The organism is Thioalkalivibrio sp. AKL12, assembly GCF_000377925.1.
Classification (GTDB): Bacteria; Pseudomonadota; Gammaproteobacteria; order Ectothiorhodospirales; family Ectothiorhodospiraceae; genus Thioalkalivibrio; species Thioalkalivibrio versutus.
On record NZ_KB898903.1, the window covers coordinates 1 to 56,151 of the forward strand.

Consider the following 56,151-nt stretch of genomic DNA (forward strand, 5'->3'; position numbering starts at 1 on the left):
CCGACTGGGCCGACCAGCGCGGCGTGGAACTGAGCTTCATCCAGCCGGGCAAACCGATGCAGAACGGCTTCATCGAACGGTTCAACGGCAGCTACCGCCGCGGGGTCCTGGACCTCTACGTCTTCCGAACGCTGACCGAAGTCCGGGAACACACCGAGCAGTGGCTGCAGGACTACAACGAAACCATCCCTCACGACGCGCTGGGGGACCTGACGCCGGTCGAATACCGGCAGTTACACACCCCGGAAACCTCTAGTTATGCGTGGACCTAATCCGGGGAAGTCGACACCAGAACCCCTGTCGTCCGGAGGGCTCCCTTCTGCCCAAGAATAGTGATGAATGAACGCCGTGGAAGGCACCCCGTTACCCCCTCGTTAACGCGCCGGGGTCCCGTGAACCGGGGGTCTATGCCGTTTAAGCAGATACTTGCCCGATATATCGCTTCGGCAGGCACTTGTTGAGTGCCTCCGCGGCGGCCCGATGGGCGCCCCCTGCATGTGAATCTGCCTTTCCCGCAGCCCGAGGAGCTACTCATCACCGAGATCGTTCCGGCCTGCCTGCCGAGGCCGTCTGAGCCCGAGACCAACCGAACGTGGCCGCCCCAATTCTGCCCAACTCGACGCATACAACCCCCTGCACTGTCATCCCGGCCGGAGCGAAGCGAAGAGCCGGGATCTCCCCCCGTCGGGGCAACCCCAGCCGCCGAGATTCCGGATAACTGCTACGCGGTTTCCGGGATGGCGAAGCAGGAGACGCGTGGAGCCCTGGGGCGCGTTTCGACCGTCGGGTGTTGTGCGCACCCGGGCCCGCACGGCCCCTGGATCTGGCTGAACTTCGTGGCTGATCCGGTGCATCATTGACCGGAGGGCGACTTGGCCCTTATCGCGTATCCGCCCGCATGGATAACCCCTCGACTGACGGGGCCGCCGTGGCAATCTCAAAGGGGGTCTCGTAGTCTCCCCGGCTCATCCATTCCGCTCTGGAGACATCGTGGCCACCATCCTGAATCCGTACGCCGACGAGCAGCCCGAGTCGAAGCACATCGTGCTACGTGCCCGCAGTGGCCAGGCGGTCTCCGCCGATTTCACCCTGCAGGATCGGCGCGGGCGCGAAAGCGCGGCGGAATACCTGTTTCATCTCTATTCCACCATCAAACAGAAGCTGGGCGAACCGGTCCTGGATACTGCTGCACCATCGCCGGACGACCAGGCCGCCATGCAGCGACTGATCCTGTACTCGGCCGGAGCCCACGACACCATGTTCGGCACCTTTAATGCCTCCGGTGCCTCCTCGGAGATGCCCGAGGAGGAGCGCAACGAGTTCGTGGAGATCTTCCTGCTGGCCAGCGCCACGGTCATCGAGGGACAGCGGATCACCGTCGACCTCCAGTGCGGCCTCATCACCGCCGAGGCGCCCTGAGCGCAACGTCCCGTGCGGGGTCGCCGCCGCAGCAGGGATTGCCCGTGCAGATGGGCATGGATGCATGCCGGCTCGTTTCAGGGACGGCCTTGTGCCGTAAGTCTTGGATGGGAGGGGTGGGCCCGGTTGGGTGGAGGCCGGCCGCGTAGCGGCGCGTAGCCTGGCTTCGCGAGGCCGGAGCGGCGTGCGCCGGGAGGCGCGCGACTGGAATATTCCGATCCGCCCAGCAGGAGCGAAGCGAATGGTGGGCCCGGTCGGACTCGAACCGACGACCAAGGGATTATGAGTCCCCTGCTCTAACCAACTGAGCTACAGGCCCGTATTCGGGGGGGGCGTACAAACGACTGCGGCGCCATTCTACCCGCAAGGGGAAGATGGCGCCGCATCGCTAGGTCGGGTTCCGGCCGCCGGGCCGGGACGCCGGTTACTCGGCGTCGGTGTAGGTGCGCAGCAGTTCGGCGCGGGTCGGGTGGCGCAGCTTGCGCAGGGCCTTGGCCTCGATCTGGCGGATGCGCTCGCGGGTGACGTCGAACTGCTTGCCGACCTCCTCGAGGGTGTGGTCGGTGTTCATGTCGATACCGAAGCGCATGCGCAGGACCTTGGCCTCGCGCGGGGTCAGCGTGGACAGGATCTCGCGGGTGGCCTCGGTGAGGCTTTCCTGTGCGGCGGAGTCGGACGGCGAGGCGACCTTCTCGTCCTCGATGAAGTCGCCCAGATGCGAGTCTTCGTCGTCGCCGATCGGGGTCTCCATGGAGATCGGCTCCTTGGAAATCTTCAGCACCTTGCGGATCTTGTCCTCGGGCATCTCCATGCGCTCGGCCAGCTCTTCCGGGGTGGCCTCGCGGCCCATCTCCTGCAGCATCTGGCGGGAGACGCGGTTGAGCTTGTTGATCGTCTCGATCATGTGCACCGGGATGCGGATGGTGCGCGCCTGGTCCGCGATGGAGCGGGTGATCGCCTGGCGAATCCACCAGGTGGCGTAGGTCGAGAACTTGTAGCCGCGGCGGTATTCGAACTTGTCCACGGCCTTCATCAGGCCGATGTTGCCTTCCTGAATCAGGTCGAGGAACTGCAGGCCGCGGTTGGTGTACTTCTTGGCGATGGAGATCACCAGGCGCAGGTTGGCCTCGACCATCTCCTTCTTCGCGCGCCGGGCCTTGGCCTCGCCGATCGACATGCGGCGATTGATCTCCTTGATCTCGGCGATGTTCAGGCTGGCCTCGCGCTCGATCTCGGCCAGCTTCTTCTGCAGGCGCACGATCTCTTCTTCGTGCTGGGCCAGGGCGTTGGTGTACTTGCCCTTGGCTTTGCAGGCTTCCTTGATCCAGTCGAGATTGGTCTCGTTCTTGGGGAAGCTGTCGATGAAGGCCTTGCGCGGCATCTGGGCCTGCTCGACGGCCAGCGCCATGATGCGGCGCTCGTGGCGGCGGACGTGGTCGATGCTGCCGTGCAGCTGGGTGGTCAGCTGGTCGACCATGCGCGGGATCAGCTTGAACTCCATGAAGTACTTGGCGGTGGCCTCGCGCGCTACAGCGTAGGCCTCGCGGTTGCCCTTCTCGAAGGCCTTGTGCGCCTTGGCGTGCAGCTTGCGCAGCTTTTCGAAGCGCTCGCGCGCCTCTTCCGGATCCGGGCCGGTGTCCACCGGCTCGGCGGCTTCTTCGTCTTCCTCGGCGTCTTCCACCTCGTCGACGATGGCATCCAGTTCGGCGCTGGCCTGCTGCTCGGCGGCGGCCGCCGCGGCCGCCTTCTGTTCGTCCTGTGCCTTCTGCGCCTGTTCCGGCGTCACCAGGCCACGGGCCACGGCCTCACCGTTGGCGTGATCATTCGGGTCGATGAAGGAGACCACCAGGTCGGTCAGGCGGCCATTGTTCTCGACGATCCGGTCATATTCACGGATCAGCCGTTCGATCGCGCCCGGATGGTGGGCGAGCGCGAACAGGACCTGCATCAGGCCCTCTTCGATGCGCTTGGCGATGCGGATCTCGCCTTCGCGGGTCAACAGTTCGACCGTGCCCATCTCGCGCATGTACATGCGCACGGGGTCGGTGGTGCGGCCGAAGTCGCTGTCGGCGGAGGCGAGCGCCGCCACGGCGTCCTCGGCGTCGTCGTCGGCAGAGACCGAACCGTCGGACAACAGAAGGCTGTCGGCGTCCGGGGCCTGCTCATGCACCGCGATGCCCATGTCGTTGATCATCGCAATGATGTCCTCGACCTGGTCGGAGTCGATGATCGAGTCGGGCAGGTGATCGTTTACCTCGGTATACGTGAGGTATCCCTGCTCCTTGCCCTTGGCAATCAGTTCCTTGAGCTGGGATTGCTGCTCTTCACGATTCATTGCGGTCGTACTCCGAGGTGCTTGTTTGAGCCGTGGCAAGACGGCTCAAGGAAAGTGGGACGCAGAAAAATCAATCCTACATTGTAGCAGAAGATTCTTATATTGCCGGTGGCCTGATGGATTCTCGGGTCAAGGCTGGGTCGCGACCCGGCTCTAGGGCGACATCCTTGACCGCTATGTTGAGGGCGAATCCGGGCGCTTCAAGCCCCGGCGCGCTATTTGGGCAGGTCGAACCGCTGCAACTGCTGGGTAAGACGGGCGAGCTCGGCGCGTTGTTCCGTTCCGAGTTCGGAACCGGGGCGAGTCAGTTCACGAATTCGCAATCGATAGTGCTGACGCAGGAGCTGGCGGGCGCAGTCCAGCGCCGTCTGGCGGGTGACCGCTGGCTCGCCGTCGTTGAGCTCCTGGTGGGCCAGGGCCATGAGTCGCTGAAAGTGGCGCTGGTCGCGAAAGCGCTCCAGCAGGCCGGCCGTGTGGCGTCCAGGGCTCTCGTCCAGGGCCGCGAGGACATTACGCAGGGTCTCGGCGGCCGCTCCAGGCAGCTCGACGACCTGGCGGAACTCGGGCTGTGACCAGTCCAGTTCGGGGTGTTGCAGGACGCGGGCGAGCAGGGCACCCCACAAGGCCGGGGCGCTCTCGCCGCGCGCGGGCGCACGGCCGCCGGGGGTGGCGGGGAGCTCGTGACCCGGGCCCGGTTCAGGGTTGCGGGCAGGCTGGGGTGGCTGTTCGGACAGGACCTGTTCCAGTCGCTCCTGGCTGAGCCCCGTCTCCTGTCCGATGCGTTCGACCAGCTGGTCACGAAACAGCGGATCGCGGGCGGTGGCGACCAGCTTCATCGCCGCGTGGGCGAAGCGGGTGCGGCCTTCGGCGGTGTCTGTGGGGTGCTCCTCGCGTTGCAGGCGCATCAGGGTCTCGGACAAGGGCAGGGCGCCGGCGAGGCGCTCCTCCCAGCCGGCCAGTCCGTCGCGCAGGACCAGGCTGTCCGGGTCGTCGCCGTCCGGCAGGAACAACACGCGCACCTCGCGCAGTCCCTGGATCGCGGGCAGCGCCTCGCCCAGCGAGCGCCAGGCGGCGCGGCGGCCGGCGGCATCGCCATCGAAGCACAGGGTGATACGCGAGACCTGGCGGAACAGGCTGTCCAGGTGGGCACGGGTGAGCGCGGTACCCATACAGGCCACCGCGCGGTGGAACCCCGCGCGGGCCAGGCCGACCACGTCCATGTAGCCCTCGACCACCACGATGTCGTCCAGCCGGGTGCCGGCCTTGCGCGCCTCGAACAGGCCGTAGATGACCTGGCCCTTGTGGAAAACCTCGCTCTCCGGACTGTTCAGGTATTTCGGTTCGCCGTCCTCGATCAGGCGCCCGCCGAAGCCGGTGATGCGCCCGCGCCGGTCGCGGATCGGGAACATGATGCGCGCGCGGAAGCGCTCGCGGATGCCGCCGTCGTCGCGCCGCGCGGCCAGGCCGGCATCGACCAGTTGCTGCGGAGTGAAGCGGGGTTTGAGCGCCTCGATCAGCCCCGCGGGCGGGGCCCACCCGATCTGGTAGTTGCGCGCGGTGGCGCCGTCGATGCCACGGTTTTTCAGGTACTCGACCGCCTTGGGGGTCTGGCGCAGTTGCTGCACGTACCATTCGGCGGCCGCGTCCAGCGCGTCATACAGCGGGGCATGGGCCTCGCGGCGGTCGTCATCCCCGGCCTCGCGCGGAACCTCGAGCCCGGCCTGTTCGGCCAGCTGCTCGATCGCCTCGGGAAAGCTCAGGTTCTCGTACTCCATCAGGAAGCTGATGGCCGTGCCGTGCGCCCCGCAGCCGAAGCAGTGATAGAACTGCTTTTGCGGGGAGACGTAGAACGATGGCGTCTTCTCGCCGTGGAACGGGCAGCAGGCCGCGAACTCGCGCCCGGCCTTCTTCAGGCTGACGCGGCGCTGAATGATCTCGACGATGTCACTGCGTTCGAGCAGATCGTCGATGAACGCCTGGGGGATGAGGCCTGCCATGGGGTCGCTGCGTGTTCCTCGGAGTCGTGCCGGTGGTTGGGTTCGCATGATAGCCCAGCGTCGGGCCGCAACACGTCATTGCGGCACGCCTTGGCCGACGGGGCAAGACCCGGCGGTTTCCAAGGCGAACGCCGGGGTTGCCCGTGGAGATCGCCACGTCGCTTCGCTCCTCGCGATGACGGTGTTTCGCTCTCGCGTCATTGCGAGGAGCCGGAGGCGACGAAGCAATCGTTATCTGTGGCCCCCGATTCCGGTGCGGGACGCGGGACTGGATATTACCCACTGCTTCTTTGCCACGGTCCCTGTTGGGTCCTGCAATGCCGGACATTTACGCGCGCAAACAAAACGGGCCCCGTGAGGGGCCCGAATCGCGGTACCGCCGGGTGGCGGGTCAGGCGGCCTGGCGCAAGTTGGCCAGCAGGCCCCGAAGTTCCGAGGCCTTGGGCTTCACCAGCCAGAACGAGCCCTGGTAGTCGTCGAAGCGCTCCAGGATCTCGCGGCCCCAGGCGCTGTCGGTCTCGTGCACGAATTCCGTGACGAGTTCCTCCAGGTAGTTCCGGTGCGCCTCCATCTCTTCGGTGTCGAGGCGGTGCAGGTCGATCAGCTCGTTGTTGATGCGGTCCGGGAAGTCGTTCTCCCGGTCCAGCACGAACGCGAAGCCGCCGGTCATGCCCGCGCCGAAGTTGATGCCGGTATTGCCCAGCACCACCATTACGCCGCCGGTCATGTACTCGCAACCGTGGTCGCCGATGCCTTCCACCACGGCGATCGCGCCGGAGTTGCGCACGCCGAAGCGCTCGCCACACTGGCCGGCCGCGAACAGCTTGCCGCCGGTCGCCCCATACAGGCAGGTGTTGCCCATGATGGTGGTGTCCTGGCTGGCGAAGCCGGAGCCCTCCGGCGGCCGGATCACCAGCTTGCCGCCGGTCATGCCCTTGCCGACGTAGTCATTGGCGTCACCCTCCAGGTACAGGTGCAGACCGCCGGCATTCCACACGCCGAAGCTCTGCCCGGCCGTGCCCTTCATGCGCACGGTGATCGCGGCGTCCGCCATGCCCTGATTGCCGTGGCGCTTGGCAATCTCTCCGGACAGCCGCGCGCCGATCGAGCGGTCGGTGTTGGCCACGTCGAAGTGGTATTCGCCACCCGCCTTGCTCTCGATGGCCTCGAGCATCTCCGCGACCATCTTCTCGGCGAGCTCGCCCTTGTCGAACGGTTCGTTCTTCGGCGCCTTGCAGAAACGCGGCTTGTCGGCCAGGTCGCCGCTGGCCAGCAGGCCGTTCAGGTCCAGGTGCTGCTGCTTGGGCGTCTCGCCCGGCAGGATCTCCAGCAGGTCGGTGCGGCCGATCAGGTCGGTCAGGCTGCGCACGCCCAGCTTCGCCATCCATTCGCGGGTCTCGCGGGCGACGAACTGGAAGTAGTGCATGACCATCTCGGGCAGCCCGATGAAGTGGTTCATGCGCAGCACCTTGTCCTGCGTGGCCACACCCGTTGCACAGTTGTTCAGGTGGCAGATGCGCAGGTACTTGCAGCCCAGCGCGACCATCGGGCCGGTGCCGAAGCCGAAGCTCTCGGCGCCCAGGATGGCCGCCTTGATGACGTCCAGGCCGGTCTTCAGGCCACCGTCGGTCTGCAGGCGTACCTTGTCGCGCAGGTCGTTGCCGCGCAGGGTCGCGTGGGTCTCGGACAGGCCCAGCTCCCACGGGGTGCCGGCGTACTTCACCGAGGTCAGCGGGCTGGCGCCAGTGCCGCCGTCATAGCCAGAGATGGTGATCAAGTCGGCATAGGCCTTGGCCACGCCGGCGGCGATGGTGCCGACCCCGGCCTCGGAGACCAACTTCACCGAGACCAGCGCATCCGGGTTGACCTGCTTGAGGTCGAAGATCAGCTGCGCCAGGTCCTCGATGGAGTAGATGTCGTGGTGCGGCGGCGGCGAGATCAGGGCCACGCCGGCATTCGAGAAGCGCAGCTCCGCGATCATCTTGTTGACCTTGTGCCCCGGCAGCTGGCCACCCTCGCCGGGCTTGGCGCCCTGGGCGACCTTGATCTGCAGGACCTCGGCGTTGACCAGATAGTGCGGGGTCACGCCGAAGCGGCCGGAGGCCACCTGCTTGATCTTGGACATGCGCTCGGTACCGTAGCGGGAGACGGCCTCGCCGCCTTCGCCGGAGTTGGAGCGTCCACCGAGGCGGTTCATTGCGGTGGCCAGGGCCTCGTGGGCCTCCGGCGACAGCGCGCCCAGGCTCATGCCGGCGGAGTCGAAACGCGGCAGGATGTCGGCCTCGGGCTCGACCGCGTCAAGCTCGATCGGCTCGATGTCGTCGCGCACCTTGAGCAGGTCGCGCAGCACAGTCACCGGGCGTTCGTTCACCAGGTCCGCGTATTCCTTGTAGATCCCGTAGTCGCCGGACTGCACCGCGCGGTGCAGGGTCTGGATCACGTCCGGGTTGTAGGCGTGGTACTCGCCCCCGTGGACGTATTTCAGCAGACCGCCCTGGCCGGCGCTCTTGCGCGGGTTCCAGGCACGCTTCGACAGCGTCTCCAGATCCGCCTGAATGTCGGCGAAGCGGGTGCCCTGGATGCGGCTGGTGGTGCCCTTGAAGCAGGTCTCCACGATTTCGTCGGACAGGCCGACGATCTCGAACAGCTGCGCGCCGCGGTAGCTGGCAATGGTGGAGATGCCCATCTTGGACAGGATCTTGAACAGGCCCTTGTTGATGCCGCGGCGGTAGTTCTGCGCCAGGGTCAGCGGGTCCGCGTTCGGGATCTCGCCGGACTGGCACATGCCATGCAGCGCGGAGTAGGCCAGGTACGGATAGATCGCGGTGGCGCCGTAGCCCAGCAGCACCGCGAAGTGGTGCGGATCACGCACGGTGGCGGTTTCGGCGACGATGTTGGCGTCGGTGCGCAGCTTGGCGCCGATCAGGGCATGGTGAACCGCGCCCACGGCCAGCGCGGCCGGGATCGGGCGGCGTTCCGGGTCGATGCCGCGATCCGACAGGACCAGCACCACGGCACCGTCGCGCACGGCCTCGACCGCGTGCTCGGTCAGGGCCTTCACGGCGTCCTCCAGCGAGCCGGAATGGACGTCGTAGTTGAGATCCATGCGCTCGACACGGAAGGCGTCCTCGGTCTGGTTGCACAGCTCGCGGAACTTGGCCTCGGACAGCACCGGGGAGTCGGACACCAGGCGGTGGGCGTGGTCCGGGGTCTCTTCGAACAGGTTCTGTTCGCGGCCGAAGCAGGTCTCCAGTGACATCACGATGCTTTCGCGCAGCGGGTCGATCGCCGGGTTGGTCACCTGGGCGAACTGCTGGCGGAAGTAGTCGAACAGCGAACGGGTGTGGCTGGAGAGCACCGCGAACGGGGTGTCGTCGCCCATGGAGCCCACGGCCTCCTGCCCGGCCTCGGCCAGCACGCGCAGGATCTGGTCGCGTTCCTCGAAGGTCACGTCGAACAGCTTCTCGTAGGTCTCCAGGCGCTCGGGCGGCATCGGCTCGCCGGAGAACAGCTGGTTGTCGTCCAGCTGGCTCTTCAGGTGCTTCACGTGCGCGCGCAGCCACTGGCGGTAGGGCTGGCGGGTGCGGTTGATGCGGTCGACGTCCTCGGGCTGCAGCAGCTCGCCGGACTCGGTGTCCACGGCGAGCATCTGGCCGGGCTTCAGGCGCCCCTTGGCGACTACGTCCTCGGGGGCGTAGTCATACACGCCAATCTCCGAGGCCAGGGTGATGTGGCGATCCTTGGTGATCACGTAGCGCGCCGGGCGCAGGCCGTTGCGGTCCAGGGTGCAGGCGGCGTAGCGGCCGTCGGTCAGCACGATGCCGGCCGGGCCGTCCCAAGGTTCCATGTGCATGGAGTTGTATTCGTAGAACGCGCGCAGGTCGGAGTCCATGTGCGCGACGTTCTGCCACGCCGGTGGGACCAGCAGGCGCATCGCGCGGAACAGGTCCATGCCGCCGGCCAGCAGGACTTCCAGCATGTTGTCCAGACTCTGCGAGTCGGAGCCCTCCAGGTTCACCAGCGGTTCCAGCTCGGCCAGCTCCGGCAACTTCTCGGTGGCGAACTTGTGCTGGCGCGCGACCGCCCAGTTGCGGTTGCCCTGCACCGTGTTGATCTCGCCGTTGTGGGCGAGGAAGCGGAACGGCTGCGCCAGGCCCCACTGCGGGAAGGTGTTGGTGGAGAAGCGTTGGTGGAACACGCAGATTGCCGTCTCCAGTTCCGGGCGCTTCAGGTCCGGGTAGAACACCGGCAGGTTGGCCGGCATCACCAGACCCTTGTAGGAGAGTACGTGCGCCGACAGGCTGGGCACGTAGAACACCGGGTCGTCGCCCATCGCGATCTCGGCGCGGCGGCGCACCACGAACAGCGCGCGCTCGAAGTCGGCCGCGTCCATCTCCGCCGGGGCATTGATGAACACCTGCAGGATGTGCGGCTGGCTCTTCATCGCCTCGGCGCCGCAGGCCTCTTCCGGATTGACCGGCACTTCGCGCCAGCCGGCAAGCCGGAGCGGGCCGCGCTCGATGGCGCTCTCCACGGCGGCGCGGGTTTCGGCGATCTTGGCCGGGTTGATGAACACGATGCCGGCGGCGAAGCGCTCGGCCAGTTCAATCTTCGACTCGGAGGCGAGGGTGCGCAGGAAGGCCTCGGGGGTCTTCATCAGGAGCCCGCAGCCGTCGCCGGTCTTGCCGTCGGCGGCGATCGCGCCGCGGTGGGTCATGCGTTCCAGGGCCTTGATCGCGGTGTCGACCACCCAGTGGCTGGCTACGCCGTCCATGTGCGCAATGAGGCCGAAGCCGCAGTTGTCGCGCTCGAATTCGGGGCGGTAGAGGGTGCCGTTCAGTTGGTTCTGTCGCATTGGTCAACTCCGGTCGCAGCGCGCGGGGCCGTACGCGGGCGCGGTACGTTGGTCAGGGCCGTCCCTGGAAAAAGAACACGGAAAAAGGCGCAGGAATATAGCCGAACCGTCATTCTCCCGGCAAACCGGGGCCGGTCAAGAAGACACGACATCGACGCAGGTTAAGTCGTGGTGACCAAGCAGCGCGGGGATCAGTCGCGCACGGCGTTCTGGACCGAGCCGATGGAGCGGATCCAGGGTTCGTCGCGGCGCACGGCGGCGGGCAGGTCCTCCGCGGCGCGCTGGGCGGCGGCCCGGTCGGGGAAGACCCCGGCCAGGATGACCACGAATTCGCGGTTGTTGACGCGCGTTGGGATATAGCGGATCCCGCCCAGGTCGTGCTGATCGGCATAGGCCCGTGCGGCCCCCATGTTCGGCGCGGCCAGCAGCTGGATGGTCGTGGCGCCTCCGTCCTGGTCGTTCAGCCAGGCGCGGTCGTTGCGCAGGCGCTCGGCGTCGGCATCCTCTGCGGCCGGTTCTTCGGTGGCGAGTTCCGGTTCGGGCGTGGGCTCGGGCGTGGGTTCGGGTGCCGGTTCAGGCTCCGGCTCCGGAGTGCTTTCTGGCTCGGCCGGCGGTTCGGATGCGGGCGCCTGCTCCGCGGGTTCCGCCGCCGTCTCGGGTTCGGGCTCGTCCGCGGCCGGGTCCTGGGGGGCGGTCTCCCGCTCGGTCGGTTCGGCTTCGGCCGGAGGGGGCAGGTCCAGTGGGTCGGCCACGACGACCTCGTCGTCGGTGGTGGCTGCCGGCCCCTCGGGCGCGGGTTCCGGCTCGGCCTCGGTGATGCGCGGCTCGGGCAGGGGTAGTTCGATGATCTCGCTATCGGTCGGCGCGGATTCCGTCTCCAGCAGTTGCCAGGCGACCGGGGCGGCGATGCCCAAGGCCACGGTGATGGCTACCGCCGGGACGAACCAGCGCTGGTTCCAGAAGGCGACGTTCTCCGCCGCCGGCGGCTCCGGGATGCGGTGATCGGCGTCGATGCCGCCCGGCTCGCCCGGCGGCGCCTCGGGGGCTGTCTCGCGGGGCGGGTCGGGGCGCGGAGTGGACGCGGCAAGAGCCTCGGCCGCCGGGGTGAAGCGGTCGTCGTCCGGGTCGCGGCTGGCGCGGATCGTCGTCTCCGAGGGCATCTCGCTCACCGGCTCGGCCTCGCGGGTGGAGGGGGTGATCGCGGGCTCCCCGTCTTGCGGTTCGATGTCGGTGTCTGTCTCGGCCGCCTCGCCCGCGGCCACCCCCGGGGCAGTGCTGCCGGCGGCTGTGGCTGTGGCACCGGTCCGGCGCTCGCTGCGGCACTGGCGTTCGAGGAAGCTGTTGGCTTCGCGGTTGAGGTTGCCGGGCAGGCCCTGACTGGTGGTCTGCAGGTGATGGATGGCGTCTGCATCCAGCAGGCGATCGGGGTCGGCCAGGCCGGCGGCCTGCAGGCGGTGGCGCAGGTAGGCCGCGGTCTGCTCCAGGTTGAACGCGCGCAGGCTGACGCGAGTGACCTGGTCCTCGTCGGAGGGGTCGGGCAGGTATAGGCGGCGGCGCAGTAGCCCACTGGAACCGACCAGGATGATGCGCGGGGCGCGGCCCTGCCTGGCAAGGATCTCGCTGCGCATGCGCATCAGGTTGTTGACGATGTCGGTGCCGACCAGGTGCGCGTCATCCATCGCGATAACCGGGTCGACGCCTTCGGCGACGCGGTCGCCGAGGAGTTCGGTCAGTGGGCGGTCGGGATCGTCCGCGTTCTGCGAGCGCAGGTAATTGCGGATGGTGTTGTCCACCGACTCGAACTGGGTGTTGATGCGCGCACGGAAGGCGATCAGCTCGAACGGGTCGGGCAGCATCGCCAGCAGTCGCATCAGCTGGAGGCTGCGGCCGGAACCGTTCTCGCCGGTCATCAGCACGACTGCGCCGGGGCCGTTCAGGGCAGCCCGCGCGGACTCGAGCAGGCCATCCAGCAGCGGGTCGCTGTAGATGAAGGTCTCGTCGGGCGCGTCGTCAAACGGCGGCGCGTGCAGGCCGAGGTGTTCCAGGCATTGTTCGGAAAGCGCCATCGAATTCCTTTTCAGGTCAGCGTGCCCAGGTCGAACAGGCGGTGGTGTTCACGGATGGCGTGGCGGTCGGTCATGCCGGCAATGTAGTCGGCGATGGCGCGTTGCGGCCCGTGCGCGTCGTGGGTGGCCATCTCGTCGGCATGCCGCTGGTAGTGCTCGGGCATCAGGCGTGGCTCCGACTCGAACGCGGCAAACAGATCGTGGATCAGCTGGCGGGCCTTGTGCATTACCCCGTGGACCTGGTGGTGATGGTAGAGGTTCTCGCGCAGGAAGCCCTTGAGCTCGCGCGCCTGTTCCGCCATCTGCGGGCTGAAGCGGATCAGTGCCTCGCCGGCGCGGCGCACGTCGTCGGGGGTTTGCGGGCGCTGGTGGTCGATCGCGGCCTGGCTGGTCTCGATCAGGTCGCCGACCAGGGCGTCGATCATGCGCCGGACGGTCTCGTGCTGGATGCGACGCGGGTCCAGGTTCGGGTACCGGGCCTGGACCGTCTCGCGGCAGTCGCGGAACAGGGTGACCTCGGCGAGGCGGTCCATGGTGAGCAGCCCGGAGCGCAGGCCGTCATCGACGTCGTGATTGTTGTAGGCGATTTCGTCGGCGACGTTCGCGAGCTGGGCCTCGAGGCTCGGCTGTTCCTTCTGCAGGAAGCGCACCCCGATCTCGCCCAGCTGGCGCGCCTTCTCGGGTGCGCAGTGCTTGAGGATGCCCTCGCGGGTCTCGTAGGTGAGGTTGAGGCCGTCGAAGTCGGCGTAGTGGCGCTCCAGCAGGTCGACGATGCGCAGCGACTGCAGATTGTGCTCGAAGCCGCCGTGCTCGCGCATGCAGGCATTCAGCGCGTGCTGTCCGGCATGCCCGAAGGGGGTGTGGCCGAGATCGTGCGCCAGCGCGACGGCCTCGGTCAGGTCCTCGTTCAGTTGCAGGGCGCGCGCGATGGAGCGCCCGATCTGCGCGACCTCCAGCGAGTGCGTCAGGCGGTTGCGGAACAGGTCGCCCTCGTGGCTGATGAAGACCTGGGTCTTGTACTCCAGCCGGCGAAAGGCGCTGGAATGCACGATGCGATCGCGGTCGCGCTGGAAATCGCTGCGGTGACGCGGCGCGGCCTCGGCCTGGGCGCGGCCGCGCGAACGTGCGGGATCGCAGGCGTAGGGCGCCAGGCCCGGTGCGGCAGCGCTGCGGGTGGCCATGGTTTCAGGCGACACGGGCATGCTCGTGCAGGGTGTCGTCCAGGGCGTCCTGATTGAACGCGTCGGTGAGGACGGCTTCGCCAATGCCGCGCAGCAGTACCAGGCGCAGGCGGCCGCTGGCGACCTTCTTGTCGATCGCCATCAGCTCGCGGAAGCGGTCCGGGGTCACCGCCCCCGGCGGTTCCAGGGCCAGGCCGGCGCGCTGGATCAGGGCCTCGGCGCGTTCACGACCAGCAGTATCCAGCCAGCCCATGCGTTCGGACATGCGTGCGGCCATGGCCATGCCGGTGCCCACGGCCTCGCCGTGCAGCCAGGCGCCGTAGCCCATGCCGGCCTCGATCGCGTGGCCGAAGGTGTGGCCCAGGTTGAGCAGGGCGCGAATGCCGCCCTCGCGCTCGTCGGCGGCGACGATCTCGGCCTTGCAGGCGCAGGAGCGACGGATGGCGTAGGCCAGCGGTTCGGGTTCCAGTGCGCGCAGGGCGTCGATGTGTTCCTCCAGCCAGGCGAAGAATTCGGCGTCGCGGATCAGGCCGTACTTGATCACCTCGGCCAGGCCCGCCTGGAGCTCGCGCTGGGGCAGGGTCTTCAGCGTGTCGGTGTCGATGACGACGGCGCGGGGTTGATGAAAGGCGCCGATCATGTTCTTGCCCAGCGGGTGATTGACACCGGTCTTGCCGCCAACCGAGGAGTCGACTTGGGCGAGCAGGGTGGTTGGGACCTGAACGAAGTCGATACCGCGCTGGTAGATCGCGGCGGCAAACCCGGCGATATCCCCGACCACCCCCCCGCCCAGGGCGACGATGCGGCTGCCGCGATCCAGGCGCGCCTCCAGCAGCCGGGACAGGATGGTCTCTACCGTCGCGAGGGTCTTGTGCTGCTCGCCGTCGGGCAGTTCGATCCATAGCGGGTCGCTGCTGATGTCGCAGGCGGCGAGGTTCCGGCGCAGGGCGTCGCCATACAGCGGCCCGACCGTGGTGTTGGTCACCACGGCGACGCGCCGGCCGTGCAGCGCCGGCCGGAGCCGCTCCGGTTCGCCCAGCATGCCCGGCCCGATGTGGATCGGGTAGCCCCGTTCGCCCAGTTCTACGTTGAGACTTTCCATGCCCGTCATCATAGCGTGCGGGCCGACGGCGGCGTAAGCCGGGCATTCCGCATGGTGCGGATCGCTTCACGGACTTTTGCAATTTGCGCCGGTTGGATTACCATAGGGAGTTCTGCATGGTCGCCCGGAGTGTTTGGCGGCCGGTTTTGTTATTTTTGATCGAGATGATCCTGCATCCGTTTCGGAGATTGTATGCCGCACGTACGAATTCGTGAGAACGAGCCCTTCGAGGTCGCCCTGCGCCGTTTCAAGCGCACCTGCGAGAAAGCCGGCGTGGTCGCGGAAGTCCGCCGCCGTGAGTACTACGAGAAGCCGACCACCGAGCGCAAGCGCAAGGCCGCTGCCGCGGTGAAGCGTCAGCTGAAGAAGAATTCCCGCGACATGACTCGTCGGGTGCGTTTGTACTGAACCCCGTCCGGGTGGCTGCCCGGACCCGAGGACCCAAAGATGTCGCTCAAGGCCCGGTTGCAGGATGACGTCAAGCAGGCCATGCGGGCCCGGGCCAAGGACCGCCTGGCTGCATTGCGCATGATTCAGGCCGAGGTATCGCAGTTCGAGGTGGACGAGCGGCGCGAGGCCGACGACGACACCGTGCTGGCGATCCTCAATCGCATGCTCAAGCAGCGGCGTGATTCCATCGATCAGTATCAGAAGGGCGGTCGCGAGGACCTCGCCGAGCGCGAGGCCGCCGAGGTCGTCATTATCGAGGAATACATGCCCGAGCCGCTGGACGCGTCCGCGCTGGACCAGTTGGTGAGCGAGGCGATTGCCGAGACCGGAGCCAGTGCCCCGGGTGACATGGGCCGCGTCATGGGGGTGCTGAAACCCCGGGTCTTCGGGCGTGCGGACATGGGCCAGGTGAGCCAGAAGGTCCGCGCCGCCCTGCAGGGCTGACTACGGGCCGGATCCCGGCCGAACTCCCCGGGCCCATCGCGGCCCCTATCCCGATTTCGTCGGAGCGAGTGTTCCATGGCTTCCAATCCGATGCAGTTCCTGGACCTCCCGCGCCAGGACCCCCAGAAGACCCCCGCCGAGATCCGGATCCACGAATTCGGCGAGATCATTGGCCAGTTCGATCCGGCGACCGCCGGTCAGCAGGCCGGCCGTTGCCTGGCCTGTGGCAATCCCTATTGCGAATGGAAGTGCCCGGTCCACAACTTCATCCCCAATTGGTTGAAGCTGGTGGAGGAAGGCAATCTGTTCGCGGCCGCCGAGCTCTCGCACAAGACCAACTCGTTGCCCGAAGTCTGTGGCCGCGTATGCCCGCAGGATCGTCTGTGCGAGGGGGCCTGCACCCTGAACGACGGCTTCGGCGCGGTCACCATCGGCTCGGTCGAGAAGTACATCACCGACGAGGCCCTGAAGGCCGGCTGGCGCCCGGATCTGTCGGATGTCACCCCGACCGGCAAGCGTGTCGCGGTGATCGGCGCCGGGCCCGCGGGATTGGGCTGCGCGGACATCCTGGCGCGCAATGGCGTGCAGGCGGTGGTGTATGACCGCTATCCGGAGATTGGCGGTCTGCTGACCTTCGGCATCCCGCCGTTCAAGTTGGAAAAGCACGTGATCCGCACTCGCCGCGAGATCCTCGAGGGCATGGGCGTCGAATTCCGTCTGAATATCGAGATCGGCCGCGACATCGCGATGGATGCGCTGCTGGAGGAATACGACGCCGTGTTCCTCGGCATGGGCACCTACACCGCGATGCAGGGCGGCTTCCCCGGCGAGGACCTGCCGGGCGTTCATCCCGCCCTGCCGTTTTTGATCTCCAATATCCGCCAGGTGATGAACTGGCCGCAGGAAGAAGGCCACGAGTTCATCGACATGGCCGACCAGCGGGTGGTCGTGCTGGGTGGCGGCGACACCGCGATGGACTGCAACCGCACCTCGATCCGCCAGGGTGCGGCATCGGTGACCTGCGCCTATCGCCGCGACGAAGACAACATGCCCGGTTCGCGCAAGGAAGTGGTGCATGCGCGCGAAGAGGGCGTGCATTTCGAGTTCAACGTGCAGCCGGTGGAGATCGTCGGCGACGGCAAGGTCGAGGGCGTGAAGGTCGTGCGTACCCAGATGGGCGCCCCGGACGAACGTGGCCGCCGCCGTCCCGAGCCGGTCCCCGGCTCCGAACACGTAATCCCGGCCGACCGGGTGCTGATCGCCTTTGGCTTCCGTCCGTCTCCCTCCGACTGGTTTGCCGACTACAAGATCGGCATCGACGAGGGTGGCCGTGTGCAGACCGCGGGCGAGCATGCTTTCCAGACCGGCAATCCGAAGGTCTTTGCGGGTGGCGACATGGTGCGCGGCTCCGACCTGGTGGTCACCGCCGTCTTCGAGGGCCGCGAGGCCGCCGAAGGCATCCTTGAATACCTCGGCGTTTGAGCCTTTCGATGTCCCAGAACCTGAAGAACGACCTCCTGCTGCGAGCCCAGCTGCGCGAACCGGTGGAGCGTCCGCCGATCTGGATCATGCGCCAGGCCGGGCGCTACCTGCCGGAGTATCGCGAGACCCGCGCCCAGGCCGGCAGCTTCATGAGCCTGTGCCAGAACCCGGAGCTGGCCTGCGAAGTCACCATGCAGCCACTGCGCCGGTTTCCTCTCGATGCGGCGATCCTGTTCTCCGACATCCTCACCATCCCCGACGCGATGGGGCTGGGTCTGTATTTCGAGACGGGCGAGGGCCCACGTTTCCGCGAGCCGGTGCGTACGCTGGAGGCGATCGAGAACCTGCCGGTGCCGGACCCGGAGCAGGAGCTACGCTACGTGATGGACGCGGTGCGCCTGATCCGCCGCGAGCTGGACGGCCAGGTCCCGCTGATTGGTTTTGCCGGCAGCCCATGGACCCTGGCGACTTACATGGTTGAGGGCCAGGGCTCGCGCGACTTCGCCGAGACCAAGCGTCTGATGTACGGCGAGCCGCAGGCGATGCACGCCCTGCTGCAAAAGGTCGCCACCGCGGTGACCGATTATCTGAACGCGCAGATCCGCGCCGGCGCCCAGTCGGTGATGATCTTCGACACCTGGGGTGGTTCGCTTACTCCGCGGGCCTATCGCGAGTTCTCGCTGGCCTACATGCAGCGCATCGTCGACGGGCTGATCCGTGAAAACGATGGCCGCCGCGTCCCGGTGACGCTGTTCACCAAGGGTGGCGGGGCCTGGCTGGAAATGATGGCGGATACCGGGGCGGATGCCCTGGGGCTGGACTGGACCATCGAGATCGCCGAGGCCAGCCGCCGGGTCGGCGATCGCGTTGCGCTGCAGGGCAACCTCGATCCGTCGGTGCTCTACGCACCCGAGGCGGTAGTCCGCGAAGAGACCCAGCGGGTGCTGGATGGTTTCGACCGCGACACGGGTCATGTCTTCAATCTTGGCCACGGCATTCATCCGGGGATCGATCCGGAGCGGGTCGCCGCGATGGTGGACACCGTCACCAACTACCGGCGCTAGTCGCGCCCGGCGCGAGCGTACGGCCCGGTTATTATTCCGCCGTGGCCGCCGCCTCTTCGGCGCCGGCCTCCGCCAGCATCCTCTCCACGTCCGCGCGGGCTGCGCGTTGCATCGGGCGCCCGTCCACCGGCGACGGTGGCGCCTGGCGCAGGCCGTCCAGCGGGAAGACCGTGAGCTCAACATCGGTGTCGTCCGGTCCGCGGAAGGCGAGGAAGGGGATGCGCTGTTCGCGCCCCTGCCGGCTGCGGTAACGGCGCTCGCCGGTCTCGCAGTGAATCCCCCGATCCCCCATCTCCAGGATGACCTCTTCCACTGTCTCGGCGAAGGCATGCAGATTGATCAGCGGTTGCGATTCCACTAGCCCTTGCAGCAGTGGGCCGACCAGCCGCGGTTCCAGGTGCTCCAGGCGTTCCATCACGACCAGCGCCGCTTCCAGGCGGCCGCGGTAGGCGGCGCGGCTGGCGGGGCTGGCAAACAGCCGGCTGCGTTCGATGGCGGCGTCCTGGATCTCCAGGTTGCCGGGCATGTCGTGGCGGGCGTCCACGCCCAGGTGTTCCGCGGCTTTCCGCTTGGCCAGGCCGAAGTCCCGGATGCCGTCGTCGAGCATGATGCGAGCGGCTTCCTGGGCCAGCTCCTGGCGCGCGCGCGAGGGGCTGGCCATTTAAAAGACCAGTTCGGGTTGATGGTTTCCGCTGCTGCCGTTCTCGCCGTTCCCCGGAATGACGTGTCCGCGTTCCGGGACCTGGTGGGGTAGCAGCCACTGGTTGCGCGCGCCCGGGGCGTCGTCGCTGGGGGCGCGCTGGCCGTTCGGCAGGATGGCGACTCGCACCAGGTCGTTGGGGCGCTCCACCGGCCGTTCCGGCTGGTCGGCCAGTACGCTGCCCATGAAGCGGGTCCAGATTGGCAGGGCCGCGCGACCGCCACTTTCGCGTCGGCCCAGCTCGCGGTTGTCGTCGAAGCCGATCCAGGCGGTTGCGACCAGCTCCGCGTTGAACCCGGCGAACCAGGCATCGCGGTAGTCATTGGTGGTGCCGGTCTTGCCGGCCAGGTCGGACCGGCCCAGTTCCATGGCTCGCCGGCCGGTGCCGGATGTGATGACGCTGCGCAGCATGTCGCTCATCTGCCAGGCGACACCGGGATCCAGGACCGGTACCGGATCGGTGTACTGCAACGGGCCACTGCTGGCGACCAGCGGCAGATCCTGGCCCTTCGGGTTTGTGCAGGGCGCCGGGCAGGCTCGTTCGGTCGGTGCCTCGTACAGGGTCTCGCCATCCGCCGTCTCGATGCGCGCGATGATCCAGGGGCTGTTCAGGCGGCCGCCGCTGGCGAACACGCCATAGGCATTGTTCAGCTGCAGCGGGGTGAGGGAGCCGGTACCCAGGACCATGGACAGATTGTTCGGCTGCCTTTCGAGGTCTAGACCGAAGCGCGTCAGTTCCTGGTGCACGTTTCCGGTGCCCAGGCGGTCGAGCAGGCGAATGGAGGCCAGGTTGCGGGAATTCGCGAGTGCCTCGCGCAGGGTGGTCTCGCCGTGGAAGCGCCGCGAGTAGTTCTGCGGGCGCCATTCGGCCCCCAGGGCGGGGTCGTTGAAGACCATCGGCGCGTCGATCACGGTCCCTTCGGGCCGGTGCCCCTCGCGCAGGGCCAGGGCATAGACCAGCGGCTTGAACGCGGATCCGGGCTGGCGTTGCGCCTGGGTCGTGCGGTCGTAGCGGTTTTCAAAGAAGTCGAACCCGCCAGCCAGTGCCAGGATGGCGCCGTCCTGAGGGGCCTGGGCGATCACGGCGCCGGTGACTTCCGGCTTTTGCGCCAGGCGCCAGCGGCCGTCGGTATAGGGACGTATACGGATCACGTCGCCGCGTTCAAGCGCCGGTGATCCGGCCCATTCGCGGTCTTCCGGCAGGACTTCCAGTTCGCCAATGCGGCCGCCGTCGACGCGCAGTACCCCGGCGTCGCCCTGCCCCAGGACGACGGCCGGGAACAGCAGCCTTCCGTGCACCCCAATGGCCATCAGCGCGCGCTCGCGTGCCTCGGCATCCTCCAGGGTATTGTCGGGAAGCCGCATTTCGGGACCGCGAAAACCGTGACGCTCGTCATATTCCAGCAATCCTTCGCGCAGCGCCTGGTTGGCCGCTTCCTGCTGGCGGGAGTCGATCGTCGTGTGCACCTGCAGGCCGCGACGGTAGGCGTCGTCACCCCACAGGTTCACGACCATCTGGCGCGCCATTTCGGCGACCCAGTGGGCATCAATCTCGGTGGCTGTGGTGTGGCGTTCGGACAGCACCGGGCGCTCGATGGCGGAGGCATAGGCATCCTCGTCGATCACCCCGGTCTCCAGCATCCGCCGCAGTACGTAGTTGCGGCGGATCTCGGCCCGTTGCGGGTTGCTTACCGGGTTGGTGGTCGATGGCGCCTTGGGAAGGGCAGCGAGCGTGGCGATCTCGTCCAGTTCCAGCGCATCCAGCGAGCGGCCGAAATATACCCGCGAGGCGGCCTCGATCCCGTAGGCGCGCTGTCCCAGATAGATCTTGTTCAAATATAGCTCGAGGATTTCATCCTTCTCGAGTTCCTGTTCCAGGCGGATGGCCAGGAAGATCTCGCGCAGCTTGCGTTCGTAGGTCCGCTCGCGCGTCAGGAAGATATTGCGCGCGAGCTGCATGGTGATGGTGCTGCCGCCCTGGCTGCGCTCGCCGCCGGTGGAGATCACATTCAGTCCGGCGCGGGCAAGACCCATGACATCCACACCCGGATGGTCATAGAAGCGCTCGTCTTCCGCCGCGATAAAGGCATCGCGGACTTGCTGCGGGATCGCGTCAATTGGCACGGGAATGCGCCGTTCTTCCGCGAACTCACCCATAAGGCGGCCATCCGCACTGCGGACCTGCAGTGGAGTCTGCAGACGCACATCGCGCACGGCGTCGGCCTCCGGGAGGCTCGGCGCGTAGTAAACATAGAGAGCGGCCGCCGCGATGGACAGGCCGATTCCGGCTGCCAGCATCAAGGCCAACAGCGCCGTAATAATCTTAAGGAGCGGATTCATGACAGCAAGAAAAGTGAGGCCAAGATGAGAAGTCGCTTTCAAAGCGACTTGCAACCCTGAAGTCGCGGTGTATATTGTGAACCAGCTAGCATACGTGATTGTAACGCTACCAGTTACTTTCGTCGGGGTATACAGGGGGATGTGTGCTGAGTCTCGGAAAATCCAAACAAGGGGTCCTGGGCGTGGATATCAGCTCGGCAGCCGTCAAGGTGCTGGAGCTGACGCGACAGGGTAAGGGCTTTCGGGTCGAGGCCTTCGCGGTCGAACCGCTGCCCGATGGGGTGATGGTCGACAAGGTCTGTCAGGACACCGAGGCCGTGGGTAATGCCCTCGCCCGGGCGGTCAAGCGCTCCGGCACCCGCCTCAAGCACTGCGCGATGGCTGTGCCGTCCTCCGCCGTGATCACCAAGACCATCCAGATGTCAGCCGCGCTGGGCGATGCGGAGCTCGAGGGCCAGGTCTTCGTGGAGGCGGATCAGTACATCCCCTACACGCTTGAAGAGGTCAACCTGGATTTCCAGGTCCTCGGCAAGAACGAGAAGAACCCCGAGATGGTCGATGTCCTGGTGGTCGCTTCGCGCCGCGAGAACGTGGACTCGCGCGTGGCCATTGCCGAGGCGGCCAAGTTGACCCCCGAGCTGATCGACGTCGAGGCATACGCGATCGAGCATACCGCCGAGCGCCTGATGGAGCAGGTCCCCGACCGCGAGAGCAAGCCGATCGTGGCGGTCGTGGATGTCGGCTCTTCGGTGACCGCCGTGTATGTCGTCAGTCAGGACGAGGGCGTGGTGTACACCCGCGAGCAGAATTTCGGCGGCCGCATGCTCACCGAGGAGATCATGCGGCGCTACAGCATGAACTATCAGGAGGCCGGCTCCGCCAAGATGAGTGGTGACCTGCCGACCGACTACGCAAGCTCCATCCTCGAGCCCTTCAAGCAGACCATGGTCGACCAGATCCAGCGGCTGCTGCAGTACTTCTACGTGACCCGCCCGCAGGACACCATCGATCACATCCTCCTGGGGGGCGGCTGTGCGGCCATCCCGGGCGTGGACGAACTGCTCGAGGAGGCCGCCGGCACGCCGGTATCGATCGCGAACCCGTTCCGCGGGATGGCGTTGGCCAAAAGGGTCAACCAGGAACGCTTTGCCAATGATGCCCCGGCGCTGATGACGGCCTGTGGCCTGGCCGTGCGGGGGTATGCGTCATGATTTATATCAACCTCCTTCCCTGGCGCGAGAAGGCACGCGAACAGCGGCGCAAGCAGTTCTTCGCCGCGGTTGGTGGCGCCGCGGTTGGTGGCGCCGCGGTGGTCGGCGTCCTGCTTGCCTTCGTTGGCTACAGTTTTATCGGCGCGTTGATCGACCACCAGCAGTCGCGCAACCAGATGCTGGAAAGCGAGATCCGCGAACTGGATCGTCAGATCGCCCGGATTCGCGATCTCGACGAACAGCGCGAGGCCCTTATCGCCCGAATGGAAGTCATCCAGACCCTGCAGGCGCAGCGGCCCGAGGCCGTGCATCTCTTCGATCAGCTGGTCGAGACCCTGCCCGATGGTACCTACCTCAACGAGGTCCGCCAGGAAGGCGAGAATGTGCGCCTGGTCGGGCGCTCCGAGTCCAACACCCGGATCTCCGCGCTGATGCGCCGGATCGATGGGTCGCCCTGGCTCGGTAGCTCCAACCTGCAGATTATCGAGACCCGCGAGGAGGGTCGCCTCCAGGTGCGTGACTTCCGTCTGGATGCCACGCAGACCCGGCCGGATGCCGAAGAGGGGGATTCCTGATGGATCTCAATGAACTCAAGCAGGTCGACTTCAACAACATCGGGGAAGCCTCCTGGGGCGTGAAGGGCCTGATCCTGGTCGTGATTGTCCTGGCCATCCTCGGCCTGTCCTATTACCTCTTCATCGGCGATCAGCGGACAGAGCTCGAGCGCGCGGAGAGCCGCGAACTGCAGCTGCGCGACGAGTTCGAGGACAAGCAGCAGCGGGCTGCCAACCTCCAGGCCTACGAGGACCAGCTGGAGGAGATGGAGCGCATGTTCGCCTCGCTGCTCGAGTTGTTGCCCAGCAGCGCCGAGATCCCCAGCCTGCTGGTCGATGTCTCGCAGACAGGGTTGCAGGCGGGTCTCGAGATCGAGCTGTTCGAGCCGCGTGGCGAGAACCGGCGCGACTTCTACGCCGAGGTCCCGATCCGTCTGCGCGTCCGGGGCGATTACGAGGATCTCGCGGAGTTCGTCAGCGGTGTCTCGGCCCTGCCGCGCGTGGTCACCATGCACAACATGCATATCCGTCCGGGCGCTTCCGACAACGACCTGCTGATGGATGCGGTCGCCCGCACCTATCGCTACCTGGAGGAGAACTGATGAGGCATTCTTCCATGCGAGCGGTATGGCCGGGACTGGCCATGGTCCTGACGGGCGGGATCCTGCTGTCGGGCTGTACGCAGGACAACCGTGACCTCGAGCAGTACATCGCCGAGGTCAAGGAGCGCCCGGGGAGCGGGATCGAGCCGATCCCCACCCTGGAGCCGCACGAGCCTTATCTCTATCCGGGGCATACCCGGTCGCCTTTCGACTCGTCGGTGATCGCCCAGCCGGAGCTCGCCGCGGCCGAGGGGCAGCCAGGAGACGCCGAGATTGATCCTGACCGCCCGCGCGAGTTCCTCGAGGGCTTTCCGCTGGATTCGCTGCGGATGGTCGGGTCGCTGGAGCAGCATGGTGTGCGCTACGCCCTGGTCCGGACCCCGGATCGAGGGGTTCAGCGCGTCACTGCGGGCAACTATATGGGCCAGAACCACGGGGAAATCATCGAGATCACGCCGACCCAGATCCGGCTGGTCGAGATCGTGCCGGATGCCTTCGGCGGTCACGTGGAACGTGAAAACTCGGTGGCGCTGACCGACTAGCGGTTGGGGGGGAAGAAAATGATGACGAGCATTCGCCGCAAGGTCGGCACAACCAACAGGGGATTCAACATGGGTTCTTCCATGCGCGCTTTCGCAGGCACGGTCGTTGCGGGCCTGCTGTTCATGGTGTCCCAGGGGGTGGCTGCCACCGAACTGGAAGAGATCCGGGCCGGCAGTCTGAGCGGTGACCGGGTGCAGGTGAACCTGCGCTTCTCGGAGACGCCGCCCTCCGATATTCGCGCCTTTGCGATTGATTCACCGCCGCGCATCGCGTTGGATCTGCCCAATGTCGGCAATGCATTGCCGCGGCGCGAGACGGACCTGAATGTGGGCCCGGTGCTCCGGGCGAGCACGGTCGAGGCGGGCAACCGCACCCGCGTGGTGCTGAACCTGACTCAGGCCTCCGAGTACCAGACTCGAGTCGAGGGCAATAATCTCATCCTTACGCTGGGCCGCGGGGTTTCCGAGGCGGATGCACGCACCCAGCAGGTCGTGGATCGTGCGGGTGAACCCGCTGCCACGACCCGCAGCGCCCGACCCATGGAGATCACGGGTATCGATTTCCGGCGAGGCAGCGAGGGCGAAGGTCGCGTCGAGGTGGATCTCTCCCGCTCTGGTGCCGAGATTAACGTTCGCGAGCAGGCCGGCCGCATCGAGATGACCTTCCCGCGCGCGATGGTCGACGAGTCGCTGGAACGTCGCCTCGACGTGGTCGATTTCGCCACCCCGGTGCACACGATCGACACCATCGCCGAGCGCAATCGAGTCCGCATGGAGATCGAGGCGCGCGGCGAGTACGAGATCATTTCCTACCAGAGTGATCGCCAGTTCGTCCTCGAGGTCGCCCCGATTTCCGAGGCCGAACGCCAGGCCCGCGCACGGGAGGAAGAGGAGTACGCCGGCGAGCGCCTGTCCCTGAATTTCCAGGACATCGAGGTGCGCTCCGTTTTGCAGTTGCTGGCGGATTTCACCGATCTGAACATCGTGGTGAGTGACACGGTGGGTGGCAACATCACCCTGCGCCTGAACAACGTCCCCTGGGACCAGGCGCTGGATATCATCCTGCGTGCCCGCGGGCTCGACAAGCGAATGGACGGCAATGTCCTGTACGTCGCCCCCAGCGAGGAGATCGCGGCGCGTGAACGCCTGGAGATGGAAGCCGAGCGTGACCGCCAGGAGCTGGAGCCCCTGCGCACGGAGTTCGTGCAGATCAATTTCGCCCAGGCCGAGCAGATCGCGTCGCTGATTCGGGGCGGTGATGGAGGCGAATTCCTCTCGGAGCGTGGCAGCATCACCATCGACACGCGCACCAACACCCTCCTGGTGCAGGATACCCAGAGCCGGATCGAGGACGTCCGTCGCCTGGTCTCCACGCTGGATGTTCCGGTGCAGCAGGTCCTGATCGAGACCCGCATCGTGATCGCGGAGGATACCTTCAACCGTGAGCTGGGCGCCCGCTTCGGTATCTCCGGGACGCGGGGTGACCGCCGCACCCGGGTTGGTGGTGCCGGGTCTATCGAAGGCGCGGATGCGGCTCGGGATGCCACCACGGGAGGGATCGGTGGCATCGCCATCGGAGACCGCCTGAACAGCTCGCTGCCGGCCGGTGGCAATGCCGGGCAGGCAGGGCTGAGCATCCTGCGCAGTGGCGTGTTGCTCGACCTGGAGCTATCCGCGCTGCAGGTGGAAGGCCGCGGCGAGATCATCTCCAGCCCGCGTGTGATCACCGCCAATGGCCAGACGGCGACGATCAAGCAGGGTGAAGAGATCCCGTTCCAGGAAGCCACTGCATCCGGCGCGACTTCGACCCAGTTCATCGAGGCCGTACTGTCGACGGAAGTGACGCCGCAGATCACGCCGAACGGCAACGTGATCCTCGACATCAAGGTGACAAAGGACGAGCCCAGCCAGCGTGTGATCCTTGGGGTGCCGGGGATCAACAAGCGCGAGGTGGAGACCCAGGTCTTCGTGGGCAACGGCGAGACCGTGGTCCTGGGCGGTGTGTACGAGATCGACAGCCGCACCAACCTCGAGAAGGTGCCGTTCTTCGGGGATATTCCGTTCCTCGGAAACCTGTTCCGCAATCGCTCCACGGAGAATACCAAAGCGGAATTGTTGATCTTTGTGACGCCGCGCGTACTCGACTGAGCGCAAGGTGTATCGTCGGGGATTGCCCCCCGATGGGTTCGATCTCGAAAGCCGGGGCTTGTCCCCGGCTTTTCTTTGGGGGGCCCAGCCAGTAGCCTTGGCGCCCATGCAGAACATCGTACTGGTAGGCCCGATGGGGGCCGGCAAGAGCACAATCGGGCGCGGCCTCGCGGGGCTGCTGCGGCGGCCGTTCTTCGATACCGATCAGGAGATCCAGCGGCGTACCGGTGTGGATATCCCGACCATCTTCGAGTTCGAGGGCGAGGGCGGTTTTCGCAAGCGCGAGACGGCGATGCTGGAGTCGCTTCTTGAACAGGAGGGGGCGGTGATTGCCACCGGCGGGGGGATTGTCGAACGCCCGGAGAACCGGGAACAGCTGCGCGATCAGTTCGTGATCTACCTGCGGGTGCCGGTAGAGGAGCAGTTCCGGCGGACTCGCCGCAACCGCAAGCGCCCGCTGATCGCGGAGGCCGCGGACCCGAAGGCCCGCCTTCAGGAGTTGTTCGCGGTCCGCGATCCGCTCTATCAGGAGGTCGCGGACCTTACGCTGGAGGGCAAGGGGCGGCGGGTGCGCGATGCGGTCAAGGGGGTATGCGCGGCGCTGCAGGTGCAGCGCCCGGATCTTTGCCAGCCGCGCTCCGAAGGCTAGTTGGTAACCATTAAGCGCACGAAGACACCAAGCAAGGGCGCGAGTCATCCACAGTGGCCGGTTGCGGCCCCATGCGTGATTCTAATGGGGTCAACGGGCAGGGAGAGGAGCTGAGCCCCGCTGAGTTTTCGAACGCCCGGTGTCGGTGGTCATGAGGTTTTCTTGAACCGTAGAGGAAAAGGACCGGGAGCACCGTCAGGCAGGCTCAGGTTATTGAGGGGGCGACCCGGATTCACGGCGTTCGAAAATCCTTTTGCCAACGAAACCATTTCCCCATTACTGATGTGCTCAGTGGGGCCTTCGCTTTGGACCTTCTTCCTTCGCGCGCTTCGTGGTCGATCCCACTGCTCGTCAGTGGCGGGTGTTGCCGCCGCCATCGGGGACAAACATGCCGTCCTGCGATGGCGGTGAGCGGCGCCCGTGCGACGCATGGTGAAACAGCAGGCGCCAGCCCGTGTCCAGCCAGCGCCAGGTCTGGCTGATCAGGATCGTCCCGGTGGGCGTGACGTCGCCCGGTCGCGTGATCGCTTCTTCGATGACCAGGCTGATGATCTCCCCGGTCTCGTGGCGCCCCACGATCTTCGGTTCGATCCCGATATTCAGTTCACGCGCGAAGACCAGCAGCCAGCTCTCCATCACCTCTGCCACGCCCCGGTGGGCGCGCGGGCTGCCCGGGTGGATGCAGACGATGTCGGGACGCTCGCCCCAGAGGCGCATCATCTGTTCGATATCGGCGGCACGAAAGGCGGCGTAATACGCCTCGACGCAGCGATCGGCATCCGTCGCCATCAATGCACGCCCCCGGTGGGCCATTCCGGCGTGGGTTCCGGGTCCGGGCTGGCGTGGTGGAGCACCATGCGCCAGCTTTCCCCATCGTGGCGGTAGCCATTGGTCGCCAGCATGACGCCGCGCCGTTCACCCTGGACATACAGGTTTTCGCGCAGTACGTGGAGGACGAGGTCTTCGCCCGGGATGGCCGTCACCTGGGTCCGGTGTACGATCACCCCGCGCATCCCCGGCAGGATGTCGTCCCAGCTTTCCAGGATGATGTCCGTTCCCTGCAGGCGCTCGCCACCTGGGTGGATGCAGACACACTCGGCATTGTCGTGCCAGATCTCGCGCATGCCTTGTGCATCGCCTGCCTGAAAGGCCGCGTAAAAGGCGGCTTCGGTGGATTCGGGAGAAGGGAACGTGGCCATACCGGTCGGGGCCTCCTGAGACAGAGGGGTTATTGTCGCAGGAGCATCCGCGGATGACGAATATGCGAGATGACGTAATGGGCGCGACCCGCCAGAATGGCGCTCATTCATCACGGGAGCCCGTATGGCACGTATCCTCGCGACTGGCATTGTCACGCTCGATCACACCCTCGATGTTGCAGCCTTCCCGGCCGAGGACGACGAGGTCCGGGCGCTCGCCAGCACCACCCAGCCCGGAGGCAACGCGACCAACACCGCAACGATCCTGGCGCAGTTCGGCCATCGCCCGGGCCTGGCCGCGGTCATCGCCGAGGGTGCGGCCGGGGATGCCTTGAGCGCGTCCCTGGAGGGGCACGGACTGGATGTTCGTCACTGCGTACGCCGGCCCGGAGCGACGCCGACCTCCCATATTCTCCGTTCCAGGGAGACGGGCAGTCGCACCATCGTCCATCATCGCGACCTGCCCGAACTCGGGGTGGAGGATCTCGCGGGCGTACCCTGGCCGGAATATGACTGGCTGCACTTCGAGGGGCGTAACCCGGAGGCCCTTGCGTCCATCCTGCGCGCGGTGCGCGAGAGCATCTTTGACCAGCCGGTGTCGCTGGAGCTGGAGAAGCCCCGGCCGGGGCTCGACGCATGCCTGGAGTATGCCGATGTCCTGATGCTCTCGCGCGACTGGGCCGCGAGCGTGGCGGGCACTCCCGAGGCTGCGCTGCAGCAGCTTTCCGAGCGCTTTCCTGATCGCATCCTGACCGTGACCGCCGGGGGCGAAGGGGCCTGGATGGCCGTGCGGGGCGCGATCCACCATTGTGAAGCGACGCCCGGACTGCGGGTGGTCGACAGCGTGGGGGCAGGGGATACCTTCAATGCCGGGTTGATCCACGCGCTGATCTCCGGGGAGCCCCCGGAGCAGGCTTTGACGGCCGCTGTGCGCCTGGCGGAGCGCAAGCTCGAGCAGGTCGGCCTGGACGGGCTGGGTAACGCGGCCTCCGACCCGGGAGCGTGGCCCGGATAGTCCCCGCAGGGGGATGGTGGTTGTTGACCGGTGCGGGCGGGACTCGGAGGTTCAGGCCTCTTCGCCGAAACGATCGGCAACCAACTCTGCGAGTGCATCCAGCGCCTCCGGCGCATCCTTGCCTTCGGCCTCGATGGTGATCTCGCTGCCCTGGGCGGCGGCCAGCATCATCACGCCCATGATGCTCTTGCCATTCACCTCCTGCTGGTTGCGGGAGACGGAGACGTCCGCGGCGAACTTGCTGGCCAGGCTGACGAACTTGGCCGCGGCGCGCGCGTGCATCCCCAGGCGATTAACGATGGGGACTACGCGCTGCGGCATCGCTGCACTCCTGATCGCAGAGGAGAATCCCGTCATGGCCGCCCGAAAGGGCCTTGTTGACCAGTTCGGTCAGGGGGAGGTGTTGATAGTTGAGCACGCGGATGAGCATGGGCAGGTTGGCGCCGGCGATCACGCGGGCATTTGCACCCCGGGCGACACGAATCGCCACATTGGAAGGCGTGGAGCCAAACATGTCGGTCAGAACGAGCACCCCCGAGCCGCTGTCGAGGGTCGCCAGGCGCTCGCGGGCGCGGGCCAGGACCTCGTCGGGGTCGTCGTTCTGGGACATCGCCATGGACTCGCAGTCCTCGGGCAGGCCCCCGAGCATGCTCTGCGCGGTCTGCAGCAGGGTATCGCCCAGGTTTTGATGCGTGATCAGAATGAGACCAACGCCCATGGATCTGCTCCGATTGCGGGTTCCAGAAGGCCCTCGTCCCGCGTCCAGTGGTTACTGTTTCCCCAGCTCGCGGTGACGGGTGCTAACAGTAACATGTTCCCGATCCCGCCACGCCTCCGCAAGCCGCTCCACCAGATACACCGAGCGATGTTGCCCGCCGGTACAACCGATGGAGACGGTTACGTAGCTGCGGTGATCGTCCAGCAGGCGCGGCAGCCACTGCGACAGGAAGCCCTGGATGCTGTCGAACATGGCCGCGACCTCCGCGTGCCGCTCAAGGAACTCGCACACGGGCGGGTCGCGACCGGTCAGGGCGGCCAGATCGCTTTCGTAGTGCGGATTGGGCAAGCAGCGCACGTCGAACACGAAGTCGGAATCCAGCGGTGCGCCGTGTTTGAAGCCGAAGGACTGGAACTGCAGGGATAGCTCGTGTTCTCCGCGCTCGCCTATGCGGTCGCGCAGGGTGCGGGCCAGATCGTGCATCGACAGGCGCGAGGTGTCGACCGTCAGATCGGCCTCCGCCGCTACATGGCCCAGCCACTCGCGTTCGCGGTCGATGGCCTCGACCAGTGGCACGCCGTCGCGCGCCAGCGGGTGGCGTCGGCGGGTCAGATGGTAGCGCCGCAGCAGCACCTCGCTGGCCGCCTGCAGGAACAGGACCTCCACCTGCACCCGGTCCGCCCGTAGTTGCGCCAAGAGAACGGAGAACCCCTCCAGGGCCTCCAGGCCGCTGCGCACATCCACGCCCACGGCCAGATGGCGGTCGGTCTCGGTGTCGTAGTGGCCCTGCCGGACCTGATCGATCAGGTCCGGCAGCAGCGGCAGCGGGAGGTTGTCGACGCAGAAGTAGCCGGCATCCTCCAGGGTGTGCAGGGCCACGGTCTTGCCGGACCCGGACAGGCCACTGACGATTAGCAGGCGCATGGCCGATTCAGCCCTCCGGGTCCGGGTTGGGGACCGTAGTGGCGGGCACCGCGCGATGGTAGGGCGGCTCCTCCGTCTCGCCGCTCATCTGGCGGCGCTGGCGTGCGCGCAGGTCGTCGCCAGCGATATAGCCCTGCATGTGCAGCATGTGGTTGCGCACGGCCGCCTCGATCATCACTGCGATGTTGCGCCCCGGCGCGATCGGCAGGCTGATCAAGGGGACGCGCAGGCCGAGGATATCGATCTCGCCGCGGCGCCCGTTCAGCCGGTCATCGGGGACCGGCGAGGGTTCGCCATGATCGCGCAGGTCGATGATCAGGCGCAGGTACTTGCCGCCCTTGATCGCGGAATCGCCGTACATGGCGCGGATGTTAAGCACCCCAAGACCGCGCACCTCGAGCAGGTCCTGGAGCAGGGCCGGGCAGTGGCCGCGCACGATGTCGGGCGCAATGCGCGCGAATTCGGGGGCATCGTCGGCGATCAGGCGATGCCCGCGCGAGATCAGTTCCAGTGCGACCTCGCTCTTGCCGACGCTGGAGGCGCCGCTGATCAGCACCCCGATCCCGAGGATCTCCATGAACACGCCGTGGCGCACCTCGAAATGGGCCAGGCGCTGCTGCAGGAAATAGCGCAGCAGCGAGATAATCTCGTGGCTGCTGGTGCTGGAGCACAGGATCAGCGGCAGCGCCTCCTGCGGGGCGTCGGGCATCTCCGAGAACGGACAGGTGTCCTCGGCGAAGATCACCGCGGTGGTCCCGGTGCGGGCCATCTCCAGGATCAGGTCGTTGCACTGGGTGGCGCTGAGGCTGGAGATGTAGCGGGCCTCGAAGTCACCGATGATCTGGATGCGGTTGGGCCGGATCAGGTTGAGATGGCCAGCCAGCGGCAGGTCGTCCCCGTCGTCGCCGACCAGCTTGCGGTCGGGTGCTGCATGTTCGCCGTGTACGAAGCGAAGATCCAGGCGGTTTCCCATGGCCTGGATCAGGCTCTCCACGTTGATGTCGCGGGCGATCCCGCCTTCTCCCAGCGCCTCGTTCATGGCAGACGCTGCGCGTCGGAATCGCGGCTGGAGGCGGGTTCCACGGGCTTAGTCCTCGCTGAAGCGGCGCACGAGTTCCTGTTCCAGGGCCGCCGCGTCCCCGGCCCGGCGCAGCGCTCCGATGGTGTCTGGCTGCGACAGGCCGCGGGCGAGCTGGGCCAGCAGGTCGAGGTGGTCGCCGGTGGCGGCCTCCGGGACCAGCAGTGCGATCAGGATATCGACCGGCTCGTGATCCATGGCGTCGAAGTCGACGCCCTTTTCCAGGCGCAGCACGGCCACGCGCGGCGCCTCGAGATCGGCCAGGCGGCCATGGGGAATCGCAACCCCATGGCCGAGACCGGTGGATCCGAGTTTTTCGCGTGCGGACAGGGCCTCGAAGATCGCATTGCTTCCTGGTCCCGTGCCGTCACCTCCGCCGGCGAGGAGGTCCGCCAGGGCCTCCAGGGCCCGTTTCTGGCTGGAGCACTCGGGTTGCAGGCCAATGCGCTCGGAGGTGATCAACTCGGCAATCGTCATGGATCAGGAGGCCTGCTCGCGGTTGCGCTGGGCACCTTCGGCGCGGTGGTGGTCCTTGACCTTTTCCTTGTGCTTGATCAGTTGACGGTCGACTTTGTCGATCAGCGCGTCGATCGCGGCATACATGTCCTCGTGAGAGGCCTCGGCGTGGATGTGATTGCCGCTGACCTGGAGATTCGCTTCGGCCTGGTTGTGCTGATTCCGGGTCTTCTCGTGGGTCAGCACGACGTGGACGTCGATGACCTTGTCGAAGTGGCGCTCCAGCTTCGCGAATTTCTCGTTGACGTAGTCGCGCAGGGCGTCGGTGATGTCCACGTGGTGGCCGGTCAGGTTGATCTGCATGGTCAGGACTCCTTGGTTACTTGCTGCCGGTGGGCATCGAGGCCATCTGCCGGCGTTCGCTGGATGAAGGGATGTGCATCGCCTCGCGGTACTTGGCCACGGTGCGGCGCGCTACGTTGATGCCCCGGTCCGACAGGACCTGGGCGAGCCGGGCATCGCTGAGCGGCTTGTTCGGGGGTTCGTCGCCAATCAATTCGCGAATCATGGCACGGATGGCGGTGGCGGAACACTCGCCGCCATCGTTCGTGCCGACATGGCTGGAGAAGAAATACTTGAACTCGAAGACCCCGCGCGGGGTGTGCATGTATTTCTGCGTGGTAACCCGCGAGATGGTCGATTCGTGCATCTCCAGGGTCTCGGCAATGTCGCGCAGGATCAATGGCTGCATCGCGACGTCGCCATGCTCGAGAAAGCCCTGCTGGCGGTGGACGATCGCCTCGGCGACCCGCAGCAGGGTGTCGTTGCGGCTGTGCAGGCTCTTCAGGAACCAGCGTGCCTCCTGCAGCTGATCACGCATAAAGGCGCTGTCGCGGGCATCCGAGACCTGGCGCACCATGCCGGCGTAGAGGTCGTTGATGCGGATGCGCGGTGCGATCTCCGGGTTTAGATCCACGCGCCAGCCCTCGGTGGTGTGGCGCACGTAGACATCCGGGACTACGTATTCCGAGGTGGCGGAGCTGATCTGTGCGCCGGGCCGCGGGTTCAGGGTGCGGATCAGATCCAGTGCGCGGGCCAGTTCGTCCGGGTCGCGTACGCCGGACTGGCGCTGCAGGGCCTTGTAGTCGCGCTTGCCCAGGCTGTCCATGCCGTGTTCCAGGATCGCCCGTGCGGCCTCGCGGGCCGGGGCGTCCGGGGCCAGTTCGCGTAGCTGGATCTCCAGGCACTCCCGCAGGTTGCGCGCGCCGACCCCCAGCGGGTCGCACTGCTGAATCCAGTGGAGCACTGCCTCGACCTCGTCGACGCCGACGGATTCATCCTCGCCTCGGCTGATGGTCTCGGCCAGGGTGTCGAGGTCGCCCTCGAGATAGCCGTCGGGGCTGATGGCGTCGATCAGGGCCGCCCCGATGCGCTGGTCGCGCGGTGTCAGATGGCTCAGATGCAGCTGCCACAGCAGGTGATCCTGCAGGCCCTCACCGTCGTCGTCGCTGGTGTTTTCCAGCGGGTCGCGGTCATCCACGCCCTTGTTGGGCGTCGGGGCCGGCTCGTAGATGTCGTCCCAGCGGCTGTCGGTCGTCAGTTCCTCGGGGATCACGTCGTCGCTGGTAGTGGTGGCCTCCATGCGATCGCCTTCCACCAGCTCGCCGTCCTGGTTCAGGCGCTCGGTGTCGGCCTCGGCATCTTCGTCCTCGACCTGTTCGAGCATGGGGTTGCTCTCCAGCGCCTGCTGGATCTCCACCTGGAGCTCGAGCGTGGACAGCTGCAACAGGCGGATCGCCTGCTGCAGTTGCGGGGTCATGGTCAGCGTCTGACCCAGCTGCAGATTCAGGCCGGGTTTCAGCATCGGGTATGCGGGGCGAGGGTGGGCATTGATGGAATCTTAAAGCCTGCCTTGTGGTTTGTGCACCGACCGGGCCGCATATGGGGCGCTTTCACAGGCGGAAGTTCTCGCCGAGATAGACCCGGCGCACCTGGGGATCGGCCAGCAGCTCGTCCGGTGTACCGGCGGCGAGCAGGCGTCCCTCGCTCAGAATATAGGCCCTGTGGCAGATGCCGAGGGTCTCGCGCACGTTGTGATCGGAGATCAGTACGCCGATGCCGCGCTGGGCGAGATGCCGAATCACGTCCTGGATGTCGCCCACCGAGATCGGGTCCACCCCGGCGAAGGGCTCGTCCAGACAGATGAAGCGCGGATCCCCGGCGAGGGCGCGGGCGATCTCGGCCCGGCGCCGTTCCCCACCGGACAGCGCGATGCCCGGGCTGTGGCGCACGGTCTCGAGCTGGAACTCCTCGATCAGCGCATCGCCAATGCGCCGGCGCTCGTGGCGATCGAGTCCGGGGCGCAGCTCGAGCACGGCCTGGAGGTTGTCCCACACGCTCAGGCGGCGAAAGATCGAGGCCTCCTGCGGCAGGTAGCCGAGGCCGGCGCGCGCGCGCACATGGATGGGGGCGCGGGTGATATCGCGTTCGCCCAGGGTGATGCGTCCGGTATTGGGGCGGATCAGCCCGACCAGGCTGTAGAAGCAGGTGGTCTTGCCGGCCCCGTTCGGGCCCAGCAGGCCGACCACCTCGCCGGGCGCGAGGTCGACGTCCACCTGGTCCAGCACAGTGCGCTGGCCGTAGCGCTTGGTCAGCTCGCGTCCGATCAGGCGGTCGTTGGTTTGTGCCGGTGTGGCGGATGGGCTGGGGGCGGTGGCGTTCATTCGTCGTCGCGCGGCTGGATGGTGATGCGCACGCGCTCGCTGTCGCCTTCGCCGCGTTCGGCCTCGATCACGTCGGTCGTCAGGTCGTAGGTGATGCGCTTGCCGCGCGCCTCCTCGCTGGTGGTGATCACATGGGCCTGGTCGGTGAGGATCATGCGGTCTTCGTTCAGCAGGTAGTCGATGCGCAGGGCGGTGGCAATGCGCATCTCTCCGGTTTCCGGATCGGGTGATTCCAGGCGTGCCGGCTCGCCGTGGGCCTCCATTTCGTAGGGGCGGCGATCGCGGGTGCGCACGTAGACCTTGTCGGCCTCCAGGGTCATGTCGCCGCGGATCACGATCACGTCGCCGGTGTAGGTCCCCAGCCCCTGGCGTTCGTCCATCTCCGCGCGGTCGGCAGTGATCTCCACCGGCAGCGCCGGGCCCGAGCCCTGCTGGGCGAACGCGGGCGTGGCCAGCAGCACGAGCAGCAGGAGCGCCGCCACGCGGGCACCCGGTTGGCCCGGACGGTGGCGAAGGCTATGGGGATTCGGGGTCATGCGCGGGATCCTCCTCGCTCGTCTCGCTGTAGAGCGAGTACACGTCATGGAACAACTCTATGGTATCCCCTCGCGAGTCCACGCGCAGACCGGTGCCGCGCTGGAACAGGCCCGGCTGGTTCAGGGTAGAAAGGGCATCCGAAGTGGCGACCATGGTGTCGGTGGCGACGCCAACATCCCGCGAATCGATGAGGGTCTCCACGCGTTCGCCGCGGGGCGGCTGTACGCCGTGGGTGGGGCCCACCAGGTCCAGGGTCGCGGCGGCTGGTTGATGCAGGGCGGCCGGGGCGGTCCAGCGCCATTCGATACCGCCCTCGGCGAACAGGTCGAGGTCCGGGTCGTCCACCCACTGGGGGCCGTCACGGCCGAACTCGCGCAGGCGGGTGCCGCGCAGACGATGGCTCAGTTCGCCGTCGTCGCCGGTGGCATGCAGGGTGAAGCCGTCAATCTGCAGCGTGACCTCGCCCTCGGGCGGGCTTACCTCGGCCTGCGCCAGGGGCGCGGACGCGAATGCGAGCACGGCCAGGGCCCATCCGACTTGGCGGCGAGTCCTTTGGCTCATCCGTTCAGGTAGGTCTCGAACAGCGCGTCGAGCCGGCCCTGCGCGGCCAGCAGGCCCTCGCAGGCCTCGCGCACGGCCCCGCGCCCACCATGGGTCTCGGTCACCCACTGGGCATGCTGGCGCACCAGCGCGTGGGCGTCGCCGACCGCGATCCCGAGCCCGACCCGCTGCATCGCTGGAAGATCCACGATGTCGTCGCCCATGAAGGCCGCTTCGGCGGGGTCGTGGCCGGTGCGCTGCAGCAGTTCGTGCAGGGCCTCGCCCTTGTCGCGGCGGCCCTGGATCAGATGCTCCACGCCCAGGTCGCGCATGCGGTGCTCGACGACCCCGGAGGTGCGCCCGGTCAGGATGGCGATCTCGATGCCGCCGTCCAGGGCCAGACGGATACCGTGGCCGTCGCGGCTGTTGAAGGCCTTGTACTGCTCGCCGCCGTCGCCGAGGAACAGGCTGCCGTCGGTCAGCACGCCGTCCACGTCCAGGATCAGCAGGCGAATGGCCTGCTGGTGGGTGCGCAGAGTGGTGGCATCCAGGTTCATCACGCCACCCCGGCGCGCAGCAGGTCGTGCATGTTGATCACGCCGACCAGGCGGTTTTCGGCGTCGGTGACGGGCAGGGCGTTGATGCGCCGGCTCTCCATGGCCTCCAGGGCCTCCACCGCCAGCCAGTCGGGCTGCGCGGTGTGGCCGCCGGTGGTCATGGCCTCGCCGATGGTCAGGCCGTCCAGGCTGTGCCCGGCATCCAGGGTGCGCCGCAGGTCGCCATCGGTGAACACGCCCTGGATCTCGTCGTCGGCGCCGGCCACGATCACCAGCCCCAGGCCCTTGCGGGTGATCTCGAACAGGGCGTCCTTGAGTGGGGCGTCCGGGGTGATGCGCGGGATCGCGCCTCCGGTATGCATGATGTCGGCGACATGCACCAGCAGGCGCCGGCCAAGGCGACCGCCGGGGTGCGAGCGGGCAAAGTCGTTGGCGGTAAAGCCGCGTGCGTCCAGCACCGCGACGGCCAGGGCATCGCCCATCGCCAACGCCGCGGTGGTGCTGGAGGTGGGGGCCAGGCCCAGCGGGCAAGCCTCGCGTTCGACGCTGACATCCAGGTGTACGGTGGCATCCGCGCCGAGGCGCGATCCGGGGTTGCCGGTCATCGCGATCAGCGGTACGCCCAGGCGCCGGATCAGCGGCAGGATGGTGATGATCTCGTCGGTCTCGCCGGAGTTCGACAGCGCGATGACCACGTCCTCGCGGGTAATCATGCCGAGATCGCCGTGACTGGCCTCGCCCGGATGCACGAAGAAGGCCGGCGTGCCGGTGGAGGCCAGCGTCGCGGCCAGCTTGCTGCCGATGTGCCCGGACTTGCCCATGCCGGTGACGATCACGCGGCCCTTGCACGCGAGGATGCAGCGGCAGGCTTCGAGGAAGCGGTCGTCGATGCGCTGGGCGAGGTTGCGTACGGCCTCGGCCTCGTCATTGAGGACGGCCAGGGCGAGGTTGCGGGTCGTTTCGGGGTTGAAGTTCATGCGGTTGCCGTGATTCCCAAATAGACAAGGTAGCTTGCGAAGGCGATGAGGAGAAGGGCGCCCTGCCAGCGCCGGATCTGTCCGCGGCGGCCCAGCGCGATCAGGAACAGCGCCACGGTCAATGCCAGCATCACCGGATAGTCGCGCGTCAGCACATCGGCGTCGATTGCCAGCGGCGCGATCAGGGCCGGAACGGCCAGTACCGCGAGCAGGTTGAACAGATTGGAACCGACCACATTCCCGATCGCCAGCCCGGCCTCGCGGCGGAAGGCGGCGACCACCGAGGTCGCCAGCTCCGGCAGGCTGGTGCCCACCGCGACAATGGTCAGCCCGATGACCAGGTCGCTGACCCCCAGTTGTTCGGCGATCTCGACGGCCCCCCAGACCAGGGCCTGGCTGCTCGCCAGCAGGAGCAGCAGCCCGAACACGAGCCAGGCGATCGCGGGCCTCAGTCGGTCGCCCTCCGGGATCGTTTCGACCATGCCGCGTACGACCGTGGGAGTGTCCTCACTCGGGGCCTGCTGCGCACGGCGGGCGGTCAAGGCCAGCCAGACCGTGAATGCCACCAGGCCGCCGAGCAGGACGCTGCCCTCTGGTCGGCCCAGTTCGCCATTTATCAGCAAGAGCAGGACGCCGAAGCTGACCAGCAGCAGGATCGGCAGTTCGCGCCGAACCATGCCGCGCCCGATCGCCAGTGGCGCGACGACGGCCGCGGCCCCCAGCACCAGCGCGATGTTGGCGATGTTCGAGCCGATGGCATTGCCCACCGCCAGCCCCGGGTTGCCCTGCAGGCTGGCGAGGACCGAGACCACGATCTCCGGTGCCGAGGTCCCGAAGGCGACGATGGTCAGGCCGATGATCAGCGGGCTGACACCCAGGCCGCGGGCCAGGGCCGAGGCGCCGAACACGAAGCGGTCGGCACTCCAGGTCAGCAGGATCAGGCCGCCGATGATGGCGACAACGGGTAGCACCATGGACAGTCGGGTCCGGGAGGGTCAGGCCCGGGATTGTAGCCGATTGGGTAGTGGTTTCAGCAGCGCAGGCGTTCCAGGCACCCGGCGGTGGTCACCTGCGGTGTCCAGCCGAGCTGCTCGCGGGCGCGGGTGCAGTCCAGTACCAGCGGGCCGTCCAGCCCGCGGACCCAGCCGGGGTCCCCGGCGCGGGCGGTCAGGCGCCAGGCCAGCGGGTGCAGGGTGCGGATCAGCCGCAGTGGCACCGGGATCCCCCAGCGCCGCTGGTGGCGCGCCATCGCCCGTAGCGACCAGGCAGGTTCGGCCCCCAGGTTGAAGATCCCCGCGGTGCGAGTTGTGATGCTGCGTACGATCGCGGCGGCGGCATCGTCCTCCCACAGGATCTGCACTGGCTGTTCGCCTCCGGCGGGATACAGCCGTCCGCGGGCGATCTGCAGCAACAGCGGGTGGGCGTTCGGGCCGACGATCGCGGGCGGGCGCAGGAGGGTCACCTGGCACTCGGGGTGTTCCCGGGCGAGCGCGAGTAGGGCCTGCTCCACGGCGACCTTGTCTTCGGCATAGGGGAAGCGCGGCCGGGTGGGATGGTCCTCACGGAGCGGCTGCGGGCTGTCCGGCCAGGGGCCGTAGACCGCCGCGCTGGACAGAAACACGATGTGGCGTACACCGGCGGTCACCGCCGCGTGGAACACCTGCTGGCTCAGGGCGACATTCTGCTGACGGACCCAGGTTCGGTCATGCCGGCGGCGTCCCCCGTGACCGCCCATCAATTGAAAGGCCAGGTGCACCAGCGTGTCCACCCCGGCCAGGTCCTCCGGCTGGAGCTGCGCCAGGTCGAGTACCCGGGCCTCGATAACGGTGCCGTTTTCGGGGGGAGGCAGCGCCGGCGCGGCCCGGTCCAGGGCGAGGATGTGTTCAATCGTCGGCGCGCGTGCCAGGGCGGGCAGCAGGACTTGCCCCAGGCGCCCGGCGGCGCCGGTCACGGCGACGTGCATCCGTGTTTCGCTCAGGTCGCGGTGCGGGCGATGGTGGCCGGGGCGGTGTCGGCAAACGCGGGCATGACCTCTTCCGCGAAGCAGTCCATGGACTCCTCGGCCAGCGCATGCGGAACGGCCCCGGCGCCGAAGGCGAGCAGCACCTGATCGACCCCGGCCGCGCGCAGGCCCTCGATGCGTTCACGGCATTCGGCGGGGGTGCCGACGAGCGTCATGCCCAGCATGTCGAGGACCTTCAGGTTGATCCCGGCCTTGACCAGGTGGCGGAAGCGGCCGAGCGAGCGGTAATAGTCGTAGCCCTCGATCAGGCGTTCCAGCACCGGCAGGGTCTGCTGGAACATGTGGCGGTAGAACCACTCGAAGGCCGGCTTGGCCTCGCGCCGGGCGCGCTTGCCGTCCGGCAGGCACAGGACCCCAAGCGTCATGCCGACCCGGGGCGGGTGGGCGACGTCCGTGCGTGTCGCGTCCCAGGCCTCGTGGTACAGGCGGATGTCCTCGCGGATCATCTGCCAGGGCTTGAATGGCCCGGCCAGCGCGCCGATGCCCTGCTGCGCCGCCCAGGTAAAGGACTCCGGGCTGACCGCGGCGGTCCAGATCGGCGGGTGCGGGGCCTGCACCGGGCGCGGCATCACGGGCACGTCGTCCAGGTGATGGAACGGCCCGTCCTGGGTGATGCGGCCGGTGGCGAAGGCCTGGCGCAGCGCATCCAGCCCGGCATCGACCCGCGCGCGGGACTCGCTCATCTCGGCCCCGAATGTGGCATATTCGCGCGGCGAGAAGCCGCGCCCGATGCCCAGATCCAGTCGCCCGCCGGAGAGCTGGTCGAGCATGCCGACGCGTTGCGCCACCCGCAGGGGGTGGTGGTAGGGCAGGGGGACCACGCCCAGCCCCAGGCGCAGGCGTTTGGTGCGCTGACTGGCCGCGGCCAGCACCAGGTCCGGCGCGGTGGAGTGGGAGAACTCCGGCATCAGGTGGTGCTCCACCAGCCAGGCGGTGCCGAAGCCGAGACGATCGGCGCGCTCCCACAGGCGCAGGGTGTTCTCCAGCACCTCCGCTTCGGAGGTCTGCAGGAAGTCCGGTACCGAGAGCTCGTGGAACAGGTCGAAACGCATGGCGCCAACTGTGCCGCGCGCTCGCAGGTGATACAAGCAATCCGCGCAAAGCTGCGGTTACGTCGTGGAGGTTGAGGCATGTCGAAGGAGCAGGAAGCGCCGGTATTTCAGGCCGCCGGGGTGGCGGGCCCTGGAGAGGACTGGTGGGACGACTTCTTCCCCGAGGACCTGCCGCAGGACTGGCAGCTGGAGTACTACACCCATTACCACAGCCGTTTGTTGCTGCCTGCCCCGGTGTGGACCGAGGCCGGGGCGCCGGCCTTTGGTGACTGGGCCGAGGCCGTGCCCCCCGCGCTGCGGCTGACACTGGACTGGCCGGTGGAGCTGGGCCTCGAGACGGGTGCGACGCGGGCGCGCGCGCTGGCCGAGGCTGTCGGCGATGGCCTGCAGGCGGTGGCGCCGGGGCCGATGGGGCCGGCGCAGATGCAGGCGATCCGCGCGGCGCTGGAGGCGGCCGGACTGGGGCGCCTGATGGTGTACGGCGCCGGCGAGGAGCGGGTGCTCGCGCGAGCCGAGGCGGCCTGGTTTCATCCCGCCCCGGCGCCGAAATCGGCGGCGCTTGCCGGGGGCGGGGCCTGGCAGGTCAGCCCCGAGGCGGGACTGGATGCGCCGGGCTGGCGCGCGCTGGTGGAGGCCCTCGGGCAGGCCGGTGGCAGCGGCGAGATCCCGGTGTTCCTGCGCGCGCGTCCGGAGCGGCTGTCGGATTTCCGCACTATCGCCGCATTGCTGGGATTGGGATGAGCACCGCACCCGCCCGTTTGACGGTCTCCCGGCCTGCGCCCAGACTTCGGGGTTCTGTGGGCCTAAGGAAACACTGATTGATGTACACACTCGCGTTGGTACCCCAGGTTTTCCGAGCCAAGGCGCGGCGCGCAGCCGGTAGTGGGTCTACCGGCCCGTTTTTGACTGATTCGGGCCGCAACGCAGGATCGGGGAACCTGGGGTGCCAACCTCGAAGGGGCTCGGCCGCCCGTTGTCATCAAAAACGGGCGTGCGCACGGCGTTGCGGCTCCCTTGTGCAGAATGACTGCACGGCGGTCACCGCGCCTTGTTCGCACGCAAAAGCGACTCGAGCGCGAGCGTGTACATTAATCCGTGTTTCCTTAAGGGCGAGGAGCGCGCGTGGCTGACCCGGCAGTGGAAGACAGTCCGCATATCGTGATCGAGAACCTGTGCTTCCGGCGCGGGCGCAAGATGATTTTCGATGACCTGTCGATGCGCATCCCGCGCGGGCAGGTGACGACCGTGATGGGCCCCAGCGGCAGTGGCAAGACCACGCTGCTGCGCCTGGTCGGCGGTCAGTTGCGTCCGGACAAGGGCCGCATCTGGGTGGATGGCCAGGAGGTGGCGAGGCTCTCCACCCGGCGGCTGTACGCGCTGCGCAAGCGCATGGGCATGCTGTTCCAGAGCGGTGCGCTGCTGACGGATCTCTCGGTATTCGAGAACGTCGCCTTCCCGCTGCGCGAGCACACGGATCTGCCGGAGGACGTGCTGCACGCGCTGGTGCTGCTGAAGCTGGAGGCGGTGGGCCTGCGCGCGGCGCGCGACCTGGACCCGGCGACCCTGTCCGGTGGCATGGCGCGGCGTGTCGCGCTGGCGCGGGCCATTGCGCTGGACCCGGACCTCATTTTGTACGACGAGCCGTTCACCGGGCTCGATCCGATCACCATGGGCCAGATCGTCAGCCTGATCCGCCGGACCAATCAAAGCCTGGGGCTTACCAGCGTGCTGGTCTCGCATGACGTGACCGAGGCGATGGCGATCTCCGATCAGGTGGTGTTGATCGCCGATGGCCGGGTAGTGGATGCCGGGCCGCCGGACGAGCTGGAGGCGCGCGCCTCCGACTGGAGCGCGCAGTTCCTGCAGGGTCGCCCGGACGGGCCGGTGCCGTTTCATTACCCGGGCGCGTCCTACCGCGATGACCTGCTGGGGCAGGGGGAGCGCCGCGATGACTGATTCGATTGCCGCGCTGGGCCGGACCACGATCAATGCCCTGACGGTGTTCGGCCGGGCGTTCATCTTCCTGATCCGGATGCTGGCGAGCCTGGATATCGTCTTTCGCCGCTTCGGCCTGACGCTTGTTCAGGTGTATTCGGTGGGGGTGCGCTCGCTGCTGATCATCGTCGTGTCCGGGCTGTTTGTCGGCATGGTGCTGGCGTACCAGGGCTACATCACGCTGGTGAACTTCGGCGCGGCCGAGGCCCTGGGCGGGGTGGTTGCGCTGTCGCTGGTACGCGAACTGGGGCCGGTGGTCACCGCGCTGCTGTTCGCCGGGCGCGCCGGCTCCGCGCTGACCGCGGAACTGGGGCTGATGAAGACGACCGAACAGCTCTCGGCGATGGAGATGATGGCGGTGAACCCCTATCGCCGGATCTTCGCGCCACGCTTTGTGGCCGGGTTCCTCTCCATGCCGCTGCTGGCCGCGATCTTCAGCGCCGTGGGCGTGATGGGCGGCTACCTGGTCGGGGTGGGGCTGCTGGGCGTGGACAGCGGCGCCTATTTCTCGCAGATGCAATCGGTGACCGACTGGAACGAGGATGTGCTCTCCGGCGTGATCAAGAGCATCGTGTTCGGCTTCGTGGTGACCTGGATCGCGGTGTTCCAGGGCTTCAATGCGCAGCCGACGTCCGAGGGCATCTCGCGCGCCACGACCCAGACGGTGGTGGTGTCGTCGCTCGCGGTGCTGGGCCTCGATTTCATCCTGACCGGGCTGATGTTCGGCGCGGGCTGACCAAACAGTGTTTACCCAGGACAGGTGGCAATAATGAAGGTACGTTTCTTCGAACTGGCGGTCGGTGTCTTCGTGCTCCTGGGCATCGGGGCGCTGTTCTACCTGGCGGTCCAGGTCAGCAACGTGACCGACTACCACGACCGTGACACCTATACGGTGAGCGGATACTTCGACAACATCGGGGGTCTCAAGACGCGTGCCCCGGTCACGGTGTCGGGTGTGCGCATCGGGCGAGTGGCGGATATCCGTTACGATCCGGAACGCTTTCGCGCCGAGGTGACCCTGGCGATCCGCTCGGAGCACGACTACCTGCCGATGGACACCCAGGCCGCCATCCACACCGCGGGGCTGCTGGGCGAGCAGTACATCGCGCTGGAACCGGGTGGTGACTACGACACCCTGCAGGAAGGCGACGAGCTGATGTTCACCCAGTCGGCACTGGTGCTGGAGAACCTCATCGGTCGCTTCATGACCAACATGGGTAGTGACTGATCTACCCAAACCGGGAGCAAGAGACATGAAATGGTTGCATGAACGAATCCTGATCCTGCCGCTGGCGCTGCTGGTCCTGATCCTGGCGGCTCCCGCCCAGGCCGAAGAAAACCCCGCCGAGCTCATCAAGCAGTCGATCGACGCGGTCTACGAGAAGCTGCGGGCAAACGAGGCGCGTGCGCAGGAAGATCCTGACTTTGTGATTGGCGTGATCGAGGAGGAGATCCTGCCCGGCGTGGATATCAACGGGATGGCTCGCCTGGTCCTGGCTCGCCACTGGCGCGATGCCAGCAGCGAGCAGCAAAACCGCTTCGCCGAGGCCTTCAAGAACACGCTGCTGCAGGCCTACGGGGTGCAACTGGCCGATCATCTGGACAAGGACGTGCGCGTCATCGAGCGGCGCTCGCGCCAGGACGAGCGCATGGCCGTGGTCGCCACCGAGGTGGTGATGGGCTCCGGCCAGTCGAACATCCAGGTCAACTACCGTCTGCGTCCGGTGAACGGCGAATGGAAGGTCTTCGACGTCGAGGCCGAGGGGCTCAGCTTCGTCGGCAACTTCCGCACTCGCTTTAACGAGGAGATCAACCGCGATGGCCTGGAGGCGCTGATTGAGCGCCTGGAAGATGGCGACGAGGCGCTGATCGAGGATGCCGTGGGCGACGTGACCCCCGACAACGGGGCCGCGGACCGGTGAGCGACGCACAGATCCGGGCGGATGCCGGTGGCCTGGTTGTCAGCGGTCCGCTGACGTTTGCCACGGTGGCCGGGCTGGAGGCGCGGGCCCGCGGGCTGACGGCGCATTTTCCGGAGCACGCCCGGGTGGATCTGGCTCAGGCCGGTCGTATCGACAGCGCCGGGGTGGCGTTCCTGGTCATTCTCTGGCGCCGCGCCCGCGAGCAGGGTCGTACCCTGGTCTTCGAGCCCCTCCCCGAGGGGTTGCGCCCGTTGCTGGAGCTGTACGATTTGGAGTCCATTATCACCGACTCCGCCGCCCGTTCCGTCGCCTGAGTCGTGCTGGCGGCGGGCGAACGGGCGAGCCCGGCGCGGATTCGTTATCATGGCGCGTTTCGCCGGACCACGGTCGGTTCGGCGGTCAATCCGGGCATCCCATGGACAAACTGATCATTACTGGAGGTCGCCGACTCGAGGGTCAGGTCTGGATCTCCGGGGCCAAGAACGCCGTGTTGCCGATCCTGTCCGCCACTTTGCTGGCGGACGGGCCGATGACCATTGGCAACGTCCCGCATCTGCAGGACGTGACCACCACCATGGAGCTGCTCGGCCGCATGGGCGTCAGCCTCACGGTCAACGAGCGCATGCGCATCGAGGTCGACCCGACCACGCTGACCCAGTGCGTCGCCCCGTACGATCTGGTAAAGACCATGCGCGCCTCCATCCTGGTGCTGGGGCCGCTGCTGGCCCGCTTCGGCGAGGCCGAGGTCTCCCTGCCGGGCGGCTGCGCCATCGGTTCGCGTCCGGTGAACCTGCACCTGCGGGGTCTCGAGGCCCTGGGGGCCGAGATCGAGGTCGAAGGCGGCTACATCCACGCTCGCGCGGACCGCCTGAAGGGCGCGCGCGTGGTCTTCGACCAGGTGACGGTAACCGGTACCGAGAACCTGTTGATGGCCGCCACCCTGGCCGAGGGCGAGACCCTGATCGAGAATGCCGCGCGCGAGCCAGAGGTCATCGATCTGGCGGACTGCCTGACCGCGATGGGCGCGAAGATCCAGGGTGCCGGCACCGACACCATTCGGGTGCAGGGCGTGGAGCGCCTGCACGGCTGCGAATACGACGTGATGCCGGACCGTATCGAGACCGGCACCTTCCTGGTCGCCGCCGCGGTCACCCGTGGGCGCGTGCGCTGCCGCAATACCCGCCCGGAGCTGCTGGACGCGGTGCTGGCCAAGCTGGTCGAGGCCGGCGCTCGCATCGAGACCGGGCCGGACTGGATCGAGCTGGATATGGAGGGCCGCCGTCCGAAGGCGGTGAACCTGCGCACCGCGCCGTTCCCGGCCTTCCCGACCGACATGCAGGCGCAGATGATGGTGCTGAACACGGTGGCCGAGGGCACCGGATCGGTAGTCGAGACGGTGTTCGAGAATCGCTTCATGCACGCGCTGGAACTGCAGCGCATGGGCGCGCACATTACCATCGAGGGCAATACCGCGATCGTCGAGGGCGTGGAAAAACTGGTCGGTGCGCCGGTGATGGCGACTGACCTGCGTGCCTCGGCGAGCCTGATCATCGCCGGCCTGGTGGCCGAGGGCGAGACCGAGGTGGACCGCATCTACCACATCGATCGCGGCTACGAATGCATCGAGGAAAAACTGAGCCAGATCGGCGCGACCATTCGTCGCGAGCCGGTCTGAAGCTGCGACTCACACGGAACCGGACGAACGCCTGACCCATGATGGATCCCAACGCCCTGACCATCGCCCTGTCCAAGGGCCGCATCCTCAAGGACACCCTGCCGCTGCTTTCCAGCGCCGGGATCGAGTTGCTGGAGGATCCGGACGAGACGCGCAAGCTGATCCTCGACACCAACCGCGAGGATGTGAAGATCGTGGTGGTGCGCGCGACCGACGTGCCCACCTACGTGCAGCACGGCGCGGCGTCCATCGGCGTGGCCGGCAAGGACGTGCTGATGGAGCACGGCGCGGCCGGGCTGTACGAACCGCTGGATCTGCATATCGCCGAGTGTCGTCTGATGCTGGCGGGGCGCCCGGGCCAGCAACCGGACCCGGAGCAACGCCTGCGCATCGCCACCAAGTTTGTGAACATCACGCAGAACTACTTTGCCCAGCAGGGCCGCCAGGTCGATATCATCAAGCTCTACGGCTCGATGGAACTGGCACCGCTGGTGGGCCTGGCCGACTACATCGTCGACCTGGTGGATACCGGCAACACCCTCAAGGCCAACGGCCTGGAACCGCTGGAACTGATTACCCCCATTAGTTCCCGGTTGATCGTGAACCAGGCAGCCATGAAGATGCGACATAGAACCATTCAAAATCTCATCGAGGGCCTGCGGGAGGCCGTCACCCCCGCGACGACGTAATCGAGAACACCATGACCGCCGATACCGACGACCTGCGAATCCGCGAAATCCAGGAGGTGTCCGCCCCGGACACCGTACGCGATGAACTGCCGATCACCGATGCGGCGGCCAACACCGTGTTCGAGGCCCGCCAGGCCTGCCATCGCATCCTGCGCGGCGAGGATGACCGCCTGCAGGTGATCGTCGGCCCCTGCTCGATCCACGACGTGGACGCCGCGCTGGACTATGCCGATCACCTGAAGACCCTGCGCGAAGAACTCTCCGACGCGCTGCATATTGTGATGCGGGTGTACTTCGAGAAGCCGCGTACCACGGTTGGCTGGAAGGGTCTGATCAATGACCCCGATCTGGATGGCAGCTTCCATATCAACAAGGGCCTGCGTGTGGCGCGCGGACTGCTGCGCGATCTGGCGGTGAAGGGCATGCCGGCGGCCACCGAATACCTCGACCTGATCAGCCCGCAGTACATCGCGGACCTGGTCGCCTGGGGCGCGATTGGTGCGCGCACCACCGAAAGCCAGGTGCACCGCGAGCTGGCCTCCGGTCTGTCCTGCCCGGTGGGCTTCAAGAACTCCACCGATGGCAGCCTGCGCGTGGCGATCGACGCGATTCGTTCTGCCTCGCGCCCGCATCACTTCCTGTCGGTGACCAAGTCGGGCCGCTCGGCAATCTTCTCCACCACCGGCAACGACGACTGCCACATCATCCTGCGCGGCGGGAAGCAGCCGAACTACGACGCCGCGAGCATCGAAGAGGCCTGCAAGGAACTGCGCATGGCCGAGCTGCCGGAGTCGGTGATGGTGGACTGCAGTCACGCCAACAGCCGCAAGGACCCGAAGCAGCAGATCGAGGTCGCGCGTGTGCTGGGCGAACAGATTGCCGGCGGCGATCGGCGCATTATGGGCGTGATGCTGGAGAGCCACCTGACCGGTGGTCGCCAGGACATCCTGCCCGGCAAGCCGCTGCAATATGGCCAGAGCATCACCGATGCCTGCATGGGCTGGGACGACAGCGAGGCCACCCTGCGCCTGCTGGCCGATGCCGTGCGCGCGCGCCGCAAGGCTGCCGTACCCGCCTGAACGAGGAGCCCGACATGCCATCCATTGCCCGACTCGATACCCAGCAGCCCGATTTCGATCAGGCCCTGGAGAACCTGCTGTCCTGGGAATCCGTTGCCGACACCGGCGTGCGGGACGCGGTGGACGAGATCCTCGGCGCGGTGCGCACCGAGGGCGATGCCGCGGTGCTTCGTTACACCGCCAAGTTCGACCGGCTCGACCGCGCCGCAGTCTCCGATCTTGAGATCCCCCACGACCGCTTGCAGGCCGCCCTGGAGTCGATCCCGGCGGAGCAGCGCAAGGCCCTGGAGATGGCCAGCGCACGCATCCGTCGCTACGCCGAGCACCAGCTCATGCGGGACTGGGATTTCACCGACGAGGACGGCACCGTTCTCGGCCAGCGCGTGACCGCGCTGGACTCGGTGGGCCTGTACGTTCCCGGGGGCAAGGCGGCCTATCCGTCCTCCGTGCTGATGAACGCCATCCCGGCCAAGGTCGCCGGCGTCGAGTTGCTGGTCATGGTCGTGCCCGCCCCGGGCGGTGAGCTGAACGATCTGGTGCTGGCCGCGGCCGCCGTGGCCGGCGTGGATCGCGTGTTTACCGTGGGGGGCGCCCAGGCCGTGGCCGCGCTGGCCTATGGCACCCAGACGATCCCGGCGGTGGACAAGATCGTTGGCCCCGGCAACATCTTCGTGGCCGCGGCCAAGCGTGAGGTGTTCGGCACGGTCGGCATCGACATGATCGCCGGCCCGTCCGAGATCCTGGTGGTCTGCGACGGCGAGACCGACCCCGACTGGATCGCGGCCGACCTGTTCTCCCAGGCCGAGCACGACGAGCAGGCCCAGTCCATCCTGCTGTCCTGGGACGACGCGTTCCTGGATCGCGTGGCCGAGGCCATGGACCGCCTGCTGGAGGAGATGCCGCGCGCCGAGATCATCCGCACCAGCCTCGACAAGCGCGGCGCGCTGGTGAAGGTGCGCGACTCGGCCGAGGCCGTCGCGGTCGCCAACCGCATCGCCCCGGAGCACTTGGAGCTGTCGGTGGCCGACCCGCAGGCGATGCTGGATGCCGGGTTGCGCCACGCCGGCGCGATCTTCATGGGCCGCTATACCTCCGAGGCCCTGGGCGACTATTGCGCCGGCCCCAACCACGTGCTGCCGACCTCGCGTACCGCGCGCTTCTCCTCGCCGCTGGGCGTGTACGACTTCCAGAAGCGTTCGAGCATCATCCATTGCTCGGCCGAAGGTGCGGCCAAGCTGGGCGAGACCGCCGCGGCCCTGGCCCACGGCGAGGGCCTGACCGCCCACGCGCGCTCCGCCGAACTGCGCAGTCGATGACCGCCCGCGCGACCCGGACCCCGGACGCCCTGATGCGCCCGGAGGTGCTGGCGCAGCCGGCCTACCAGGTGGCCGACGCGACCGGCCTGATCAAGCTGGACGCGATGGAAAACCCTCATCCCTGGCCGGGGGAGCTGGAAGACGCCTGGCTGGCGGCCCTGCGTGATCCGCAGCTGAATCGCTATCCCGACGCCCAGGCACTGGGGCTGGCCGCACAGGTGCGCGCCGCCCACGGTGTGCCCGAGGCCGCCGGATTGATGTTCGGCAATGGCTCCGACGAACTCATCCAGATCCTGATCACGGCGGTGGCGGGTTCCGGGCGTCCGGTGCTGGCGCCGGAGCCGACCTTCGTGATGTATGGCGTGCTGGCCCGAGCGCTGGGGGTGCCGTTCATCGGTGTCCCCCTGAACGCGGACTTCACCCTGGACCTCGACGCGATGCGCGCGGCACTGGCCGAGCACAACCCGGCGCTCGTGTTCCTCGCCTACCCGAACAATCCCACCGGGACGCTGGACGATGCCGCGACGGTAGAGGCCATCGTCGACGAGAACCCTGGGGTCACGGTGGTCGACGAGGCCTACGCCCCGTTCGCCGCGCACAGCTTCCTCAAATGCGTCGGCGAGGATGACGGCCTGATGGTGATGCGCACGGTCTCCAAGCTGGGGCTGGCCGGCGCGCGACTTGGCTATCTGGCGGGCACGCCGGCGTGGATCGATGCGCTGGATCGCCTGCGCCTGCCGTACAACATCAATACCCTGACCCAGCGCTCGGTGGCCTTCGCCCTGGAGCACCGCGAGGCGCTGGACACGCAGGCGCGCGGAATCGTCGAGGAACGCGACCGCCTGAGCGAGCGTCTGACCGCGACCACGGGCGTCGAGCAGGTCTTCCCCAGTCAGGCGAATTTCATCCTGTTCCGGGTACGCGCCGGGGCGGGGCATGCGATCTTCGCGGCCCTGCGCGACGCCGGGATCCTGATCAAGGACGTCGGCCGCGCGCATCCGCTTCTCGCGGATTGTCTGCGCGTGACCGTCGGTCGCCCCGACGAGAACGACGCCTTCCTCGCCGCGCTCGGGCAGGCCCTCGCCGCCTGACGTTTTTTCCGGCGCCACGCCTTTTGGTTGCACCACCGAGGGCACGGAGAAATGCGCGGAGTGGTTACCTTCCGGAACAGGCTAAGCGGGTCGCACAAGGGGTCTTGCCATCGCGGAAGACGCGGCGAGATCGGATGAAGGCGGGGCACCAGGCCCGGTTTTCGTTCGCCCTGTCCCGAACTCGGAAAACCGGAGGTCATCCCGCCCGCAGCGTAGCGAAGAGCCGGGATCTCCGACGTAATTCCTGGCTTCCAGCGTTCGGCCGGCCACACCGCGAAGATCCCGGATAACCGCTGCGCGGTTTCCGGGATGACAAGGGGGCGCTGCCGGGCCGGTGCGCAAGAGCGGCGGTACCCCCTGACAGCCCTGCGCATTTCTCCGTCTCCTCCCGTGCCCTCTGTGGTGAAGAGCCTTTCCTGGCTCTTTCCCGGTGCGGCGTCTCAGCGGCGGCCGGCGGGCGGTTCCAGACGCAGGCCGCGGACCTCGCCCATGGCACCGCCAGCGCGCAGGGCCTCCGTAAACGGGGACTGGCGGGCGGGTTCGCCGTTGATGCTCTCGATGGTGATGCCGCGGCGTTTGGGCAGCCAGCGGCTGCCGCTGCCGGTGAGCTGGCGGATGGCGTCGGTCACCAGGGTGGCGTGTTCCTCCGCGGTGTCGATGCCGGGGAACGACTCCCAGACGAACAGCTGGCGGCCGGAGGCGGCGAGATAGAGCAGCGGCTGACCGCCGGCCAGCGCGACCAGGGCCCCGGCCACGCGGCGCAGGCGGCCCTCGGCGGCCTCCGGCGGCTGCGGCCAGGGCAGGAGCTGGCCCCAGGGATTGGCCGGGTCGACGCTGGCCAGCCACTGCGGCTCGGGGGTGGCGTCGGCCGTGCGTTCCAGCGCGCGCAGGCGGTCCACCGCGCCGGCGCGCGCGAACTGGGCGCCGGTCAGGCCCTCGACGAAGTGGCCGCGGCGCAGCTTGCCGGCGTCCTCCATCGCACGGTAGACGGGGTACACGCGGCCGAAGCCGCCCGGCCGCCCCTCGGCGCGCGCCATCTCGCGGCTGACCACGCCGTAGCGTGCCAGCAGGTTCTCGGCCTGTTCGCGAGCGCGTTCCGTCAGCGACACGCCGGGATCGATCAGGTCGGCCACCCGGGACCAGCGCCCGCCGGCCAGGCCCTGGCCCGGGCGCCGCCGGCCGCGCGAGCTGGGCTTACGCTGGCCCAGGCTGCGCAGCGGGGCAAAGGTGTCGTTGGTGATCTGCCCCGCCCAGACCCGATCCCAGATCGCGGCCTCGATCATGTCCTGGCGGGCGTCCGGCTGTGCCTCGCGGGCCGCGCGTTCCAGCTCCATGTAGAAGCAGGCACCGCGTCGGTTCAACGTCTCCAGGATGGCTTCGGCCAGTGGGTCGTCGCGGGCCGGTGTCTCCGCCTCGGGTGTGTCCGGCTCCAGCAGCACCATCGCCTGTTCGCGGCGCAGGAAGCGGATGCGCCCGTCACGCTGGCCCAGCGCGCCACTGCCCACCCAGACGAACTCGCCGGAGGCGGTGATGCGGTCCAGCGCGTCCAGCGAGAAGTCGCGCACCCGCATCGGCAGCACATGGGCGGTCCAGGCCGACCAGGGCAGGGCGACGCCTTCGAGCTGCGTGAGCACCTCGCGCAGGGTGCCGATGCCTGACCCGGGCTCGCTCAGGCCCTGCCAGGCGGGCAGGAAGCGGCCCAGCGCGCGGGCGTCCACCGCCGCCGCCTCGTCGCGCAGACGCGCCAGGGTGCGGCGCTTCAGCCGGCGCAGGATGTCCAGTTCGCACCAGTCCTCTCCCTGGCCCTGCGGGCGGATCTCGCCGCGCAGCAGCACGCCGGCACTCTCTAGCGTCTCCAGCGCCGGAAGCAGCGCGCCGGGCGCGAGGCCGTAGCGAACGCCCAGCTCCTCGACGCGGAATGGCCCATGCGTGCGGGCGTAGCGGCGCAGCAGCTGTTCCAGCGGGCGTTGCGGCGGCTCGAGGAAGCCGGCGGGCAGGCCGGGTGGTGGCACGACCCCGAGCGCGTCGCGAAAGAGGGCGGCGTCCTCGGCCGCGACCCAGCGCGGCTCGCCGGCGATCCGGACCTCGACCGCACGCAGCCCGTCGGCCAGGGTCTGTAGCCAGGGTGCGGGGTTTTCGGCCGCTGCGGCTTCGATCTCCTGCCGCGTCAGGTCGCCGCGCCGGCGCAGCAGGTCATGCAGTTCGTCGGCGTCGCGGACCTGTGTGGCCTCCGTGGCGTGTGCCAGCTCGGCCTCCAGCTCGGCCAGGGCATCGGGGTCGATCAGCTCGCGCAGCTCGGCCTGGCCCAGCAGTTCGGCCAGCATCCCGCGATCGAGCGTGAGCGCCTGGGCCTTGCGCTCGGCCATCGGCGCGTCCTGCTCGTAGATGTAGGCGGCGACGTAGGCGAACACCAGGCTGCGCGCGAACGGCGAGGCCCGTGGCGTTTCCACCTCGTGCACGCGGATGTGGTGCTCCTGCACCCCGCGCAGGATCTCGCGCAGGGCGTCCAGATCGAACACGTCGGCCAGCACCTGGCGGTAGGTCTCCAGCACCACGGGGAAGCTCGCGTATTCGCGCACCGAGGCGAGCAGCTGCTGCGACTTCAGGCGCTGGGCCCACAGCGGCGTGCGCTGGCCCGGGCGGTTGCGCACCAGAAGCAGGGCGCGGGCCGCGTTCTCGCGGAAGGCGCTGGCGAACAGGGTGGAGTTCCCCAGCTCGCGAGTGACCGTCTCCTCCAGTTCCTCCGGGTCGGGGAAAAGGCTGTCCAGCTCCGGCAGGTCCTCGCTGTCCGCCAGGCGCAGCACGATGCCGTCGTCGGTGTACATCACCTGCACCTCGAAACCGGACGTGCTGGTCAGCGCCCCCTGCAGGGCCAGCGCCCAGGGGGCGTGCACGCGGGCGCCGAACGGGGTCAGGATGCATACGCGCCAGTCGCCGACCTCGTCGCGAAAGCGCTCGACCACGATGCGCTTGTCCGACGGGAGCTGCCCGGTGGCCTCGCGCTGTTCGTCGATGTAATCGCCGAGGGTCTCGACCGCCGCCACGGACAGCGGGGCGTGGTCCTTGAGCCAGGTCGTGCGCTCGGCGCGGTCCATGCGCGCGAGGCGTTCGGTCGCTGCGCCGATTGCGCGCCCGAGTTCGATCGGCCGGCCGGGGCCGTCGCCGTGCCAGAAGGGCAGCTTGCCGACCTCGCCGGGGGCGGGGGAGACCAGCACGCGGTCGCGGGTGATCGCCTCCACGTGCCAGGTGCTGGCGCCCAGGGTCACGTTCTCGCCGGTCTTCAGTTCGAACACCATCTCCTCGTCCAGCTCGCCGATGCGCGGGCCGCCCTCGCCGACATGCACGCCGTACAGGCCGCGGTCGGGGATGGTGCCGGCGTTCAGGCGCGCGGCCAGCGCCGCGCCCCGGCGCGGGGTCAGCTCGTCGCGGGCGCGGTCCCAGGCGAGCCACGGGCGCAGGTCGGCGAAGTCGGTGCTGGGGTAGTGGCCGGAGAGCATATCCAGGGTCGCCTCCAGCAGCGGGCGCGACAGCTCGCGCCAGGGTGCGGCGCGGCACACCAGCGCGTGCAGCTCGTCCACCGTGCGCGGGCGTTCGCAGACCATCGCGACGAGCTGCTGGGCGAGCACGTCCAGCGGGTTGTGCGGGGCATGGATTGGTTCCAGCGCGCCGACCTGCATGCGCTCGCCGATCACCGCGCATTCCAGCAGGTCGCCGCGAAAGCGCGGCAGCAGCAGCGAGCGCGAGACCTGGCCGACTCCGTGCCCGGCGCGTCCGGCGCGTTGCAGGCCGCGGGCAACCGAGCCGGGCGACTCGACCATGATCACCAGGTCCACGGCACCCATATCGATGCCCAGTTCCAGCGAGCTGGTGGCGACGATGCCGCGCAGGTGTCCGGTCTTCAGTCGCCCCTCGATCTCCGCGCGGCGCTCGTGGGAGACGCTGCCGTGGTGCGCGGCGACCAGGTCTCCGGGCTTTTCGGCGTCCTCGGGCTGCTGTTCGCGCCAGGCGTCGTTGATGCGCTGGACCAGGCGCTCGCACAGCCCGCGGCTGTTGACGAACACGATGGTCGAGCGGTGTTCCAGGATCGCGGCCAGCAGGCGCGGCTCCAGGCGCGCGGCGCGGTCGCCGCCCCCGCCCGGGAGTTGTCCGGTGCCCTGGCCGTAGACCGCGCCGAGGATGGAGCCGGACGGGATGGTGTCCGCGTCTTCGGATGGTTCGATGGTGGGGGGTGCGTGTGCCGCTGGCGGCTCCTCCGGGGCGAGGATCTCGAGATCCAGGCGTGGGGCCTCGGCGGCGTCGATCACCTCCACCTCGCGGTTGCCGCCGAGGAAGCCGCGCGCGACCTCCACTGGATGCACGGTCGCGGACAGTCCGATGCGTTGCGGGTCCTCGCCGCAGCGCTCGGCCAGGCGTTCCAGCGACAGGGCCAGGTGCGCACCGCGTTTGTTGCCGGCCAGGGCGTGCACCTCGTCGATGATCACCGTATGGACGGATTCGAGGTTCTCCGCGGCCTTCGAGCCCAGCAGCAGGTAGAGCGACTCCGGCGTGGTCACCAGGATGTCGCCGGGTTCGCGCGCCTGGGCGCGGCGCTCGGCCTGCGGGGTGTCGCCGGTGCGGATGTGCACCACGGGTTCGCGGGCCGACTCGTCGCCCAGGCGCGCGGCGGTCCGCGTGATGCCGGTCAGCGGGGCGCGCAGGTTGCGCTCGATATCGGTGGCCAGTGCCTTCAGGGGCGAGATGTAGAGCACCGAGTAGCCGGTGCGGGGTTCCGGGGCCGGCTCGCCGGTCAGGCGGTCGATTGCACTCAGGAACGCGGCAAGGGTCTTGCCGCTACCGGTCGGGGCGATCAGCAGGCAGTGGTGGCCAGCGCGGATCGCGGGCCAGCCGCGGGACTGGATGGGAGTGGCCTGCTCGAAGGCCTCGCGAAACCAGGTGTCGGTCGCGGGGCGAAAGGGCGTGACCGGCATCGGCTGGGGCCCCGAGCTGGCGGGTCAGGCGTGGCCGACGGTGCTGTCGGTGGTGGAATGGAAGTAGTCGCTGTCGCGGGCCAGCTCGTCGATCAGCTCGTGCAGCATGGCCAGCCGGCTTTCGGCATCCGCGAACGGGGCGCAGTCCTCGCACAACGGGTCGCCGCACGGTTGGCGGCTGTACAGCCAGAAGTGGATCGCACCGGCCAGCAGGCCGTCGGCAACATCACCGGTCTCGTCGGCCTGGCCGTCATCCGCCAGGCGGTTGGCCAGCTCGATCAGGTGCTGGGCGGCGTTGTTGTAGGTCTGGTCGGTGGTGTCGTTCATGGGGTCTCGGGACAGTCTTGTTTAGCCAGCGCCAGTCGGTTTGACTGACACAGAACCCGGCAGTTTACCGCGACTGGCCGATATTCCGAAGAAACAGGGGAATATGCCGTTCCTCCGGGGACAGGCCGCCATGGGCGCCAACGAAGAACG

Annotated in this window: 52 protein-coding genes and 1 tRNA gene (1 of these 53 only partly in view); 24 read left to right on the top strand and 29 right to left on the bottom strand. The window is 67.6% G+C overall.

Annotation, left to right across the window (positions count from 1 at the left end; genetic code table 11):
* Positions 1-272 (top strand): integrase core domain-containing protein (locus D579_RS0111690; RefSeq protein ID WP_018952120.1); only part of this gene is annotated, 272 nt, incomplete at its 5' end.
* A gap of 718 nt (positions 273-990) precedes the next feature.
* Positions 991-1,419 carry a hypothetical protein gene (locus D579_RS0111695; protein WP_018952121.1) on the top strand — a complete coding sequence of 143 codons (429 nt, stop codon included), beginning with the start codon at positions 991-993 and terminating at the stop codon, positions 1,417-1,419.
* Positions 1,420-1,661: 242 nt separating this feature from the next.
* Here the strand turns inward: D579_RS0111695 and D579_RS0111700 are convergent.
* From D579_RS0111700 to aroB, 7 genes are all read right to left on the bottom strand, one after another.
* Positions 1,662-1,738: transfer RNA gene (locus D579_RS0111700), tRNA-Ile, on the bottom strand.
* A gap of 105 nt (positions 1,739-1,843) precedes the next feature.
* On the bottom strand, positions 1,844-3,793 hold the full coding sequence (gene rpoD / locus D579_RS0111705; RefSeq protein WP_255346797.1) for an RNA polymerase sigma factor RpoD: 1,950 nt from the start codon (positions 3,791-3,793) through the stop codon (positions 1,844-1,846).
* A 176-nt stretch (positions 3,794-3,969) separates the two neighbouring features.
* The gene (dnaG, locus tag D579_RS0111710; RefSeq protein ID WP_018952122.1) at positions 3,970-5,751 is read right to left on the bottom strand and encodes a DNA primase; all 1,782 of its coding nucleotides are present in this window, start codon (positions 5,749-5,751) and stop codon (positions 3,970-3,972) included.
* Positions 5,752-6,142: 391 nt separating this feature from the next.
* On the bottom strand, positions 6,143-10,606 hold the full coding sequence (gene gltB, locus D579_RS0111715; RefSeq protein WP_018952123.1) for a glutamate synthase large subunit: 4,464 nt from the start codon (positions 10,604-10,606) through the stop codon (positions 6,143-6,145).
* A 191-nt stretch (positions 10,607-10,797) separates the two neighbouring features.
* Positions 10,798-12,672, bottom strand: a complete 1,875-nt coding sequence (locus D579_RS0111720) for an SPOR domain-containing protein (RefSeq protein WP_020411035.1) — start codon at positions 12,670-12,672, stop codon at positions 10,798-10,800.
* 11 nt (positions 12,673-12,683) lie between these two features.
* Positions 12,684-13,853 (bottom strand): deoxyguanosinetriphosphate triphosphohydrolase, encoded by a 1,170-nt coding sequence (locus tag D579_RS0111725; protein ID WP_018952124.1) that lies wholly within the window; start codon positions 13,851-13,853, stop codon positions 12,684-12,686.
* Between the two features lie 4 nt (positions 13,854-13,857).
* A complete protein-coding gene (aroB, locus tag D579_RS0111730) occupies positions 13,858-14,967 on the bottom strand; it encodes a 3-dehydroquinate synthase (protein ID WP_018952125.1) in 1,110 nt (369 codons plus the stop codon).
* 180 nt (positions 14,968-15,147) lie between these two features.
* Here aroB and rpsU point away from each other — a divergent pair, with 180 nt between their 5' ends.
* The 4 genes from rpsU (at position 15,148) to hemE (ending at position 18,395) form a co-directional block, all read left to right on the top strand.
* The gene (rpsU, locus tag D579_RS0111735) at positions 15,148-15,363 is read left to right on the top strand and encodes a 30S ribosomal protein S21 (protein WP_018144550.1); all 216 of its coding nucleotides are present in this window, start codon (positions 15,148-15,150) and stop codon (positions 15,361-15,363) included.
* A 39-nt stretch (positions 15,364-15,402) separates the two neighbouring features.
* On the top strand, positions 15,403-15,849 hold the full coding sequence (locus D579_RS0111740) for a GatB/YqeY domain-containing protein (RefSeq protein ID WP_018144549.1): 447 nt from the start codon (positions 15,403-15,405) through the stop codon (positions 15,847-15,849).
* Between the two features lie 75 nt (positions 15,850-15,924).
* Positions 15,925-17,331, top strand: coding sequence for an FAD-dependent oxidoreductase (locus tag D579_RS0111745; protein ID WP_018952126.1), 1,407 nt, complete (start codon positions 15,925-15,927; stop codon positions 17,329-17,331).
* Positions 17,332-17,339: 8 nt separating this feature from the next.
* Positions 17,340-18,395 carry a uroporphyrinogen decarboxylase gene (hemE, locus tag D579_RS0111750; protein ID WP_018168288.1) on the top strand — a complete coding sequence of 352 codons (1,056 nt, stop codon included), beginning with the start codon at positions 17,340-17,342 and terminating at the stop codon, positions 18,393-18,395.
* A gap of 31 nt (positions 18,396-18,426) precedes the next feature.
* Here the strand turns inward: hemE and D579_RS0111755 are convergent, their stop codons facing one another.
* Positions 18,427-19,056, bottom strand: a complete 630-nt coding sequence (locus D579_RS0111755; RefSeq protein ID WP_018952127.1) for a hypothetical protein — start codon at positions 19,054-19,056, stop codon at positions 18,427-18,429.
* Positions 19,057-21,435: a penicillin-binding protein 1A gene (locus D579_RS0111760; RefSeq protein WP_018952128.1), complete on the bottom strand. Its 2,379-nt coding sequence runs from the start codon at positions 21,433-21,435 to the stop codon at positions 19,057-19,059.
* Between the two features lie 143 nt (positions 21,436-21,578).
* On the opposite strand from D579_RS0111760, the gene D579_RS0111765 reads away from it, so the two are divergent.
* From D579_RS0111765 to D579_RS0111790, 6 genes are all read left to right on the top strand, one after another.
* Positions 21,579-22,646: a pilus assembly protein PilM gene (locus D579_RS0111765; RefSeq protein ID WP_026313095.1), complete on the top strand. Its 1,068-nt coding sequence runs from the start codon at positions 21,579-21,581 to the stop codon at positions 22,644-22,646.
* Positions 22,643-23,221 (top strand): PilN domain-containing protein, encoded by a 579-nt coding sequence (locus D579_RS0111770; RefSeq protein ID WP_018952129.1) that lies wholly within the window; start codon positions 22,643-22,645, stop codon positions 23,219-23,221. The genes D579_RS0111765 and D579_RS0111770 overlap by 4 nt, the downstream gene beginning before the upstream one ends.
* The gene (locus D579_RS0111775; RefSeq protein ID WP_018650535.1) at positions 23,221-23,802 is read left to right on the top strand and encodes a type 4a pilus biogenesis protein PilO; all 582 of its coding nucleotides are present in this window, start codon (positions 23,221-23,223) and stop codon (positions 23,800-23,802) included. Before D579_RS0111770 ends, D579_RS0111775 begins: the two co-directional genes overlap by 1 nt.
* A gap of 14 nt (positions 23,803-23,816) precedes the next feature.
* Positions 23,817-24,344, top strand: a complete 528-nt coding sequence (locus D579_RS0111780; RefSeq protein WP_018650534.1) for a pilus assembly protein PilP — start codon at positions 23,817-23,819, stop codon at positions 24,342-24,344.
* Between the two features lie 18 nt (positions 24,345-24,362).
* Entirely contained in the window at positions 24,363-26,492 is a 2,130-nt protein-coding gene (gene pilQ / locus D579_RS0111785) for a type IV pilus secretin PilQ (protein ID WP_026289519.1), read from the top strand.
* A gap of 106 nt (positions 26,493-26,598) precedes the next feature.
* A complete protein-coding gene (locus D579_RS0111790; protein ID WP_018952132.1) occupies positions 26,599-27,141 on the top strand; it encodes a shikimate kinase in 543 nt (180 codons plus the stop codon).
* 351 nt (positions 27,142-27,492) lie between these two features.
* On the opposite strand, the gene D579_RS0111795 is transcribed toward D579_RS0111790, so the two are convergent.
* The gene (locus tag D579_RS0111795) at positions 27,493-27,954 is read right to left on the bottom strand and encodes a nuclear transport factor 2 family protein (RefSeq protein WP_018938215.1); all 462 of its coding nucleotides are present in this window, start codon (positions 27,952-27,954) and stop codon (positions 27,493-27,495) included.
* Complete coding sequence (locus tag D579_RS0111800; RefSeq protein ID WP_018952134.1) at positions 27,930-28,340, bottom strand: nuclear transport factor 2 family protein; 411 nt, start codon at positions 28,338-28,340, stop codon at positions 27,930-27,932. The genes D579_RS0111795 and D579_RS0111800 overlap by 25 nt, the downstream gene beginning before the upstream one ends.
* A 124-nt stretch (positions 28,341-28,464) precedes the next feature.
* Between D579_RS0111800 and D579_RS0111805 the strand changes: the two genes are divergently transcribed.
* On the top strand, positions 28,465-29,355 hold the full coding sequence (locus tag D579_RS0111805; RefSeq protein WP_018952135.1) for a PfkB family carbohydrate kinase: 891 nt from the start codon (positions 28,465-28,467) through the stop codon (positions 29,353-29,355).
* 51 nt (positions 29,356-29,406) lie between these two features.
* On the opposite strand, the gene D579_RS0111810 is transcribed toward D579_RS0111805, so the two are convergent.
* The 15 genes from D579_RS0111810 to D579_RS0111880 all read right to left on the bottom strand — a co-directional run bounded on the left by D579_RS0111810 (position 29,407) and on the right by D579_RS0111880 (position 40,940).
* A complete protein-coding gene (locus D579_RS0111810) occupies positions 29,407-29,676 on the bottom strand; it encodes an HPr family phosphocarrier protein (protein ID WP_018144535.1) in 270 nt (89 codons plus the stop codon).
* On the bottom strand, positions 29,648-30,073 hold the full coding sequence (locus D579_RS0111815; protein ID WP_018168280.1) for a PTS sugar transporter subunit IIA: 426 nt from the start codon (positions 30,071-30,073) through the stop codon (positions 29,648-29,650). Before D579_RS0111815 ends, D579_RS0111810 begins: the two co-directional genes overlap by 29 nt.
* Positions 30,074-30,124: 51 nt before the next feature.
* Positions 30,125-30,997, bottom strand: coding sequence for an RNase adapter RapZ (gene rapZ, locus D579_RS0111820; RefSeq protein WP_018952136.1), 873 nt, complete (start codon positions 30,995-30,997; stop codon positions 30,125-30,127).
* Positions 30,998-31,004: 7 nt separating this feature from the next.
* Entirely contained in the window at positions 31,005-32,036 is a 1,032-nt protein-coding gene (gene hprK / locus D579_RS0111825) for an HPr(Ser) kinase/phosphatase (protein ID WP_018144532.1), read from the bottom strand.
* 48 nt (positions 32,037-32,084) lie between these two features.
* Positions 32,085-32,552: a PTS sugar transporter subunit IIA gene (locus D579_RS0111830; protein WP_018168278.1), complete on the bottom strand. Its 468-nt coding sequence runs from the start codon at positions 32,550-32,552 to the stop codon at positions 32,085-32,087.
* 3 nt (positions 32,553-32,555) lie between these two features.
* Positions 32,556-32,894 carry a ribosome hibernation-promoting factor, HPF/YfiA family gene (gene hpf / locus D579_RS0111835; RefSeq protein ID WP_018144530.1) on the bottom strand — a complete coding sequence of 113 codons (339 nt, stop codon included), beginning with the start codon at positions 32,892-32,894 and terminating at the stop codon, positions 32,556-32,558.
* A 16-nt stretch (positions 32,895-32,910) separates the two neighbouring features.
* Positions 32,911-34,395 (bottom strand): RNA polymerase factor sigma-54, encoded by a 1,485-nt coding sequence (locus tag D579_RS0111840; RefSeq protein ID WP_018952137.1) that lies wholly within the window; start codon positions 34,393-34,395, stop codon positions 32,911-32,913.
* Between the two features lie 88 nt (positions 34,396-34,483).
* The gene (gene lptB / locus D579_RS0111845; RefSeq protein WP_018168276.1) at positions 34,484-35,254 is read right to left on the bottom strand and encodes an LPS export ABC transporter ATP-binding protein; all 771 of its coding nucleotides are present in this window, start codon (positions 35,252-35,254) and stop codon (positions 34,484-34,486) included.
* Complete coding sequence (gene lptA, locus D579_RS0111850; protein WP_018168275.1) at positions 35,251-35,790, bottom strand: lipopolysaccharide transport periplasmic protein LptA; 540 nt, start codon at positions 35,788-35,790, stop codon at positions 35,251-35,253. Before lptA ends, lptB begins: the two co-directional genes overlap by 4 nt.
* Complete coding sequence (lptC, locus tag D579_RS0111855) at positions 35,771-36,352, bottom strand: LPS export ABC transporter periplasmic protein LptC (RefSeq protein ID WP_081621724.1); 582 nt, start codon at positions 36,350-36,352, stop codon at positions 35,771-35,773. The genes lptA and lptC overlap by 20 nt, the downstream gene beginning before the upstream one ends.
* Positions 36,349-36,888 carry an HAD family hydrolase gene (locus tag D579_RS0111860; protein ID WP_018938206.1) on the bottom strand — a complete coding sequence of 180 codons (540 nt, stop codon included), beginning with the start codon at positions 36,886-36,888 and terminating at the stop codon, positions 36,349-36,351. The genes lptC and D579_RS0111860 overlap by 4 nt, the downstream gene beginning before the upstream one ends.
* Positions 36,888-37,865, bottom strand: a complete 978-nt coding sequence (locus D579_RS0111865; protein ID WP_018938205.1) for a KpsF/GutQ family sugar-phosphate isomerase — start codon at positions 37,863-37,865, stop codon at positions 36,888-36,890. The genes D579_RS0111860 and D579_RS0111865 overlap by 1 nt, the downstream gene beginning before the upstream one ends.
* Positions 37,862-38,839: a calcium/sodium antiporter gene (locus tag D579_RS0111870; RefSeq protein WP_018938204.1), complete on the bottom strand. Its 978-nt coding sequence runs from the start codon at positions 38,837-38,839 to the stop codon at positions 37,862-37,864. The genes D579_RS0111865 and D579_RS0111870 overlap by 4 nt, the downstream gene beginning before the upstream one ends.
* Positions 38,840-38,895: 56 nt before the next feature.
* Positions 38,896-39,828 carry an NAD-dependent epimerase/dehydratase family protein gene (locus tag D579_RS0111875; RefSeq protein WP_018938203.1) on the bottom strand — a complete coding sequence of 311 codons (933 nt, stop codon included), beginning with the start codon at positions 39,826-39,828 and terminating at the stop codon, positions 38,896-38,898.
* Positions 39,829-39,839: 11 nt separating this feature from the next.
* Positions 39,840-40,940 (bottom strand): LLM class flavin-dependent oxidoreductase, encoded by a 1,101-nt coding sequence (locus tag D579_RS0111880; protein WP_018938202.1) that lies wholly within the window; start codon positions 40,938-40,940, stop codon positions 39,840-39,842.
* 78 nt (positions 40,941-41,018) lie between these two features.
* Between D579_RS0111880 and D579_RS0111885 the strand changes: the two genes are divergently transcribed.
* The 11 genes from D579_RS0111885 (at position 41,019) to hisC (ending at position 50,707) form a co-directional block, all read left to right on the top strand.
* Positions 41,019-41,681 (top strand): hypothetical protein, encoded by a 663-nt coding sequence (locus D579_RS0111885; protein ID WP_018952139.1) that lies wholly within the window; start codon positions 41,019-41,021, stop codon positions 41,679-41,681.
* 381 nt (positions 41,682-42,062) lie between these two features.
* Positions 42,063-42,896 (top strand): ABC transporter ATP-binding protein, encoded by an 834-nt coding sequence (locus tag D579_RS0111890; protein ID WP_026313092.1) that lies wholly within the window; start codon positions 42,063-42,065, stop codon positions 42,894-42,896.
* Entirely contained in the window at positions 42,889-43,671 is a 783-nt protein-coding gene (gene mlaE / locus D579_RS0111895) for a lipid asymmetry maintenance ABC transporter permease subunit MlaE (RefSeq protein WP_018144518.1), read from the top strand. Before D579_RS0111890 ends, mlaE begins: the two co-directional genes overlap by 8 nt.
* Positions 43,672-43,704: 33 nt before the next feature.
* Positions 43,705-44,163 carry an outer membrane lipid asymmetry maintenance protein MlaD gene (gene mlaD / locus D579_RS0111900; RefSeq protein ID WP_018144517.1) on the top strand — a complete coding sequence of 153 codons (459 nt, stop codon included), beginning with the start codon at positions 43,705-43,707 and terminating at the stop codon, positions 44,161-44,163.
* Between the two features lie 25 nt (positions 44,164-44,188).
* Positions 44,189-44,857: a phospholipid-binding protein MlaC gene (locus D579_RS0111905; RefSeq protein ID WP_018938198.1), complete on the top strand. Its 669-nt coding sequence runs from the start codon at positions 44,189-44,191 to the stop codon at positions 44,855-44,857.
* Positions 44,854-45,171 carry a lipid asymmetry maintenance protein MlaB gene (locus D579_RS0111910; protein ID WP_018948959.1) on the top strand — a complete coding sequence of 106 codons (318 nt, stop codon included), beginning with the start codon at positions 44,854-44,856 and terminating at the stop codon, positions 45,169-45,171. The genes D579_RS0111905 and D579_RS0111910 overlap by 4 nt, the downstream gene beginning before the upstream one ends.
* Before the next feature lie 101 nt (positions 45,172-45,272).
* On the top strand, positions 45,273-46,532 hold the full coding sequence (murA, locus tag D579_RS0111915) for a UDP-N-acetylglucosamine 1-carboxyvinyltransferase (protein WP_018144514.1): 1,260 nt from the start codon (positions 45,273-45,275) through the stop codon (positions 46,530-46,532).
* Between the two features lie 38 nt (positions 46,533-46,570).
* The gene (hisG, locus tag D579_RS0111920) at positions 46,571-47,221 is read left to right on the top strand and encodes an ATP phosphoribosyltransferase (protein ID WP_018938197.1); all 651 of its coding nucleotides are present in this window, start codon (positions 46,571-46,573) and stop codon (positions 47,219-47,221) included.
* A gap of 11 nt (positions 47,222-47,232) precedes the next feature.
* A complete protein-coding gene (locus tag D579_RS0111925) occupies positions 47,233-48,300 on the top strand; it encodes a 3-deoxy-7-phosphoheptulonate synthase (RefSeq protein ID WP_018168264.1) in 1,068 nt (355 codons plus the stop codon).
* A gap of 14 nt (positions 48,301-48,314) precedes the next feature.
* Positions 48,315-49,616 (top strand): histidinol dehydrogenase, encoded by a 1,302-nt coding sequence (gene hisD / locus D579_RS0111930; RefSeq protein WP_018144511.1) that lies wholly within the window; start codon positions 48,315-48,317, stop codon positions 49,614-49,616.
* Positions 49,613-50,707 carry a histidinol-phosphate transaminase gene (gene hisC, locus D579_RS0111935; protein WP_018952140.1) on the top strand — a complete coding sequence of 365 codons (1,095 nt, stop codon included), beginning with the start codon at positions 49,613-49,615 and terminating at the stop codon, positions 50,705-50,707. The genes hisD and hisC overlap by 4 nt, the downstream gene beginning before the upstream one ends.
* A 440-nt stretch (positions 50,708-51,147) precedes the next feature.
* On the opposite strand, the gene D579_RS0111940 is transcribed toward hisC, so the two are convergent.
* From D579_RS0111940 to D579_RS0111950, 3 genes are all read right to left on the bottom strand, one after another.
* Positions 51,148-55,674 carry a DEAD/DEAH box helicase gene (locus tag D579_RS0111940; RefSeq protein WP_018952141.1) on the bottom strand — a complete coding sequence of 1,509 codons (4,527 nt, stop codon included), beginning with the start codon at positions 55,672-55,674 and terminating at the stop codon, positions 51,148-51,150.
* Between the two features lie 24 nt (positions 55,675-55,698).
* On the bottom strand, positions 55,699-56,001 hold the full coding sequence (locus tag D579_RS0111945) for a hypothetical protein (protein ID WP_018144508.1): 303 nt from the start codon (positions 55,999-56,001) through the stop codon (positions 55,699-55,701).
* 64 nt (positions 56,002-56,065) lie between these two features.
* Positions 56,066-56,151, bottom strand: the 3' portion of a protein-coding gene (locus tag D579_RS0111950) for an alkaline phosphatase family protein (protein WP_018952142.1). The gene runs 1,114 nt beyond the window's last position; 86 of the gene's 1,200 nt are visible here — the last part of the coding sequence; its start codon lies off the right edge, out of view; it ends in the stop codon at positions 56,066-56,068.

What these genes read in the sequence shown, in the direction of transcription:
- dnaG (WP_018952122.1), bottom strand. Translation starts at nt 5,751, where the DNA reads ATGGCAGGCCTCATCCCCCAGGCGTTCATCGACGATCTGCTCGAACGC.
- gltB (WP_018952123.1), bottom strand. Translation starts at nt 10,606, where the DNA reads ATGCGACAGAACCAACTGAACGGCACCCTCTACCGCCCCGAATTCGAG.
- D579_RS0111720 (WP_020411035.1), bottom strand. Translation starts at nt 12,672, where the DNA reads ATGGCGCTTTCCGAACAATGCCTGGAACACCTCGGCCTGCACGCGCCG.
- D579_RS0111725 (WP_018952124.1), bottom strand. Translation starts at nt 13,853, where the DNA reads ATGGCCACCCGCAGCGCTGCCGCACCGGGCCTGGCGCCCTACGCCTGC.
- aroB (WP_018952125.1), bottom strand. Translation starts at nt 14,967, where the DNA reads ATGATGACGGGCATGGAAAGTCTCAACGTAGAACTGGGCGAACGGGGC.
- rpsU (WP_018144550.1), top strand. Translation starts at nt 15,148, where the DNA reads ATGCCGCACGTACGAATTCGTGAGAACGAGCCCTTCGAGGTCGCCCTG.
- D579_RS0111740 (WP_018144549.1), top strand. Translation starts at nt 15,403, where the DNA reads ATGTCGCTCAAGGCCCGGTTGCAGGATGACGTCAAGCAGGCCATGCGG.
- D579_RS0111745 (WP_018952126.1), top strand. Translation starts at nt 15,925, where the DNA reads ATGGCTTCCAATCCGATGCAGTTCCTGGACCTCCCGCGCCAGGACCCC.
- hemE (WP_018168288.1), top strand. Translation starts at nt 17,340, where the DNA reads ATGTCCCAGAACCTGAAGAACGACCTCCTGCTGCGAGCCCAGCTGCGC.
- D579_RS0111755 (WP_018952127.1), bottom strand. Translation starts at nt 19,056, where the DNA reads ATGGCCAGCCCCTCGCGCGCGCGCCAGGAGCTGGCCCAGGAAGCCGCT.
- D579_RS0111760 (WP_018952128.1), bottom strand. Translation starts at nt 21,435, where the DNA reads ATGAATCCGCTCCTTAAGATTATTACGGCGCTGTTGGCCTTGATGCTG.
- D579_RS0111770 (WP_018952129.1), top strand. Translation starts at nt 22,643, where the DNA reads ATGATTTATATCAACCTCCTTCCCTGGCGCGAGAAGGCACGCGAACAG.
- D579_RS0111775 (WP_018650535.1), top strand. Translation starts at nt 23,221, where the DNA reads ATGGATCTCAATGAACTCAAGCAGGTCGACTTCAACAACATCGGGGAA.
- D579_RS0111780 (WP_018650534.1), top strand. Translation starts at nt 23,817, where the DNA reads ATGCGAGCGGTATGGCCGGGACTGGCCATGGTCCTGACGGGCGGGATC.
- pilQ (WP_026289519.1), top strand. Translation starts at nt 24,363, where the DNA reads ATGATGACGAGCATTCGCCGCAAGGTCGGCACAACCAACAGGGGATTC.
- D579_RS0111790 (WP_018952132.1), top strand. Translation starts at nt 26,599, where the DNA reads ATGCAGAACATCGTACTGGTAGGCCCGATGGGGGCCGGCAAGAGCACA.
- D579_RS0111795 (WP_018938215.1), bottom strand. Translation starts at nt 27,954, where the DNA reads ATGGCCCACCGGGGGCGTGCATTGATGGCGACGGATGCCGATCGCTGC.
- D579_RS0111800 (WP_018952134.1), bottom strand. Translation starts at nt 28,340, where the DNA reads ATGGCCACGTTCCCTTCTCCCGAATCCACCGAAGCCGCCTTTTACGCG.
- D579_RS0111805 (WP_018952135.1), top strand. Translation starts at nt 28,465, where the DNA reads ATGGCACGTATCCTCGCGACTGGCATTGTCACGCTCGATCACACCCTC.
- D579_RS0111810 (WP_018144535.1), bottom strand. Translation starts at nt 29,676, where the DNA reads ATGCCGCAGCGCGTAGTCCCCATCGTTAATCGCCTGGGGATGCACGCG.
- D579_RS0111815 (WP_018168280.1), bottom strand. Translation starts at nt 30,073, where the DNA reads ATGGGCGTTGGTCTCATTCTGATCACGCATCAAAACCTGGGCGATACC.
- rapZ (WP_018952136.1), bottom strand. Translation starts at nt 30,997, where the DNA reads ATGCGCCTGCTAATCGTCAGTGGCCTGTCCGGGTCCGGCAAGACCGTG.
- hprK (WP_018144532.1), bottom strand. Translation starts at nt 32,036, where the DNA reads ATGAACGAGGCGCTGGGAGAAGGCGGGATCGCCCGCGACATCAACGTG.
- D579_RS0111830 (WP_018168278.1), bottom strand. Translation starts at nt 32,552, where the DNA reads ATGACGATTGCCGAGTTGATCACCTCCGAGCGCATTGGCCTGCAACCC.
- hpf (WP_018144530.1), bottom strand. Translation starts at nt 32,894, where the DNA reads ATGCAGATCAACCTGACCGGCCACCACGTGGACATCACCGACGCCCTG.
- D579_RS0111840 (WP_018952137.1), bottom strand. Translation starts at nt 34,395, where the DNA reads ATGCTGAAACCCGGCCTGAATCTGCAGCTGGGTCAGACGCTGACCATG.
- lptB (WP_018168276.1), bottom strand. Translation starts at nt 35,254, where the DNA reads ATGAACGCCACCGCCCCCAGCCCATCCGCCACACCGGCACAAACCAAC.
- lptA (WP_018168275.1), bottom strand. Translation starts at nt 35,790, where the DNA reads ATGACCCCGAATCCCCATAGCCTTCGCCACCGTCCGGGCCAACCGGGT.
- lptC (WP_081621724.1), bottom strand. Translation starts at nt 36,352, where the DNA reads ATGAGCCAAAGGACTCGCCGCCAAGTCGGATGGGCCCTGGCCGTGCTC.
- D579_RS0111860 (WP_018938206.1), bottom strand. Translation starts at nt 36,888, where the DNA reads ATGAACCTGGATGCCACCACTCTGCGCACCCACCAGCAGGCCATTCGC.
- D579_RS0111865 (WP_018938205.1), bottom strand. Translation starts at nt 37,865, where the DNA reads ATGAACTTCAACCCCGAAACGACCCGCAACCTCGCCCTGGCCGTCCTC.
- D579_RS0111870 (WP_018938204.1), bottom strand. Translation starts at nt 38,839, where the DNA reads ATGGTGCTACCCGTTGTCGCCATCATCGGCGGCCTGATCCTGCTGACC.
- D579_RS0111875 (WP_018938203.1), bottom strand. Translation starts at nt 39,828, where the DNA reads ATGCACGTCGCCGTGACCGGCGCCGCCGGGCGCCTGGGGCAAGTCCTG.
- D579_RS0111880 (WP_018938202.1), bottom strand. Translation starts at nt 40,940, where the DNA reads ATGCGTTTCGACCTGTTCCACGAGCTCTCGGTACCGGACTTCCTGCAG.
- D579_RS0111885 (WP_018952139.1), top strand. Translation starts at nt 41,019, where the DNA reads ATGTCGAAGGAGCAGGAAGCGCCGGTATTTCAGGCCGCCGGGGTGGCG.
- mlaE (WP_018144518.1), top strand. Translation starts at nt 42,889, where the DNA reads ATGACTGATTCGATTGCCGCGCTGGGCCGGACCACGATCAATGCCCTG.
- mlaD (WP_018144517.1), top strand. Translation starts at nt 43,705, where the DNA reads ATGAAGGTACGTTTCTTCGAACTGGCGGTCGGTGTCTTCGTGCTCCTG.
- D579_RS0111905 (WP_018938198.1), top strand. Translation starts at nt 44,189, where the DNA reads ATGAAATGGTTGCATGAACGAATCCTGATCCTGCCGCTGGCGCTGCTG.
- murA (WP_018144514.1), top strand. Translation starts at nt 45,273, where the DNA reads ATGGACAAACTGATCATTACTGGAGGTCGCCGACTCGAGGGTCAGGTC.
- hisG (WP_018938197.1), top strand. Translation starts at nt 46,571, where the DNA reads ATGATGGATCCCAACGCCCTGACCATCGCCCTGTCCAAGGGCCGCATC.
- D579_RS0111925 (WP_018168264.1), top strand. Translation starts at nt 47,233, where the DNA reads ATGACCGCCGATACCGACGACCTGCGAATCCGCGAAATCCAGGAGGTG.
- hisD (WP_018144511.1), top strand. Translation starts at nt 48,315, where the DNA reads ATGCCATCCATTGCCCGACTCGATACCCAGCAGCCCGATTTCGATCAG.
- hisC (WP_018952140.1), top strand. Translation starts at nt 49,613, where the DNA reads ATGACCGCCCGCGCGACCCGGACCCCGGACGCCCTGATGCGCCCGGAG.
- D579_RS0111940 (WP_018952141.1), bottom strand. Translation starts at nt 55,674, where the DNA reads ATGCCGGTCACGCCCTTTCGCCCCGCGACCGACACCTGGTTTCGCGAG.
- D579_RS0111945 (WP_018144508.1), bottom strand. Translation starts at nt 56,001, where the DNA reads ATGAACGACACCACCGACCAGACCTACAACAACGCCGCCCAGCACCTG.